Annotated in this window: 54 protein-coding genes and 1 pseudogene; 19 read left to right on the plus strand and 36 right to left on the minus strand. The window is 68.7% G+C overall.

Annotated features, from left to right (window positions below):
• The coding region (locus DTA15_RS22565; protein WP_111990727.1) for a putative antibiotic biosynthesis monooxygenase at positions 1 to 489 on the minus strand (489 nt) is incomplete at its 3' end.
• A 407-nt stretch (positions 490 to 896) separates the two neighbouring features.
• Between DTA15_RS22565 and DTA15_RS22570 the strand changes: the two genes are divergently transcribed.
• Positions 897 to 1562: a cation diffusion facilitator family transporter gene (locus DTA15_RS22570; protein WP_006490641.1), complete on the plus strand. Its 666-nt coding sequence runs from the start codon at positions 897 to 899 to the stop codon at positions 1560 to 1562.
• Between the two features lie 195 nt (positions 1563 to 1757).
• Here the strand turns inward: DTA15_RS22570 and DTA15_RS22575 are convergent, their stop codons facing one another.
• Positions 1758 to 2948: a helix-turn-helix transcriptional regulator gene (locus tag DTA15_RS22575; protein WP_012493335.1), complete on the minus strand. Its 1191-nt coding sequence runs from the start codon at positions 2946 to 2948 to the stop codon at positions 1758 to 1760.
• 282 nt (positions 2949 to 3230) lie between these two features.
• Between DTA15_RS22575 and DTA15_RS22580 the strand changes: the two genes are divergently transcribed.
• The 3 genes from DTA15_RS22580 (at position 3231) to DTA15_RS22590 (ending at position 6727) form a co-directional block, all read left to right on the plus strand.
• Positions 3231 to 4169, plus strand: a complete 939-nt coding sequence (locus DTA15_RS22580; RefSeq protein WP_012493334.1) for an alpha/beta hydrolase — start codon at positions 3231 to 3233, stop codon at positions 4167 to 4169.
• Positions 4166 to 5290, plus strand: coding sequence for a bifunctional 3,4-dihydroxy-2-butanone-4-phosphate synthase/GTP cyclohydrolase II (ribBA, locus tag DTA15_RS22585; RefSeq protein ID WP_006485225.1), 1125 nt, complete (start codon positions 4166 to 4168; stop codon positions 5288 to 5290). The genes DTA15_RS22580 and ribBA overlap by 4 nt, the downstream gene beginning before the upstream one ends.
• A 201-nt stretch (positions 5291 to 5491) precedes the next feature.
• Positions 5492 to 6727: an NADH:flavin oxidoreductase gene (locus tag DTA15_RS22590; protein WP_006485217.1), complete on the plus strand. Its 1236-nt coding sequence runs from the start codon at positions 5492 to 5494 to the stop codon at positions 6725 to 6727.
• Positions 6728 to 6731: 4 nt separating this feature from the next.
• On the opposite strand, the gene DTA15_RS22595 is transcribed toward DTA15_RS22590, so the two are convergent.
• The gene (locus DTA15_RS22595; protein ID WP_006485220.1) at positions 6732 to 7859 is read right to left on the minus strand and encodes a 4-hydroxyphenylpyruvate dioxygenase family protein; all 1128 of its coding nucleotides are present in this window, start codon (positions 7857 to 7859) and stop codon (positions 6732 to 6734) included.
• Between the two features lie 358 nt (positions 7860 to 8217).
• On the opposite strand from DTA15_RS22595, the gene shiA reads away from it, so the two are divergent.
• Positions 8218 to 9525 (plus strand): shikimate transporter, encoded by a 1308-nt coding sequence (gene shiA, locus DTA15_RS22605; protein ID WP_006485213.1) that lies wholly within the window; start codon positions 8218 to 8220, stop codon positions 9523 to 9525.
• Positions 9526 to 9557: 32 nt separating this feature from the next.
• Here the strand turns inward: shiA and DTA15_RS22610 are convergent, their stop codons facing one another.
• The gene (locus DTA15_RS22610; protein WP_006485221.1) at positions 9558 to 10370 is read right to left on the minus strand and encodes an HNH endonuclease; all 813 of its coding nucleotides are present in this window, start codon (positions 10368 to 10370) and stop codon (positions 9558 to 9560) included.
• Between the two features lie 168 nt (positions 10371 to 10538).
• On the opposite strand from DTA15_RS22610, the gene DTA15_RS22615 reads away from it, so the two are divergent.
• Together DTA15_RS22615 and DTA15_RS22620 are read left to right on the plus strand one after the other, a co-directional pair.
• On the plus strand, positions 10539 to 11840 hold the full coding sequence (locus DTA15_RS22615) for a UDP-N-acetylglucosamine 1-carboxyvinyltransferase (RefSeq protein WP_006485223.1): 1302 nt from the start codon (positions 10539 to 10541) through the stop codon (positions 11838 to 11840).
• 358 nt (positions 11841 to 12198) lie between these two features.
• A complete protein-coding gene (locus tag DTA15_RS22620) occupies positions 12199 to 12570 on the plus strand; it encodes a DUF4440 domain-containing protein (protein WP_012493332.1) in 372 nt (123 codons plus the stop codon).
• Positions 12571 to 12615: 45 nt separating this feature from the next.
• On the opposite strand, the gene DTA15_RS22625 is transcribed toward DTA15_RS22620, so the two are convergent.
• Complete coding sequence (locus tag DTA15_RS22625; RefSeq protein WP_011547707.1) at positions 12616 to 12849, minus strand: AbrB/MazE/SpoVT family DNA-binding domain-containing protein; 234 nt, start codon at positions 12847 to 12849, stop codon at positions 12616 to 12618.
• A 150-nt stretch (positions 12850 to 12999) separates the two neighbouring features.
• On the opposite strand from DTA15_RS22625, the gene DTA15_RS22630 reads away from it, so the two are divergent.
• Complete coding sequence (locus DTA15_RS22630; protein WP_006485222.1) at positions 13000 to 13773, plus strand: IclR family transcriptional regulator domain-containing protein; 774 nt, start codon at positions 13000 to 13002, stop codon at positions 13771 to 13773.
• An 18-nt stretch (positions 13774 to 13791) separates the two neighbouring features.
• Here DTA15_RS22630 and DTA15_RS22635 read toward each other — a convergent pair whose 3' ends face one another.
• From DTA15_RS22635 to DTA15_RS22655, 5 genes are all read right to left on the minus strand, one after another.
• Positions 13792 to 16092, minus strand: coding sequence for an ATP-dependent DNA helicase (locus DTA15_RS22635; protein WP_006485218.1), 2301 nt, complete (start codon positions 16090 to 16092; stop codon positions 13792 to 13794).
• The gene (locus tag DTA15_RS22640) at positions 16089 to 17783 is read right to left on the minus strand and encodes a VRR-NUC domain-containing protein (RefSeq protein ID WP_012493331.1); all 1695 of its coding nucleotides are present in this window, start codon (positions 17781 to 17783) and stop codon (positions 16089 to 16091) included. Before DTA15_RS22640 ends, DTA15_RS22635 begins: the two co-directional genes overlap by 4 nt.
• Before the next feature lie 96 nt (positions 17784 to 17879).
• Entirely contained in the window at positions 17880 to 18761 is an 882-nt protein-coding gene (locus tag DTA15_RS22645; protein WP_006491220.1) for a MipA/OmpV family protein, read from the minus strand.
• A 203-nt stretch (positions 18762 to 18964) separates the two neighbouring features.
• Entirely contained in the window at positions 18965 to 19276 is a 312-nt protein-coding gene (locus DTA15_RS22650; RefSeq protein ID WP_006479035.1) for an ATP-binding protein, read from the minus strand.
• A gap of 315 nt (positions 19277 to 19591) precedes the next feature.
• The gene (locus DTA15_RS22655) at positions 19592 to 19891 is read right to left on the minus strand and encodes a hypothetical protein (protein WP_012493330.1); all 300 of its coding nucleotides are present in this window, start codon (positions 19889 to 19891) and stop codon (positions 19592 to 19594) included.
• 134 nt (positions 19892 to 20025) lie between these two features.
• Here DTA15_RS22655 and DTA15_RS22660 point away from each other — a divergent pair, with 134 nt between their 5' ends.
• The 3 genes from DTA15_RS22660 to DTA15_RS22670 all read left to right on the plus strand — a co-directional run bounded on the left by DTA15_RS22660 (position 20026) and on the right by DTA15_RS22670 (position 21646).
• The gene (locus DTA15_RS22660; protein ID WP_006491222.1) at positions 20026 to 20274 is read left to right on the plus strand and encodes a hypothetical protein; all 249 of its coding nucleotides are present in this window, start codon (positions 20026 to 20028) and stop codon (positions 20272 to 20274) included.
• Positions 20275 to 20610: 336 nt separating this feature from the next.
• On the plus strand, positions 20611 to 21042 hold the full coding sequence (locus DTA15_RS22665) for a CBS domain-containing protein (RefSeq protein WP_006491217.1): 432 nt from the start codon (positions 20611 to 20613) through the stop codon (positions 21040 to 21042).
• Positions 21043 to 21142: 100 nt separating this feature from the next.
• Entirely contained in the window at positions 21143 to 21646 is a 504-nt protein-coding gene (locus DTA15_RS22670; protein WP_006491215.1) for a PRC-barrel domain-containing protein, read from the plus strand.
• 22 nt (positions 21647 to 21668) lie between these two features.
• Here DTA15_RS22670 and DTA15_RS22675 read toward each other — a convergent pair whose 3' ends face one another.
• From DTA15_RS22675 to DTA15_RS22690, 4 genes are all read right to left on the minus strand, one after another.
• Positions 21669 to 22295 (minus strand): DUF4142 domain-containing protein, encoded by a 627-nt coding sequence (locus DTA15_RS22675; protein ID WP_006491229.1) that lies wholly within the window; start codon positions 22293 to 22295, stop codon positions 21669 to 21671.
• Between the two features lie 49 nt (positions 22296 to 22344).
• On the minus strand, positions 22345 to 22890 hold the full coding sequence (locus DTA15_RS22680; protein ID WP_006491228.1) for a hypothetical protein: 546 nt from the start codon (positions 22888 to 22890) through the stop codon (positions 22345 to 22347).
• A gap of 79 nt (positions 22891 to 22969) precedes the next feature.
• Positions 22970 to 23380, minus strand: coding sequence for a BON domain-containing protein (locus DTA15_RS22685; protein WP_006491223.1), 411 nt, complete (start codon positions 23378 to 23380; stop codon positions 22970 to 22972).
• A 65-nt stretch (positions 23381 to 23445) separates the two neighbouring features.
• Positions 23446 to 25428 (minus strand): hybrid sensor histidine kinase/response regulator, encoded by a 1983-nt coding sequence (locus DTA15_RS22690; RefSeq protein ID WP_012493329.1) that lies wholly within the window; start codon positions 25426 to 25428, stop codon positions 23446 to 23448.
• Between the two features lie 391 nt (positions 25429 to 25819).
• Here DTA15_RS22690 and DTA15_RS22695 point away from each other — a divergent pair, with 391 nt between their 5' ends.
• Positions 25820 to 26860 (plus strand): sigma-54 interaction domain-containing protein, encoded by a 1041-nt coding sequence (locus DTA15_RS22695; RefSeq protein WP_034178300.1) that lies wholly within the window; start codon positions 25820 to 25822, stop codon positions 26858 to 26860.
• A 28-nt stretch (positions 26861 to 26888) separates the two neighbouring features.
• On the opposite strand, the gene DTA15_RS22700 is transcribed toward DTA15_RS22695, so the two are convergent.
• Both DTA15_RS22700 and DTA15_RS22705 read right to left on the minus strand, forming a co-directional pair.
• Entirely contained in the window at positions 26889 to 28688 is a 1800-nt protein-coding gene (locus DTA15_RS22700) for a methyl-accepting chemotaxis protein (RefSeq protein ID WP_006491225.1), read from the minus strand.
• 199 nt (positions 28689 to 28887) lie between these two features.
• Complete coding sequence (locus DTA15_RS22705; RefSeq protein WP_006491227.1) at positions 28888 to 29142, minus strand: DUF3562 domain-containing protein; 255 nt, start codon at positions 29140 to 29142, stop codon at positions 28888 to 28890.
• Positions 29143 to 29687: 545 nt separating this feature from the next.
• On the opposite strand from DTA15_RS22705, the gene DTA15_RS22710 reads away from it, so the two are divergent.
• Complete coding sequence (locus DTA15_RS22710; RefSeq protein ID WP_006492218.1) at positions 29688 to 30122, plus strand: hypothetical protein; 435 nt, start codon at positions 29688 to 29690, stop codon at positions 30120 to 30122.
• A gap of 475 nt (positions 30123 to 30597) precedes the next feature.
• Here the strand turns inward: DTA15_RS22710 and DTA15_RS22715 are convergent, their stop codons facing one another.
• From DTA15_RS22715 to DTA15_RS22740, 6 genes and pseudogenes are all read right to left on the minus strand, one after another.
• Positions 30598 to 31533, minus strand: coding sequence for a universal stress protein (locus DTA15_RS22715; RefSeq protein ID WP_006485822.1), 936 nt, complete (start codon positions 31531 to 31533; stop codon positions 30598 to 30600).
• 213 nt (positions 31534 to 31746) lie between these two features.
• Positions 31747 to 33130, minus strand: a pseudogene (locus tag DTA15_RS22720) (amino acid permease).
• Between the two features lie 33 nt (positions 33131 to 33163).
• Positions 33164 to 33406: a hypothetical protein gene (locus tag DTA15_RS22725; protein WP_077176092.1), complete on the minus strand. Its 243-nt coding sequence runs from the start codon at positions 33404 to 33406 to the stop codon at positions 33164 to 33166.
• Positions 33407 to 33574: 168 nt separating this feature from the next.
• Positions 33575 to 34600 carry a DedA family protein/thiosulfate sulfurtransferase GlpE gene (locus DTA15_RS22730; protein WP_006485817.1) on the minus strand — a complete coding sequence of 342 codons (1026 nt, stop codon included), beginning with the start codon at positions 34598 to 34600 and terminating at the stop codon, positions 33575 to 33577.
• Positions 34601 to 34785: 185 nt separating this feature from the next.
• Positions 34786 to 35292, minus strand: coding sequence for a cupin domain-containing protein (locus tag DTA15_RS22735; protein ID WP_006485821.1), 507 nt, complete (start codon positions 35290 to 35292; stop codon positions 34786 to 34788).
• A 309-nt stretch (positions 35293 to 35601) separates the two neighbouring features.
• A complete protein-coding gene (locus DTA15_RS22740; protein WP_006491557.1) occupies positions 35602 to 36072 on the minus strand; it encodes a universal stress protein in 471 nt (156 codons plus the stop codon).
• A gap of 310 nt (positions 36073 to 36382) precedes the next feature.
• Between DTA15_RS22740 and DTA15_RS22745 the strand changes: the two genes are divergently transcribed.
• Entirely contained in the window at positions 36383 to 38485 is a 2103-nt protein-coding gene (locus tag DTA15_RS22745) for a PAS domain-containing sensor histidine kinase (RefSeq protein ID WP_012493327.1), read from the plus strand.
• Complete coding sequence (locus DTA15_RS22750; protein WP_006483707.1) at positions 38482 to 39129, plus strand: response regulator; 648 nt, start codon at positions 38482 to 38484, stop codon at positions 39127 to 39129. The genes DTA15_RS22745 and DTA15_RS22750 overlap by 4 nt, the downstream gene beginning before the upstream one ends.
• A gap of 40 nt (positions 39130 to 39169) precedes the next feature.
• On the opposite strand, the gene DTA15_RS22755 is transcribed toward DTA15_RS22750, so the two are convergent.
• The 7 genes from DTA15_RS22755 to DTA15_RS22785 all read right to left on the minus strand — a co-directional run bounded on the left by DTA15_RS22755 (position 39170) and on the right by DTA15_RS22785 (position 47278).
• Positions 39170 to 39574: a lysozyme inhibitor LprI family protein gene (locus DTA15_RS22755; protein ID WP_006483706.1), complete on the minus strand. Its 405-nt coding sequence runs from the start codon at positions 39572 to 39574 to the stop codon at positions 39170 to 39172.
• A 366-nt stretch (positions 39575 to 39940) separates the two neighbouring features.
• Entirely contained in the window at positions 39941 to 40270 is a 330-nt protein-coding gene (locus DTA15_RS22760) for a DUF4148 domain-containing protein (RefSeq protein ID WP_006483709.1), read from the minus strand.
• A 225-nt stretch (positions 40271 to 40495) separates the two neighbouring features.
• Positions 40496 to 41374 carry a PilZ domain-containing protein gene (locus DTA15_RS22765; protein WP_020979615.1) on the minus strand — a complete coding sequence of 293 codons (879 nt, stop codon included), beginning with the start codon at positions 41372 to 41374 and terminating at the stop codon, positions 40496 to 40498.
• Between the two features lie 79 nt (positions 41375 to 41453).
• Positions 41454 to 44030, minus strand: a complete 2577-nt coding sequence (locus DTA15_RS22770; RefSeq protein WP_034178415.1) for a penicillin-binding protein 1A — start codon at positions 44028 to 44030, stop codon at positions 41454 to 41456.
• A gap of 185 nt (positions 44031 to 44215) precedes the next feature.
• Positions 44216 to 45223: a trans-3-hydroxy-L-proline dehydratase gene (lhpH, locus tag DTA15_RS22775; protein WP_006481709.1), complete on the minus strand. Its 1008-nt coding sequence runs from the start codon at positions 45221 to 45223 to the stop codon at positions 44216 to 44218.
• 68 nt (positions 45224 to 45291) lie between these two features.
• The gene (locus DTA15_RS22780; RefSeq protein ID WP_006481705.1) at positions 45292 to 46413 is read right to left on the minus strand and encodes a branched-chain amino acid ABC transporter substrate-binding protein; all 1122 of its coding nucleotides are present in this window, start codon (positions 46411 to 46413) and stop codon (positions 45292 to 45294) included.
• A 127-nt stretch (positions 46414 to 46540) separates the two neighbouring features.
• Positions 46541 to 47278: a FadR/GntR family transcriptional regulator gene (locus DTA15_RS22785; RefSeq protein WP_006481703.1), complete on the minus strand. Its 738-nt coding sequence runs from the start codon at positions 47276 to 47278 to the stop codon at positions 46541 to 46543.
• Between the two features lie 263 nt (positions 47279 to 47541).
• Between DTA15_RS22785 and lhpI the strand changes: the two genes are divergently transcribed.
• The 3 genes from lhpI (at position 47542) to DTA15_RS22800 (ending at position 49847) form a co-directional block, all read left to right on the plus strand.
• Entirely contained in the window at positions 47542 to 48477 is a 936-nt protein-coding gene (gene lhpI / locus DTA15_RS22790) for a bifunctional Delta(1)-pyrroline-2-carboxylate/Delta(1)-piperideine-2-carboxylate reductase (protein ID WP_006481713.1), read from the plus strand.
• A gap of 169 nt (positions 48478 to 48646) precedes the next feature.
• On the plus strand, positions 48647 to 49051 hold the full coding sequence (locus tag DTA15_RS22795) for a response regulator transcription factor (RefSeq protein WP_006481701.1): 405 nt from the start codon (positions 48647 to 48649) through the stop codon (positions 49049 to 49051).
• Between the two features lie 16 nt (positions 49052 to 49067).
• Positions 49068 to 49847 carry a helix-turn-helix domain-containing protein gene (locus DTA15_RS22800; RefSeq protein ID WP_006481707.1) on the plus strand — a complete coding sequence of 260 codons (780 nt, stop codon included), beginning with the start codon at positions 49068 to 49070 and terminating at the stop codon, positions 49845 to 49847.
• A 22-nt stretch (positions 49848 to 49869) separates the two neighbouring features.
• Here DTA15_RS22800 and DTA15_RS22805 read toward each other — a convergent pair whose 3' ends face one another.
• From DTA15_RS22805 to DTA15_RS22830, 6 genes are all read right to left on the minus strand, one after another.
• On the minus strand, positions 49870 to 50220 hold the full coding sequence (locus tag DTA15_RS22805) for a hypothetical protein (RefSeq protein ID WP_006481700.1): 351 nt from the start codon (positions 50218 to 50220) through the stop codon (positions 49870 to 49872).
• Positions 50221 to 50374: 154 nt separating this feature from the next.
• Positions 50375 to 50614, minus strand: coding sequence for a hypothetical protein (locus DTA15_RS22810; protein ID WP_006479066.1), 240 nt, complete (start codon positions 50612 to 50614; stop codon positions 50375 to 50377).
• A gap of 16 nt (positions 50615 to 50630) precedes the next feature.
• Positions 50631 to 50921: a DUF1488 family protein gene (locus DTA15_RS22815; protein WP_006481711.1), complete on the minus strand. Its 291-nt coding sequence runs from the start codon at positions 50919 to 50921 to the stop codon at positions 50631 to 50633.
• A gap of 116 nt (positions 50922 to 51037) precedes the next feature.
• Positions 51038 to 51436, minus strand: coding sequence for a DUF488 domain-containing protein (locus tag DTA15_RS22820; protein ID WP_006481712.1), 399 nt, complete (start codon positions 51434 to 51436; stop codon positions 51038 to 51040).
• A 157-nt stretch (positions 51437 to 51593) separates the two neighbouring features.
• Positions 51594 to 52796, minus strand: coding sequence for an amino acid aminotransferase (locus DTA15_RS22825; RefSeq protein WP_006481706.1), 1203 nt, complete (start codon positions 52794 to 52796; stop codon positions 51594 to 51596).
• A gap of 46 nt (positions 52797 to 52842) precedes the next feature.
• Positions 52843 to 54228 (minus strand): amino acid permease, encoded by a 1386-nt coding sequence (locus DTA15_RS22830; protein WP_006481698.1) that lies wholly within the window; start codon positions 54226 to 54228, stop codon positions 52843 to 52845.
• 319 nt (positions 54229 to 54547) lie between these two features.
• On the opposite strand from DTA15_RS22830, the gene DTA15_RS22835 reads away from it, so the two are divergent.
• Positions 54548 to 55021, plus strand: coding sequence for an Lrp/AsnC family transcriptional regulator (locus DTA15_RS22835; RefSeq protein ID WP_006479071.1), 474 nt, complete (start codon positions 54548 to 54550; stop codon positions 55019 to 55021).
• Positions 55022 to 55046: 25 nt separating this feature from the next.
• Here the strand turns inward: DTA15_RS22835 and DTA15_RS22840 are convergent, their stop codons facing one another.
• Positions 55047 to 55904, minus strand: coding sequence for an EamA family transporter (locus DTA15_RS22840; RefSeq protein WP_034178416.1), 858 nt, complete (start codon positions 55902 to 55904; stop codon positions 55047 to 55049).
• Positions 55905 to 56084: the final 180 nt, after the last annotated feature.

Genomic DNA, 56084 nt, shown 5'->3' on the forward strand with positions numbered 1-56084 from the left:
TGCGGTCAGCAGCGCGGAGCTGAGCGCGAGTTGGACAGGACGCTCCGACGCTGGCAGGAGCGCGTTCAGTAGGTACGTGATCGACAGCAGGGCCGGATAAACGGCCAGCCACGTCACGAGAAACGTTTTCCACTTCGGTGTAGCGGGCTTGCCGGCGATCGCGAACCACGCATCCATGCCGACCGCGGCATCGCGATGCTCGTCCGATATCGTGTCGCCCTTCGCCACCAGCTTTCGTCGCTCCGCGGAGGCCTCCCACGCATGCAGGTGCGCCGGCGAGTCGAACCGATAAATCAGGTAGTTGATGCCGCTGGAATCGCTCAGGCGAACGTTTCCGAGGTGCCCCGGGTAACGCCGCGCCGCCGCGTCGATCTCGCGCGCCCAGCGATCGAATTGCCTTTCCCGTCCCGGATGAACGACGCGACCGACGACGATCGTGCTGGACTCACGCATCGTGTCGGGTGGGTGAAGGTGCTGGCTGTCGTGCATTGAGGCGCTCACGGGAGTGGGCGGTGAATTTCGTCGCCCGGCAGCTGCCGGTGGCGGCCGGGAAAACCTCGGATACGCGGTCCGGGCGAACCTGCCGGGCTGTCGCGGAAGCAAACCGCGATCCCGCTCGCAAGCCGGCCGCGTCGCTCATCGCGCTTCGGCGCTCCATCGGGCGGCCTGCGGCGACGGCGCGGCAGCGTCATCCGATGCCAGCGAATCCGCTACCAAATGAACGTGCGCTGTAATTTTTTCAGCGCAATCGAAAGCGGTGAGCGCGACGGGTGACCGGTCAGCGGATCGCCATGCGCCGAATCCTCGCGCCGCGCCCTCGTTTCGTCTTGTCATTCGCGTGCCACCGTAGGCCGGTAACGTTCGAAGCCGTCCCCGATTCCGACAAGCGATCCGCCATGCAGCGCCCGTCGCGCGCCACGCCCCACGTCTACGCAGCCACGTCTCGCGCCCTCGCCGTCAGCCTCGCGATCAACCTGCTGCTGCTCGCCGTCGAGACGGCGGCGGCATGGTCCGCGCATTCGTCGGGGCTGCTCGCGGACGTCGCGCATGCGGCGATCGACCTTGCGGCCGATGCGCTGATCCTCGTCGCCTGCCGGCTCGACGCGCGCCTGCCGCCGCAGCGTCGCCCGACCTACGAGCCGCTCGCGCTCGCGGGCCTCGGCGCGTTGCTGGCCATCACCGGCGCGCAAATGATCTGGCATGCGCTGACCCGGTTCGATACGCCGCCGGTCGTGCAGCCGGGCGCGACCGCGCTCGCGCTGGTTGCGGTCACGCTCGCGGGCAAGGCCGTGCTGTCCTGCTGGATGCTGCGCAAGGCGCGCGAGACCGGTTCCGCGCTGCTCGAGGCGAGCGGCTGGCACGTGCGGACCGATGCGCTGTCGTCGTTGCTCGCGGCGCTCGCGATGAGTGCGGCGCTGATTGGCTTCGGCCGTCTGGACGACCTGGCCGCGCTCGCGATCGGCGCGCTCGTGATCCGCACCGGCGTCGCCTTCATCCGGCGCGGCTGCGCGCAGTGGCCGGCATGGGCCGATTGGGCGAATCGCTCGACGCGCGGGTCGTGAACTCGGGTAGCCGCACGACCCGTCGCCCAATCGATACGCATGAGCGACGGCACGGGATGAAAAAGAGGCTCGCGCGGTGCGAGCCTCTTTTGCGTCAAGTCGCCATCGTCGCGACGCCGGTGACGTATCGATCGATGCCGATGTACTGCCGGGCGAACGCATCCGTTGCCGCTCGGTCGGCATCGACTACACCACTCACCCGAGCGGCACGACACTCCCGAGCAGAATCCGCACCAGCGTCGCCTGACGCGTGACGCCCGTCTTCGAGAAAATCGCGCGCAGGTGCGTACGCGCCGTGTTCTTGCTGATTCCCGATTCGTCCGCGGCTTCCTCGAGCGTCAGCCCGTTGGTGAGCAGCAGCGCGAGCGACGTCTCGGCCGGCGTCAGGTCGAACAGCTTGCGGATGATTTCCTGCGCGCCCTGCGGCTTGCGATCGGGATCGCGCAGAAACAGCGTGACGGCCGGCCGGCGCCGGTTGTCCTCCGACCAGTCGGACAGCAGCACCGTGCGCACCAGCAGCCCGAGGCGCGGCTTGTCGAAGCTGCGCGTGATCGGCATCGCCTCGACGGTTGCCGCGGCTGTGCCGTGATGCCCCATCACCGCATGGCGGATCAGCCGCTTCAGCGTGCGGTTCTCCTGCGCGTCGGTCGCCTCGATCGTGCCGCGCGCGATCGTCAGCCCGTTGTTCTGCTTGAGGATCTCGTCGGCGACGCTGTTCATGTCGATGATCGTGCCGTTCTCGTCGAGCGCGATCGTGCCGACCTGCATGCGGTCGATCGCGTTCGCGTAGATCGAGCGCTCGACCTCCGCCGAATCGAGCCGCGAATGCAGCTCCACCGCGCGCTTCAGGTGCGGCAGCAGCAGCGCGCAGACCGCCTTGTCGCGCGCGGAGAACTGCTTCGACGCATGGTTGCGGCACACGCGGAACCGGCACTCGACGCCCGACGGCGTGCGCAGGTCCGCGCCGAGGATATAGCGCACGTCCTGCGGCTTCAGGAACTGCTTGTACAGCTCGCTCGACAGCCAGCCCGTGTCGCCGAACACGTCGTCGACCGTGACGACGCGATCGGCCGGCAGGCCGACGAACGGGTCGAGCGAATAGTAGTAGTTGTTGTACGACGCCTCGCCGTCGCCCGGAACGACCGGGCCGAATTCCGAGGCGTGCACGGACAGCGGCGCGCGGCGATCGCTCGCGGCCGCGCGCAGGATCAGCGTCACGTAGTTCGCGTGCAGCCAGCGACGGACGAGCTCGAGCGCGCCGGCCCACGGCGGCGTCTCCAGCGGACCCTGGTAGATGCGCGCCATCAGCTCGCTGAAATCCGCGACGCCGATGTCGGCCTCGTCACTGGTTGCCTGGCTCTCTTGCGGAGCCCATCTCGTCTCCATCAGCACGCTCCATCCTCCATACGACATGTTTGCGGTGCGACCGAGCCGCGCCGCCATGATTTAAGACGCGTCTAAATTCCGGCGTCATCGGGAGATTCACTGAATGGCGAGAATTGGCCATCCGGGCGGGCAAACCATCGTCCGATCGGATGATGTGGCGCCCTGCCCGCTGCGCTGGAATGCCCGTCAGGCCGTGCCGGCAAGCGTCCGGCGCGGACTCAGGGAAAACCGCGACACGGGTTTACCTGATTCAGACCGCATCCGATTCAGACAGGAGTTCCCATGCCGCTCGACCCTCAGGCGCAGGCGCTGCTCGCCGCATTCGCCCACGCCCCCGCGATCGATTTCGCGCAGCTCACCGTTCCCGCGTACCGCGCGAGCCTCGCCGCCGGCGGCGCGTTCGCGCCCGGCGATGCCGTCGCCGCCGAAGCGGACTGGCAAATCCCGGCAGCGGGCCGTCGATTGCCGGCGCGGCTGTATCGGCCCGCCGTCGACGGGCCGTTGCCGCTGACCGTGTTTTTCCACGGCGGCGGCTTCGTGTCGTGCGGCATCGACTCGCACGCGAACCTGTGCCGCAGCCTCGCGCATCGGGCGCGCACGCTCGTGCTGTCGGTCGACTACCGGCTCGCGCCCGAGGCGCGCTTCCCGGCCGCCGCGCACGATGCGTGCGACGCCGTGCGCTGGGCGGCGGCCAGTGCACGCGATCTCGGCGCGCGCGCCGGCGCGGTGGCGGTCGCCGGCGACAGCGCGGGCGGCAATCTCGCGGCGGTCGCCGCGCTGCAGTTGCGCGGCTCGGGCATCGCCATCGCGCACCAGTTGCTGCTGTATCCGGTCGTCGATTGCGCGACCGAGCATCCGTCGTACGAATCGCTCGGCAGCGGCTATTTCCTGACGGCCGACATGATGCGCTGGTTCAAGGGCCACTACTTCGACGACGGCGCCGATCGCGCGTCGCCGCTCGCGAGCCCGCTCGCTGCGCCGGATGTCGCGGGCGTCGCGCCGGCGACGATCGTCAGCGCCGAATTCGATCCGCTGCGCGACGAGGCCGAAGCGTATGCGCTGCGTCTCGCGCGGGCCGGCACGCCGGTGACGCTCGTGCGCTGGCCGGGCCAGTTGCACGGTTTCGCGAGCATGCTCGGCGCGGTCGACGCGGCCGAGCGCGTGCTGACGTTCGGCGCCGACGCGCTGCGCCGCGCCTTCGACGCGACGGAGGCGTCATGACGCTCGCCGGCACGCTGGAGATCGTCGACGAGCTGCGCGCGGGCCGCATGGTCCTGCTCGTCGATGAAGAGGATCGCGAGAACGAAGGCGACCTGGTGATCGCCGCCGATCACGTGACACCCGACGCGATCAATTTCATGGCGCGCTTCGGGCGCGGGCTGATCTGCCTGACGCTGACCGCCGAACGCTGCGCGCAACTGCGGTTGCCGCCGATGGCCGACCACAACGGCGCGCCGTTCGGCACCGCGTTCACCGTCAGCATCGAGGCGGCCGAAGGCGTGACGACCGGCATTTCGGCCGCCGATCGCGCACATACGATCCGCGTGGCCGTGCGTTCGGGCGCACGCCCCGACGATCTCGTGCAGCCCGGCCACGTGTTTCCGATCGCCGCGCGGCCGGGCGGCGTGCTCGTGCGCGCCGGGCACACCGAGGCCGGTTGCGATCTCGCGGCGCTGGCCGGGCTCACGCCCGCGTCGGTGATCTGCGAGGTGATGAACGACGACGGCACGATGGCGCGGCTGCCGGAGCTGAAGGCGTTCGCCGCGCATCACGGGCTGAAGATCGGCACGATCGCCGACCTGATCCATTACCGCCGCGAGCATGAGTCGCTCGTCGAACGCGTCGGCGAGCGACCGCTGCATACGCCGTGGGGACGGTTCCGTGCGATCGAGTATCGCGACGCCGTGCACGACGCGCCGCATCTGGCGCTCGTGCGGGGCGAACCCGATCCGGCGACGCCCGTGCTGGCGCGCGTGCACGAATGCCATTCGCTGCTCGACCTGCTCGACGCGGAGCCCTCCGCGCATTCGTGGCCGCTGCACGCCGCGCTGCAGCGCATCGATGCGGCCGGCTGCGGCGTGGCGGTGCTGCTCGATTGCGACCTGCGTGGCGACGCGCCGCGGATGCCGGCCGGTACGGCGCGCCGCGACGGACGCGTGACGGGAATCGGGTCGCAGATCCTGCGCGACGTCGGCATGCGGCGGCTGAACGTGCTGTCGAGCCCGTTCCGGCTGCCGGCGTTGTCGGGGCACGACCTGGAGATCATGGCGTTCATTCCGCTCGGCGACGACGATCCGGAAGGCGCGCGGGCGATGCCGGCGAATTCATTGCGGGCGGCGTGAGGGTCGGCGCGGGTAGCCGGGGCGCGGCACGCTGCCGTTCGGTGCCGTGGAGGGGTGTTTCGTCGATGCCTGCCAGCCACCGTGCGTGCTCGACGGGATCGCGGCGGGCCGCCGCGCGGCACCGCGGCTCATCCACGCGGACGATGCGCGCCCGTCCCGCCGCCGCACAATGGTCGCCGTGCCCATCCTTTCGTCCGCCCCATGGAATCAGCTGACCTCACCACCGCGTTCAGCCCGCTGCAGATCGGCCCGTTGACGCTGCGCAACCGCCTGATCAAGTCCGCCACCAACGAAGGGATGACGCCGAACGGCGTGCCGTCGCGAGCGCTTGTCCGCTTTCACGAGCGCATCGCCGAGGGCGGCGCCGCGTTGACGACCGTCGCATACTGCGCGATCAGCGACGACGGTCGCACGTTCGTCGACCAGGCCCGGCTCGACGCACCGACGGTCCGGCAATTCCGCGTGCTGACCGATGCCGTCCACCGTCACGGCGCGGCGGCCTCCGCGCAGATCACGCACGGCGGCTGCTTCACGTTCCTGCCGTCGCTGTCGACGAAACGGCCATTGAGCGCGTCGGGCGGCTTCAACAAGGTCGGCGTGATGAGCGGCCGCTTCCTGAAGCAGGCGATGACGCGCGAGCAGATGTCGGCGATCGCCGACGAGTTCGCGCAGGCGGCGCGGCATGCGCGCGACGCCGGCTTCGATGCGGTCGAGATTCACATGGGGCACGGCTATCTGCTGAGCCAGTTCCTGTCGCCGCTGTACAACCGCCGCCGCGACGCGTATGGCGGCGACGCCGCGCGTCGGGCGGCCTTTCCGGTCGACGTGCTGCGCCGCGTGCTCGACGCGGTGGGTCGCGATCTCGCCGTGGTCTGCAAGATCGGTGTGACGGAAGGCGTGCGTGGCGGCGGCACGGCCGACGACGCGTGCGAGATCGCGCGGCGGCTCGAGGCCGAAGGCGCGCACCTGCTCGTGCTGAGCGGCGGGATGAACGTCGAATCGGTATGGCAGTTGTTCGGCAGCCCGCTGCCGGGCGATGCGCGCGCGAATGCCGACAATGCGATCGTGCGGGCCGCGATGGCGCTGCAGACACTCACCGAGCCGAAGATGGGCGCGTTTCGGGAGATGTATTTCCTGGAGCATTCGAAGCAGGTGCGCGCGGCCGTCCGGATGCCGCTTGCCTACCTCGGCGGCGTGCGCTCGCGTGACAACGTCGCGCGGGCGATGCGCGAAGGGTTCGACGCGGTCGCGCTGGCACGGGCGCTCGTGTTCGAGCCGGGTTTCGTGAACGGGCTGCGCGACGGCCGGCTCGCGCAGTCGGGCTGTACGTCGTGCAACCGCTGCGTGGTGTCGATGTACACGCCCGGTGGCACCGCATGCGTGCTGCGCGAGCCGAACGACCCCGCGCCGAACCGCGTGCCGGCCGCCGGCGCCTGATCGTTCAGCCGGCGTCGCGCGCGCGGGCAAGCGCCGCGAGGTTGCCCTCGCCGAACCCGTGGTGCCCCTTGCGCTGCACGATCTCGAAGAAGATCTCGCCGGGGCGGCGCTTGACGAAGGTCTGGAAGAACAGCCTCGGCACACCGTCGCTGCCGATCTCGCCATCGACCAGCACCGCGCGGCGGCGCAGCGCGTCGAGGTCGACGCCATGCGCCGGCAGCCGCGCGTCGACGTCGTCGTAATAGCGCGCGGGCGGCTCGATGAACTCGACGCCGTTCGCACGCAGCGCATCGACGCACGACAGGATGTCGTCGGTGGCCAGCGCGACGTGCTGCACGCCCTCGCCCGGATGATCGGGCAGGTACGCATGCATCAGCTCGGTGCGGCGCGTGCCTTCCTCGTAGACCGGAATCCGCACCGCGCCGCACGGCGACACCATCACGCGCGATTCCTCCGACACATGCCAGTGCGCGTCGATCTGATGGATCTCGCGAAAGTGCAGCAGGTCGTGGTAGAAATCCAGCCACTCCTGCATGCGGCCCGCGCCGACGGTTTGCGTGAAGTGATCGACCTGCTGCAGGCCGACGCCCGCGCAATCGAGATCGGTATGCGCGGTCGCGATGTCGATCGGCCGGAAATCGATGTCGAAGATCGAGATGTCGCCGACGCCGCCGCGCTGGCCGTCCCGCCCGCGCCAGCGGTCGACGAAATACAGGTGCGAATCGCCGATCCCCTGGATCGCCGGGATCTTCAGCTCGCCGACCCCGACCTTTTCGCCTTCGAACGCCCACGCGCCGAGCTGGATCGCGCGCTCGAACGCACGTCGGGCGTTCGCCACGCGCAACCCGATCGCGCAGACGCCCATTCCGTACTCCTCCGCATAGCGCGCGGCGAACGAATCGGGCTCGGCATTGATCAGGAAATGCATCTGCCCTTGCCGGTACAGCGTGACGTTCTTGCTGACGTGCCGCGCGATCGCCTTGAACCCGAATTGCTCGAAGCGTTGCGCGAGCGCTTCCGGCACGGGCGCCGCGAATTCGACGAATTCGAGGCCGGCCATCCCGAGCGGATTGGCGGCCGGATCGGCGACGGGCGGCGTATCGCTGGACAATGGGTGGGAAGTGCCGGGCATTCCAGTCTCCGGAGGCATGCGGTCGATGGGGATTCGTGCCTGTCGCGTGCGGCATGCGCGGCCGAGGTGACGGCGGCGCATGCGCCCCGAACGGGCGAGTTGTCGATGCTGCAGATTTTAACCAGATCGTTCACGGCGGCACACCCCGGCCGAACGGGATATCGTCGCGCCGCCTAGTGCAAACCCGGAAAGCGTTCGATAATCGCACGGACTTGAACGATAATCGCGCACATTGCCCGTTTGGCCAATTGCCGCCGTGTGGCGCGCGCCCTATTCTCCGTTCACCCTTCGACTTCAATGCAGCATCGGACGCGGCGCCGCCACGATTCCACGATGCGCCGTGCCAGGAGACATTGCCATGACCCCCACCTTCGATACCCTCGACGCCGCGGCCGGCGCCCGTGCGCGCAGCCAGGCCCGCAAGGCCGCGATCGGCAGCTTCGTCGGCGCCGTCGTCGACTGGTACGACTTCCTGCTGTACGGGATCGTCGCCGCGCTGGTGTTCAATTCGGAGTTCTTCCCGAAAGTCAGTCCGACGATGGGCACGCTCGCGGCGTTCGCCACCTTCGGCGTCGGCTTCCTGTTCCGGCCGCTCGGCGGCATCGTGTTCGGCCACTACGGCGACCGGCTCGGCCGCAAGCGGATGCTCGTGCTGACCGTGATGCTGATGGGGCTGTCGACGGTCGCGATCGGCCTGCTGCCGGCGTTCTCGACGATCGGCTGGTGGGCGCCCGTGCTGCTGGTGCTGATGCGCGCGATCCAGGGGTTCGCCGTCGGCGGCGAATGGGGCGGCGCGGCGCTGATGGCCGTCGAGAGCGCGCCGAAGCAAAAGAAGGCGTTCTACAGCAGCGGCGTGCAGGTCGGCTACGGCGTCGGGCTCGTGCTGGCCACCGGCATCGTCTCGATCCTGGGCCATACGCTCGGCGAGGCCGCGTTCAAGTCGTGGGGCTGGCGCCTGCCGTTCGTGTTCAGCATCGTGCTGGTGCTGATCGGGCTGTGGGTGCGCAAGAACATGGACGAATCGCAGGAGTTCGTCGAGAAGGTCGAGCATGGCAACCGCAAGCTGCGCCTGCCGGTGCTGGAAGCGCTGACGCGCCACCCGAAGGCGTTCCTGCTGATCGTCGCGCTGCGGCTCGCCGAACTGTTCACGATGTATATCGTCACCGCGTTCGCGCTCAGCTATTCGACGACGAACCTCGGCATGTCGCGCGACCTGTTCCTGAACATCGGCCTGCTGGTCGGCGCGGTGAGCTGCGTGACGATCCCGTGCTTCGCGTGGCTCGCCGACCGCTACGGCCTGCGCCGCATCTACCTGATCGGCGCGCTGATCGGTCTTGCGTCGGCGGTACCGTTCTTCGTCGCACTGGAAGCGCGGTCGATCGCATGGATCGTGATCTTCTCGATCCTGCTGGCGAACGCGGCGCACGACATGGTCGTGAGCGTCCAGCAGCCGCTGTTTACCGAGCTGTTCGGCGCCGAATACCGCTACAGCGGCGCGGGCGTCGGCTACCAGTTCGCGAGCGTCGTCGGCGGCGGGTTCACGCCGTTCATCGCGGTCGGCCTCGTCAGCGTGGCCGGCGGTTCGTGGCACCTCGTCGCCGGCTATCTCGCGGTCGGCTGCCTGATCTCGCTGGTGGTCGCGGCGCGGATGCGCGCGGCGCAATGAGGTAATGTGCGCGTGGCCGGTTAGCGCGCCGGTTACGCGCGCACGAGGCGCGGCAATCGCGCGTAGAGGCGTTCGACCAGTTGCCGGGCGCTCTCGCCGTAATGCAGTTCGCGGTGGCAGTTCGGGCATACGGCCACCGTGTTCGACACAAGATCAGGGCCCCGCTCTGCCAGCTTGCGGACATGATGCACTTCCAAATACGGTAGTCCGTCCGCGCCTTTGAACGGCGCAGGCCTGCTACAGCATTCGCAGGTGCCGTTCGCTTGCGCCAACACCCAAGCCTTGACGGACGGATCGCGGCGAATCTGAGTCACGGTTGCACGGGTCGCCTCAGGGCTTGCGTTGCCCGGCGGCGGCGCGATCTGCGGCTTTTTCAATGCGTCGCGTACATCGAGTTCGAATTTCACGGTCGGAACGGTCGACCGCTGCTCCAGTTCGTTGATGAATTGCTCGATCAACGCGCCATTCGAGCCGACGTTCTTTGCGGGCTTGAGACCAGGAAGCCATTGGCGGCCCATCAGTGCCAGCACATACGAAATGTTTTGCATCCGATACTCGAACGCTTTTGCGGTGCGATTGAATTGCGCGGCCAGCTTCTTGTACACCGCTTTCTTGATGTATGACTGACCCGCGCGCTCGCTCTCGAGCATTTTGAGATATTCGTCGACCGACGAACGGAGTTCATCGCGCGTCCACGGCCGGCCGTCGGCATTCGCTGAAACGTCGTCAGATAAGAAGGATTTAGGTGTTGGGGTCGACATGAAGGTCGGATTCGGGAGTCCGACCTCGATTTTACGAGATAAGAGGCCAATTCGATCCTCGTCATAGCAACCGGCCGTTTTCATTTTTTGGTGTCGACCGCCCCGTTAGATTGCCGATCTCACCCGCGTCCAACGTCAAATACGGTCAATCGAGCGCGCCGATTCCCCCTTTTCCCCTCTGAACATTCCACGCCGCGCGCCGACCAATGGCATCATATGGGCCTACGTCAGTCACCGATACGCCCCCATATCATGTCGAATCTCATCGTCCACGGCGGCACTCCGCTGCGCGGGGACATCAAGCCGTCCGCGAACAAGAACGCCGTCCTGCCGATTCTGTGCGCCACCCTGTTGACCGATCAGCCGCTGCGTCTCGTCGGCGTGCCGGACATCACCGACGTGCGCAAGATCCTCGACATCTTCCGCACGCTCGGCAGCGACGTGTCGGTCGATTTCACGACGGGTCTGCTCGAACTCCACCATCGCGACACGAAGTTCGATCCGGCGGTCCACCGGCTGCCCGAGGCGATGCGTTCGTCGATCATGCTGATTCCGCCGCTGCTCGCGCGCTTCGGCGTCGCGCGGCTCGAAAACGACGTGAAGGGCTGCACGCTCGGCGTGCGCGAGATCGATCCGCACGTCGAGGTGTTCGAGCGGTTCGGCGCGCACATCGAGCGCACGCCCGATTCGCTGATCGTCCGTACCGACGGCCCGCTGACGGCCAACGATCACTGGCTCGACTACGCGTCGGTGACGACCACCGAGAACTTCGCGCTGTGCGCGACGGCCGCCAGCGGCACGTCGACGCTGATGAACGCGGCGTCCGAACCGCACGTGCAGGAGTTCTGCCAGTTCCTCGCGATGATCGGCGTCGCGATCGAAGGCATCGGCACGTCGCGGCTGTGCGTGACGGGCGGCGGCAAGCTCGGCGGCGGCGAGTTCCGCTTCGCCGAGGATTTCCACGAGATCGCGACGTTCCTCGCGCTCGGCGCGATCACGGGCGGCGACATCACGGTGCGCAACTCGTCGCCCGAGCATTTCCCGCTGATCGACCGCACGTTCGCGAAGTTCGGCGTCACCGTCACGCACCGCGACGGCTGGTCGCGCGCGGAACGCGACGGCCCGCTGCGCGTGCGCCGGCCGTTCACGCAGAACATCCTGACCAAGGTCGAAGCCGCGCCGTGGCCGTACCTGCCGGTCGACCTGCTGCCGATCTTCATCGCGCTCGGCGTGCGCGCGGAAGGCAGTGCGATGTTCTGGAACAAGGTCTACGACGGCGCGCTCGGCTGGTCCGGCGAACTGTCGAAGTTCGGCGCGCACGTGCTGTTGTCCGATCCGCACCGGCTGATCACGTTCGGCGGGCTGCAACTGACGCCGGCCCGTGTCGAGAGCCCGTACATCATTCGCGTCGCGATCGCGCTGCTGATGGTGGCCGCGAGCATCGAAGGCCGCTCGGAAATCATGAACGCGCTGCCGATCCGCCGCGCGCATCCGCATTTCGTCGAGAACCTGCGTTCGGTGGGCGCGAACGTCGAGTGGACGAGCAGCGAGTAAGGGCATGACGGATGCGGCGCGCGGAATAGTCGCGTCGCATCCGGTTCCTCGGCTTTTCATGCCGTATCGGCCGCTTCCATGCGCGGCCGCGCAGCGTTCTGCCATCGGTTGCCATCTGTTTACGGCAGCACACTGCGTGCTGCTTCACGCCTCTTTCCCGCAGTCAGCGCCAGCCCGACAATGCGTCATCGGGGCGTCTACTCCCGCGCCCTGCCGGCATTTTCCCGCTCACGGCACAACCAGATTCAGACTTGTCCAATTGCCCAAGCATGAGCCCGGCCATAGGCTGCCTTCCTGACCCCGGCGGATAGCGCCAAAAAACCGCGCACCCGCGCTCCAGCAGGACAATGCACCGCCTATGGAACCCCGATTCACCCTGGCGCAGATGCGCGACGTCTGGATCGACGCGTATCGTCACGCCGATGTCGAACAGCTCGATTTCGTCGCAAGCCCGAACTTCTTCGTCCTGCACGAAGCTCACATTCGCACGAAAGCGCAATTTCTTGCGCGAATGCGCGTTGTAGCGGCCGAACGTGCATCGAACAGATCGGGTATCGCATATCGGGACGAAACCATGCAAATCGTTACGCGCGGACAACGGGCGACGATAACGGGCATCGGGACGGTACGAATCAACCAGGCAATCGATTCCCGCTTCGATTTCGTCGAGCAGTGGTGCGTGATCGACGCGCGATGGCGCATTGCCTCGCTCCGCCACGAACACAAGTAAGCTGGACCGCGCCGCGGCTGCGTCCCGGCGCTTGAATGAGTCGACTCAATCCGACTCGTTTGCGTCGTTCCGCCTGAACCTGAAATCGCCTGGCAGCTTGCCTCTGAAACGCCTCAACGGCAGGAGAATTGCTTCGGGGCTCGCGTTGCGGCTCTCAGCCAAAGCACCTGCACGGTAAACGACGATTTCGACTTCGTCGCCTTCACGCAGCCCCCACTCATCGACCAGACCGGCCGGAAGGCGCACGGCCAGACTATTCCCCCACTTCGCAACCCGCATACGACCTCCTTGAATAGATGTCGTCGACTCTATATCTGCCGCTATCCAGCGGACAAGGATGGTGGATCGACCGATTTCCCGTTACCCGACCACTCGCGCGATAATCGACCACTCCTGCGCGAACACCGCGCATCTCCCCGCGCGCCGCCCATGACGAAAAAGCCCGACCTCGACCGACGCGACTGGATTGCCGGCCTCGAAAAAGGCCTGATGATCCTGGAGGCCTTCGACAGCCAGCACGCGCGCATGACGCCCACGCAGGCCGCCGCCCGCACCGGCCTCACGCGCACGGCCGCGCGGCGCTACCTGCTGACGCTCGAATCGCTCGGCTACGTGTACACCGACGGCAAGCTGTACGGCCTCACGCCGCGCGTGCTTCGGGTCGGCTGGTCGTACTTCGATTCGGCGCGGCTGCCGCGCACGGTCCAGCCTTATCTGCAGCAGCTGAGCGCGTCGCTGAACGAATCGGCGTACGTCAGCGTGCTGGACGGCTGGGAACTCGTGTTCATCGCCCGCAACGGCGTGTCGCGCGTGATGACGACCGGCTTCGTGCTCGGCGCGCGCGTGCCGGCGCCGTTGACGTCGCCCGGTGTCGTGCTGCTCGCCCATCATCCCGATCGCGAAGCCGTGCGCGCGTGGCTCGACGAGACCGAGCTGCCGCCGTTCACGCCGCACACGATCACCAACAAGGCGCGGTTGCTCGAACAGGTCGACCAGGCGCGCGACGCCGGCTACGCGGCGATCGAGCAGCAATTGCAGGTGGGCGTGCGCGGCATCGCGGTGCCGCTGAAGAACCGTCACGGCGAAGTCGTCGCCGCGCTGAGCACCAACATGCCGATCGGCGCGGAAACGACCGACGCGGCCGTGCGGCGCGTGCTGCCGCACCTTCAGGAAGCCGCGCTCGCGATGCTCAACGTGCTGTAGCGACGACCGGCAACGCCGTCACCCGATCCGCCACCACCGCGGCAGCAGATTGCGCACTTCGCGTCGCCGGTAACGGTCGTCGATCAGATGCACGACGCCCTCGTCGTGCTCGGTGCGGATCACGCGCCCGGCCGCCTGCACGACCTTCTGCAGCCCCGGATACAGGTACATGTAGTCGTAGCCGTTGCCGAAGCGCGCGTCCATCGCGCGCCGCATCTGCTCGTTGACGTCGTTGACCTGCGGCAGCCCGAGCGTCGCGATGAACGCGCCGATCAGCCGCTCGCCGACCAGGTCGACGCCTTCCGAGAACGCCCCGCCCAGCACCGCGAAACCGACGCCGCGTCCGCCCGCGTCGAAGCGCGCGAGAAACGCATCGCGCTCGCTTTCGGCCATGCCGGGCGCCTGCGCCCACACGGGGACGTCCGGATGGCGCGTCTGCATCAGCGCGACCACGCGCCCGAGGTAATCGAAGCTGCTCAGGAAGCCGAGATAGTTGCCGGGGCGCGTCGCATATTGCGCGGCGATCAGGTCGGCGATCGGTTCGAGCGAGCGATCGCGGTCGCGCCAGCGGGTCGACACGTGGCTCGCCACGCGCACCGTCAGTTGCTCGGCGCGGAACGGCCCATCGACGTCGAGCCAGCCCGTATCGCCGGGCAGCCCCAGCGTGTCGCGGTAGAAATGGAACGGGCTCAGCGTGCCGGAGAACAGCACGGTCGCGCGCGCGGCGGCGTAGCGCGGCGCCAGGAAACCGGCCGGGATCACGTTGCGCACGCACAGCGTCGACTGGACGCGGCGCCGGCGGCCGGCCGCCGCGACGCCGTCGAGCACGGGCTGGCGCGGCATCGGTTCGCCGTGCAGCGTCGCGTCGAAGATCGACGCGCTGTCGAACGCTTCGGCCAGCACGCCGAACTGGATTGCTTCGAAGTGAAAGCGCAGCAGCGCGTCGCCGTTCGCGCGCGGCGCGTCGGTCAGGTGTTCGCCGATCGCCGCGACGAGGTTCTGCACGGCCGACACGATCGGGCCCGGCACGTCGGGATAGGCCGCATAGCGCTCGGCCTGCGCACGATTGAGCGTGCCCCACGCGCGGGCGAGCCGGTCGAACGCCTTGCGCAACGCGGCGGGCGCGGCTTCCCGCGCGGCCGCGAACGCGAACGGATCGAGCGACGCGCTGTACATCTTGCGGGCGCGATCGAGCAGGTTGTGCGCTTCGTCGACGAGCACGCCGACGCGCCACTGGTTCTGCTGCGCGAGCGTGTGCAGCATCGCGCTGCCGTCGTAGTAGTAGTTGTAGTCGCCGATCACCATGTCCGACCAGCGCGCGAGTTCCTGCGCCAGGTAGTACGGACAGACGTCGTGCGCGAGCGCCGCGGTGCGCACCGTATCGCGATCGAGCAGTCCGGCCTCGATCGCCGCATCGCGCGCGGCCGGCAGCCGGTCGTAGAAGCCTTTCGCGAGGGGGCACGATTCGCCGTGACACGCGTTGTCCGGATGCTCGCACGCCTTGTCGCGCGCGACGAGTTCCAGCACGCGCAGCGGCAGCGCGGACGTGCTGGCGCCGAGCGTCGTTGCCGCTTCGAGCGCGAGCGCGCGGCCGGGTGTTTTCGCGGTCAGGAAAAACACGTGGTCGAGCTCGCCCTCGCCGCATGCCTTCAGCAGCGGGAACACGGTGCCGAGCGTCTTGCCGATGCCGGTCGGCGCTTGCGCCATCAGGCACTGCTCGTCGCGTGCCGCGCGATAGACGGCCACCGCCAGTTCGCGCTGGCCGCTGCGGAACTGTCCGTGCGGAAACGCGAGCGCACGCAGCGCCGCGTCGCGCGCGGCGCGATGGGCCGTCTCGCGTTCGGCCCAGCCGACGAAGCACGCGCACTGCTCGGCGAAGAACGTCGCGAGCGTGCCAGCATCCAGCGTTTCCGTCAGCACGGTCTCGCGCTCGGACACGATGTCGAAATACACGAGCGCGACGTCGATTTCCGCGAGATCGCGCGCGGCGCACATCAGGTGCGCATAGACCTTCGCCTGCGCCCAGTGCAGCGCGCGATGGTTGGCCGGCATCGCGTCGAGGCTGCCGCGATAGGTCTTGATTTCCTCGAGCCGGTTCGCCACCGGATCGTAGCCGTCCGCGCGGCCGCGCACGGTGAGCGTGCCCCACGTGCCGGTCAGCGCGATTTCGGTTTCGTAGCGCGCGCCGCGCTTCGACGTGACCGCGCCGTGCCCGGCAATGCCTTCGAGCGCGGTCGGCGCGGGCGTGAAGCGCAGGTCGAGATCGCCGCGCCGCGCGGTGAACTCGCACATCGCCCGCACCGCGACGACGTAGCTCATACGGACAACCCCGCCGCCTCGGCGTGCGCAACGCCCTCGCCGGCCCACTCGACGTCGACGACGCGCACCGGCATGCGGTGGGCGATGCAGTACGCGAGCCAGCGCGTCTGGTTGTCCTGCAGCCGGTCGCCCGGGCCCTTCACCTCGATCAGCTCGTAGCGGCGTTCGGCGGGCCAGAAGCGGACGAGATCGGGCAAGCCGGACCGGTTGCTGCGGATATCCGCGAGCAGGCGCGTGAACCACAGCCGCAGGTGTTCGGGCGGCAGGCAGGCGAGCGCTTCGTCGAGCAGGGCGTCCGTCAGCACGCCCCAGAACACGAACGGCGATTGCAGCCCGGCCTTCGTCGCGAAATGCCGGCGGATCGTGTCGCGGTACGCGCCCGAATCGAGCTGCGCGAAGCAGGCATCGAAGGCCGCCGCGCGGCGCACGGCGAAATCGGGCGCATGCAGGTCGGCCGGGCCGCGCTGGAACGGGTGAAAGAACGCGCCGGGCACGGCCGCGAACACGGGCTCCCAGCACAGCAGCCCGAACAGCGAATTGATCAGCGTGTTTTCGACGTAGTGGACCGGCGACGCCGGCTGCGCGAGGTGGTCGCGCACCGCGAACTCGACGCTGACGAACGCGTCGGGACGCGCGAGCACGAGCGTCTCGCGCGGCACGTCGGCCGCAGCGGCCGCGCGTTCGACGCGCTGGCCGGCGCGACGCTGCAGGCGCGGCAGCATGCGCTCGACGCGCTGCCGCTCCTCGTCACTCTCGAAGCCGCCGCGCGCGTCGAGCGCCAGCGCGAGCGCGTCGTCGTCGCGCCCGCAGCGTTCGAGCACGCGGATGCGCCGGTGCCGGCTGCCGGGCCACGCGCTGCGCGTGTACACGTCGAGCGCGGCGTCCCAGTCGGCACGGCGTTCGCACGCCTGGCCGAGCGCGAACAGCAGCTTCGCGCGGCGCGTCGCGAGCCACGGCTGCGCGCAGTCGACTGCGTCCAGCGCGCGGATCAGGTCGTCGAACGGCAGATCGTCGGGCCACGCGTCGAGCGCGTCGCGGCCCATCTGCAGCGCGAGATACGCGTCGACGTCGCCGCGCTGCTGGAACGCGCGCGACGACGGCGCGATCGGCACGCTTTCGTACTGGAACACGCCGAGATCGGCGAGCACGAATTCACTCCAGTCCTGATGCAGATTGCCGAAGAACATCAGCCGCAGCCGGTCGCACAGCGCGCCGACCGTCACACGCAGCACGCGGTCGTCGCACTGCGCGCACCACGCGTCGAGCGGTTGCGCGACGTCGTGCGCGGGCCGCAGCCGGTCGAGCCAGTCGGACTTGCGCTCGCCCGCATGCGCGGCGAGCGACGGAAAGATGCGCAGCAGATCGGCCTTGGTCGACAGCGCGAACAGTTCGTCGAGCGTGAGCGCCGGCGCCGGATCGACCCAGCCGAGCGCGACGAGCGGCGCGGCGGCGTCGAGCGGGCAGCCGATCTCGTCGTACACGAGCTTGCTCGCACGGAAATCGGACCCGTTGCGCATCAGCATCCGCACGAGCAGCGCACGCGACGCCTGCGGCAGCGTCGCGAACTGCCGGACGAACGCGTGCTCGTGCGCATCGAACAGGTCGTCGTAACGCTCGCCGAGCCAGGTCAGCGCGCGTTCGAAATTGGTCAGGTAGTAAAACGCCGGGGGCGTGGGCGAGGCAGGCGTCACGGGGATCGATCACTGTACATTTGTACAGGTCGCAATCATATCAAATGTGACGGACGATGCCGCACGCGGCATCGCCCTTTCGCTGCCCGCCACGGGTCAGAACTGGTAATTCACCGACATGTCGAACACGCCGTTGGTCGACTGCTGCGTGATTGGGCTGCGCGCCGCGCGGCCGACGAGCTGCTCGATCGCGCCGTCCATCGTCACGAACCAGTGCTTGTTCACGAACCACACCATCGTCACGCCGAGGCCGGCCGACTTGATCCCCGCCCCCGACGAATAGGTCGGCAACCCCGAGCGCGCGGCCGCGCCCGGGTTCACGCCGAACCAGCTGTTCATGTAGCGGGAATCGGCGAACGTCACGGTCGGCCCCGCGAACCAGAAGAAGTGTTCGTTGCTGCCCGGCATCGGCATGTACGCGGAGAAATCGCCGGTCCAGCCGTTCGACCCGCCGATGCTGCGCCGGACGTCCGCGCGCAGCACGAGCGGGAAATCCTTCGACACCACGTAGTCGGCCGCGAGCTTCATCACGGGCGCCGCGTTGATGTTGTCGAGACCGTTCAGGTGGCCGAGATCATCGGCCGAACGGCGTCCGAGGTCATAGCCGACCGACAGGCTCACGCGCCAGTTCGGCCCGCGCAACACGTTCGCGCCGAGCCCCTCGCCGGTCGACAGGAAGAACAGGTCGCGATAGCGGATGTCGAAGTTCGGGCCGCCCATCACGCGATAGCGGTCGGAGCCCGCATAGCGCGGCTGCAGCGTCATCGCGGCGCCGACGCTCACTTGCCAGGTGGGGATATTCGGATCGAAGAGTTTCTGGAGCGGTACGCCCGCCGTGTATTGCCATTCGCCGAGCGGCGAAGGCGTCTGGGCCGACGCGTCGCGGGCGCCGGCGGCGGCGAGCGCGGCGAAGGCCGACAGGCCGGATACGAACCGGCGTGCGCCGGGGGACAGCAACAGGCGAGCAACAGGGGTCAAGGCGGTCTCCGTCGGTTGCGCGAAACGAACCTGAAGGAAAGCGCGTCGCGCTTCATCGGCCGCAACAGCCGGCGGCCTGCTGCGCGAACGTAGCGTGCGCTGAATTAACGGACATCCTACGCGACACGCGCGCAGACGCAAAGCGCCCGTTGTGCACGGGCACTTTGCCGAAATCCGGCACGAGCCGGCGAATGATTGCGGAATCAGAAACGCTCGACGTGATAGTCGCCGGCGAGCGCGGCCGGACTGCGCGTCGACATCATCCGCGAGAAGCCGTCGGCGAGCCGGCCGAGCGCGAGTTGCTTCTGGCTCGCGTCCCAGTGCGTGTAGGTGTCGTACGCGGCATCGTCGAACGAAACGGTGACGGCGACCGGGCGGCCGCTGGCGCGAAAGCCGATCTGCAGCACGCCGCCCGGCAGTTCCTCGATGTGATAGTGCAGCGAACGCGATTCGAAATAGCGGCCCAGTACCTGAGCGATCGCGCGCTTGTCTGGCGATTGCACGTGAATGTCCATGTCGGTCCTCCTTTTCAAGGTTCGCGCGGCCGCTCGCGGCGCATGGCCTCCGCCCGGCATCCGCATCGGCGGCGGGTTCGACGGCGGATCGCCCTGCGGCAGCCCGTCGGGCACGGGCGGATCGACCGGGTCGTCGTGTCCGGGCGGTGGCGGATCCGGATCGACGTCGGGTGTCGTCGGTTCGGGGCGATGCAGCATGGATGGCGTGTTCATGTCACTCCCGCGCGACGGCGCGCGCATCTCGATGGCGAGGCGAGCGCCCGCAAGCACCGTGCCTGCTCTCGCGCCGCGGCCATCGGGCGTTTGGTTCATCGGTCATTCGTCGTAAGCCGCCATGACGAGCCACATCGTGCGCCCCTCGGCGCTCAGTTGCACGGCGAGCGCGAACGGATCGGACGGCTCGCATCGCGCGATGAGCGCCTGCTGCGCGCGCTCCGGGCCGTCGTAGACGGTGTCGTTCAGTGCGCGTACCTCGTCCTTGCCGTCGAACATGCGGCGCTCCGGCCGATAGACCAGCGATTCGCGTTTCCACGTCGCGAAGCGTTCGCGCACGTGGCCGAAGTCGCCGCCGCAGACGTTCGCGTCGTAACGTATCCTTTCCCTGGCTGCATTCATCACGATGTCCTCTCGTCTATACCGGACGCGTGCGCGTCGTATCCGCATGCCCGGCCCTCGCCGGCTTGCAAGCGCCGTGCCGCGGACACCGCGGGTACGGCGCTTGCGCCTTCTCATCGACAAGGAGGTTGACCATGACCGTTCACGCCCCCGGCCGCCGCGACGCCGTGTCACCGGCTGCCGGACTGCTCCGGCTCGCCACGTCGCGCCCGCCGTCCGAAGACAAGACGGAGGAGCGCATCGACGAAGGGCTCGAGGAGACGTTCCCGGCCAGCGATCCGCCCGCCGTCGGCGGTGCGACGCGTATCGACCCCGCCAAGCCGTCCGGCGAGCACGAACGTCGCGCGCCGCACGTCCCTTCCCCGCCCCGCGATCACGGCTGACGGCGGCACCCGGCGCGCGGTGCATGGCAGCAGCGGCGCACCGGCGAAATCAGGAGCGATCCGATGAAAGTCCTTGAACGCAGATGGCATGAAATCAGCGGCGCGGCCGGCGTCGCGGCGCTCGCCGCGATCGAAAGCGCGGTGGTGCTGGCAATCGTCACGGTGACGGGTATCGGTCACTGACGTCCCGCACCGACCGGCCGCGGCGCCGCCGTGGAAGATGTACAAGCGCGGTGGCAAATTTCTCCGTCGCCCGGCCGCCCAGGCCCGGCGTGCGCGCCGCGCGCGCGGCACGCGGCCTGCTCCCGTATCGTTCCGATCACGAAGGAGGCGTTCATGTATCGCGTCAATGAGATCATGTCGCGCGACGTAGTGTGCGTCGCGCCGACCGACACGATCCGCCATGCGGCCGAATTGATGCAGCGCTTCGATATCGGCGTGCTGCCCGTGTGCGACGGCACCGAACTCGTCGCGATCGTGACCGACCGCGACCTCGCGGTGCGGGCGCTGTCGCACGGTCATTCGCCCGATACGCCGGTTCAGGCGGTCGCGTCCCGGCCGGTGCAGTGGTGCGTCGAGGACGATGGCGTCGGCGACGTCCAGCAGCGGATGGCCGACGTGCAGTTGCACCGGTTGCCGGTGCTCGACCGCAGCCTGAAGCTGGTCGGCATGGTGTCGCTCGGCGACATCGCGACGCGCGCCGGCGGTCCGGCGCGCGACGAGCTGGCCAATACGCTCGAGGACGTATCGCTGCCGCGCCGCCGTTGATCGGCGTCCCTCATCACCTCGCGGCCCGTTCTCCCGGCGCATTGCCCGCGCGGCGAATTCGCATGCGCACCGGGTTGCCGCTACGATCAGGAGGTTTTCGATGACAACGGACAAACCGTCGCGCGACCCCGCGCGCATCGTCGGCACCCGTCCGCGTACGGCCGCCGGCGGGCCGGGGCCCGACGTGATGGCCGCCCGCACGTTCGAAGGCGATCGCGTGCTGACGATGGACGGCGACGACGTCGGCAAGGTCACCCACATCATGCTCGACGTGCGCGCCGGGCGGATCGCGTATGCGGTCGTGTCGTCGGGCGGCCTGCTCGGGTTCGGCGACAAGCTGCTCGCAGTGCCGTGGAACGCGCTCGTCCTCGATGCCGAGCGCGAGTGTTTCGTGCTGCCGGTCAACACCGAACGCGTGCGCGAGGCGCCCGGTTTCGACAAGAGCCGGTGGCCCGCGATGGCGGACCCCGAATGGGCCGAAGCACTGCATGCGTACTACGGCCGCTCGCCGTACTGGCTGATCGAGGAAGGCGAAACGGCGCTCGATTCGCCGCCGTACGAGGCGTCGCCGGGCGGCCCCGAGGACGGCACGCGGCAGCACTGACGCCTGCCCGCCGGAAAGCCGATCACTGCGCGGCGGCCACCGTCTTCGCGAGTTGCCGCGCGGCGCTCAGGTGCGCGTTCAGCGTCGGCAGCGTGCGGGCCGCGAATGCGCGAAGCTGCGGATCGCGGCCCTCTTTCGCCTCGGTTTCGTAAAGCCGGACCGCCGCTTCGTGCGCGCGGGGCCCGGCCAGCGCCACGTACGCGGCATCGAACGCGCGCCCGTCCTTCGCCCGCAATGCCGTTACCTCTGGATCGACGAGCATGCGCGTCTGCACCGGCACGCCCTTTTGCGCACCGATATGCCGCAATTCGTCCGCGATACGCGCGTGATCGTCGACCATCCTGCGGGCGAACGCCTTCACGTCCGCGTTCGACGAGCGGTCGAGCGCGAGCTGGCCGGCCTGCCGTTCCACCTTGCCGATCATGCCCGCCTTGTCGACGAATTCGGCATCGATACCGATCGGTCGTTGGGTCAGGCCAGCCTCGTCGGCGGTCGGGCCGGGGCGGATGACGCCGGGCGCGACCTGCGCGGATGACGCGGGCGGCGCCTGCGCGTGCGACAGCGCGGATGTCAGGATACTGACGGCGGCCGTCAGCACGATGGCCATCGGCCGCCGCGTGCCGGGTTTCATTCGGTGGAGTGTCGTCATCCGGGCCTCCGTGTCGGGCGACGGAGCGGGCCGGCCGCCCGGTTTGCCGTCACGCGGGACGATGGGCCGACGTGAAGAAATCGGTCCACGCGCCGTTGTGCCACGCGCCCTCGGTACGCTCGACCGACAGCGCGCCGGCCGCGAGCATCGTCCGCTCGGCGAACGTGATCGTGCGCCGCGTCACGTGCGCGGCCAGCACGACGCCGTTCTCGCATTGCTTGAGCGCGCCATGCCCCTCCGGCGCATCGCCGCGCATCCGGCCGAGCGCGCCGCACAACGCGCCGACATAGCCGCCGACGAGCGGCACCCCGATCCACGCGAGCGGCGAATGAAGCCCGACCAGATAGAGCAGCGCGGCCCCGGCGAGCCCGACGACCGCACCGATGGCCACGCCTTCCAGCGCGCCGAGGCCGCCCGGCCGCGCGGCGGAGTCCGCATAGACGTCGCCGCCGAGCCAGAACAGCGCGTGCTGTCCGGGCGGATTGAGAAAGAAGACCTTCACGTCGTCCCGATGCATGGCGTGGCCGCGCAACTGTTCCGCGCAGCGTTCCGCCTGTTCGAGCCGCGAGAAACGGCCCGCGATGATGGTGTCCATGTCGAACCTCCTGCCCGGTGACGCGCAGGGCCGCGGGCGTGCGACGCCCGGTCGGCCCGGCGCTGGCCCGCGCATCACGTTACTTCCGGCGGATCTGCAGCTTGTCGCGCACGCCGCTCACGCCGTCGACGTCGTGCGCGACGCGGATCGCGGTCGCGCGTTGCCGCTCGTCGGGCACGTTGCCCGTCAGTTCGACCACGCGATCGTGAACCTGCACGTCGATGTCCGCGGAAGCCAGCCCGCGTTCGGCGACGAGCGCGGCCCGGACGCGGGACGCGAGCGTCGCATCGCGGATCTGGCCCCCGACGGCCGACGCCTGGCTCGCGAGCTTCGCACGCGTGCCCTCCTCGGCGGCTGCGTGGCGGGGTGTCGCGATCCATGCACACGACAGCATCAGTATGCTCGCGATCGGCACGACCGGCGTCCTGCGTCGGCCGCGTGCAGGCCGGCGGCAGCCGCCGTCGCGCCGCATGCTTTCCGTTGCGTCCATCGCGTCTCCTTTTCGTATGCGGCCGAGTGGCCAGGGGGCCGGCCGGCCGGGCCGCGTGCTCGCCGCTATCGGTCGCGCGGCTTCCCGTCGCCGGCGTCGTCCGGTACGACGTCGACGATCACGCTCGCGAGCGTCGGCATGTCGACCGGCTTGCACAGATACGCATCGAACCCGGCGGCCATCACGCGACGCCGGTCGGCCGTGCCGGCGTGCGCGGTCACCGCCACGACCGGCAGATGCCCGCCGCCGTTCGGCAAATGCCGGATCTGGTCGAGCAGCCAGTAGCCGTCGCCGTCCGGCATCGCGAGATCCGACAGCACGACGCTCGGCTGCTGCCGCTCCACCGCCGCGAGCGCATCGTGCCCCGAACGCGCGGTCGATACCTGTGCGCCCATCGTCTTGAGCGCCGCCGCGAGGCTGGTCCGCGACGTTGCGTCGTCGTCGACCACCAGCACGCGCTGGCCGTCGAGCGCGACCGTATCGGGAGCGCCTCGCGCGCGCGACGTCTGCCCCACCGGATCGTCGGCGTCCCAGCCGGCCGGCAGCGTCACCGTGACGGTCGTTCCGCGCCCGGCGCCCGCGCTCGTCGCGACGACCTCGCCGCCGTGCAGCTGCGCGATATTGCGCACGATCGACAGGCCGAGCCCGAGGCCGCGCTTGGGCGACGTGAACGCGCCTTCCGGCCGGCTGAACGTCTCGAACAGATGCGGCAGGCGTTCCGGTGCAATGCCTTGTCCGGTGTCGGAGACCGACAGCCGCACGCGTTCGCCCGCGCGCGTCAGCGAAACGTTGATGCGGCCACCCGGCGGCGTGAACTTGATCGCATTCGACAGCAGGTTGGACAGGACCTGACGCAGGCGTTCGCCGTCCGCCGGAATCACGCAGGCGGGCATCGCGTATTCCGTCGACAGCACGAGCCCGTTCGCCTGCGCGGTCGCGTCGAGTTCACGCGCGGCGTCGCGCACGATCCGCACGAGATCGACCGGCACGCGCTCGAGGCGCAGCCGGCCGGTCGCGAGCGACGATGCGTCGAGCAGGTCGGCGACCATGTGCGACAACGACCGTGCGCTGCGATCGATCGCGGCGACCGCCTGCTGCACGAAACCCGGCCCGTCGGCATTGCGCAGTACCTCGACCCAGCCGTAGATCACGTTCAGCGGCGTGCGCAGTTCGTGCGACACCGTCGCCAGCAGCTCGTCCTTCAGCCGGTTCGACGCGTCGGCCTGTACGCGCGCGTCGCGGGCGCCGCGCAGCGAACGGAGGTGGTGGCGTTCGTCGCGGCGGCGTTCGCCCGCTTCGCGCAGCGTCAATGACAGGCCCGTGCAGTTGCCCTGCGCGTCGACGATCGGCGACGCGGCGAACGTAGCGCGAAAACGGCCGCCGTCAGGGCGCACGCACAGTACGTCGAGCGGCCCGACCGGCGCGCGCAGGTCCGCGAACGATGCGGGCACCGGATGCCGGCGCAACCAGCGCGGCGCGATCATCGTGACGATGTCCCGTCCGTTCGCCTGGGTCGTATCGATGCCGAAGATGCTTGCCGCGGCCGGATTCCAGCTGGTGATCCGGCGCGCGGCGTCGGTCCCGACGATGGCATCGGGCGACGCGTCGACCACGCGGCGCAGCAGCCCGTCGTCGGGCGCAGCCGCGACGGACGACGGCTCGAGGTGCGGCGGGTACGAGCCGCCGTCGTCGTCATCGATCTCGCGCAGACGATCGTTCGCGAGCAGCGGCTTCACGGCCGTCACCAGCACGCATTCGACGAAACTGATCGCGACGAACGCGCCGGCTTGCGCCAGCAGCGTCGCCAGCGGCGCGTCGCGCCACCACAATGCGCCGATCACGCCGACGCTCGCGGCGGTCGCGACGAGTCCGCCGGCGAACGACGTCAGCCATGCGGCAGCCGCCACGCCTGCGTAGAAAGGCAGCGGCGCAAAGGGCGCGTGCTGGCCGACAGCCCGAATCGCCCACGCCTGCAGCGCGGACGCCAGCCCGACGGCCAGCACGACCCATGCACCCTGCCGCAACACCTCACGGGTCAGAGTCCTCATTGCATCCTTGCATCGCACCGGCTGCCGTCGTGCGGGGCATGCCGCCAGTCGGCCATCCGGCATGCCGTCGAACGCGCCGGGCGAGCGTGAACGCGTCAGCAAACGGCGTGCCTGGCCGGGGCTGGCAGTCGGGTTCGCGGCAACGGCAGGCGGGACCGTGCGCCCGCTCGGGGCCGTGGCCGATCAGGTCGTCGCCGATCTCACGGCGCGCGCGGGCGCACCGTGCGGCCGGCCACTTTTTTCATCGACTTCCTGTAAAAAAGCGCCGGTAGCGACCGGATGGAGCGTCGCGCGCCGAATGCGCGGAAAACCGATGGGCGATTCCTTTCGTGCCGCTCGCCCGCATTGGAAATTCCTATTCAGCGGCACCTTCGTGGTCGTTTCGCTGTCGATGATAAATATTGCAATCAACGGGATACGTGATGCCGTTTTTCAAAACGGCCCGCGAACGCCTATGGGTGAATCCGCCAACCGGACGAAGCAGCGCGCAGACGACCGCCGGCTGTCCGGCCGGTCCGCCGCGATGCGCACGCTGCTCGGCCGTATCGAGAAAATCGCGCCGACCCGCGCGAGCGTGATGATTGCCGGCGAAAGCGGGGTCGGCAAGGATATCGTCGCGCGTCGGCTGCACGATCTGAGCGCCCGGCGCGACGGCCCGTTCGTGCCGATGAACTGCGGCGCGATTCCGCCTGACCTGGCCGAGGCGCAATTGTTCGGGCACGAGAAAGGCAGCTTTACCGGCGCGGTCACGCAGCGTGAAGGGTTCTTCGAAGCCGCGCGCGGCGGCACGCTGCTGCTCGACGAGATCGCGGAGATGCCCGCGGCGCTGCAGGTGAAGCTGCTGCGGGCGATCGAGTCGAACACGATCGTGCGGGTGGGCGGCACCGAATCGATTCCGCTCGACGTGCGGTTCGTGTCGGCCACCCGCCACAATCCGGCCGACGCCGTGCGCGACGGCCGGTTGCGCGAGGACCTGTTCTACCGGCTCGCCGCGTTCGCGATCTACGTGCCGCCGCTGCGCCAGCGCGACGGCGACGTCGAGACGATCGCGCGGGAATTCGTCGACACGCTGAACGCACGGCATCGCTCGCACAAGCGGCTGACCGACGCGGCGATCGCCGCGTTGCGCGCGTATTCGTGGCCCGGCAACGTGCGCGAGCTGCACAACACGATCGAGCGCGCGTACATCCTGTCGGACGAAGGCATCGAGGTCGCGCTGCCGAAGCAGCCGGTGCCGGCCGTCGACAGCACGTCGGAAGGCGCGATGGCGCTGCCGCTCGGCGCGACGCTGCACCACGCGCAGCAACACTTCATCGCGGCGACGCTGCGTCACTTCGACGGCAACAAGCCGCGCGCGGCCAAGGCCCTCGGCATCAGCCTGAAGACGCTCTACAACCGGCTCGCGCTGATGCGCGACCAGGACGGTTCGTGAGCGGCGCAGCCCGCGAGCCGCCGCTGCGTCAGGCGACCTTGAACTGGCCGACCGTCGTCGCCAGCGCGTTCGCCTGCGACTGCAGCGCGGTGGCCGCAGCGGTCGACTGTTCGACGAGCGCCGCGTTCTGCTGCACCATTTCGTCGAGCTGCGTGACCGCGCGGTTCACTTCCTGGATGCCGCGCGTCTGCTCGTTCGCCGCGTGCGTGATCTCGGAGATGATGGTCGTCACGTTCGACACGTTGGACACGATCTCGCGCATCGTGTCGCCGGCCTGGCGTACCTGGCCGGACCCGGCCGACACGCTCGCGACCGTCGATTCGACCAGCACCTTCACTTCGCGCGCGGCTTGCGCGCTGCGCTGCGCGAGGCTGCGCACTTCCTGTGCGACGACCGCGAAGCCGCGGCCCTGTTCGCCCGCGCGGGCCGCTTCGACGGCCGCGTTCAGCGCGAGGATGTTGGTCTGGAACGCGATCCCGTCGATCACGCCGATGATGTCGCCGATCCGGCCCGACGCCTCCTCGATCTTCCCCATCGTCGCGACCACGTCCGACACGACCACGCCGCCGTGCGACGCGATCCGCGACGCGGCCGCCGCGCGTTCGTCGGCCTGGCTCGCGGCCGCCGCCGACTGACCGACGGTCGCGGTGATCTCTTCCATCGACGCGGCGGTTTGCTCGAGGCTTGCCGCCGCCGATTCGGTCCGCGACGACAGGTCCTGGTTGCCCGCCGCGATCTCGTTCGCGGCCGTGCGCACCGATTCGCTGGCGTCGCGGATCTGGCGCATCACGTGGTTCAGCTTGTCGACGAAGCTGTTGAACGAGCGCGCGATGTCGGCGACTTCGTCGCGGCCGTCGGCCGGCAGGCGCTGCGTCAGGTCGCCGGCGCCCGAGCCGATCGCGGCCATCGCCTGGCGCACCTGCGACAGGCGGCGGAACGCGGTTGCGGTGATCGCGCCGATGATCAGCGACGCCACGCCGACGATCACGATCAGCGTGATCAGCGACGCGGTCAGCAGCGAACGCATCCCGGCCGTCGCTTCGGTCTTGTCGAGCAGCACCAGCGCGTACCAGTCGGTGCCCGGCACCGGTTTCGCGCGCACCAGCTTCGCGTCGCCGCCGACGCCGACCTCGACCGGCGCATTCGCCGCCGCGATCGACGCCACGCCCAGCGAGCCGAGTTCGGGCGAGACGTCGGCGACCGGCTTCAGCGTGAGCTTCGCGTCCGGGTGCGCGACCACGTGGCCGCTGCTGTCGATCAGCATCCCGAAGCTCGCCGGCGTCGGGCGGATCGACTTGACGTTGGCGATCACGCTGTCCATCGACACGTCCGCGGCGACGACGCCCTTCAGCGCGCCGTCGCGCAGGATCGGCACCGCGAACGTGACGACGAGGTTGCCGGTGCCGGCATCGACGTACGGCGGCGTGACGACCGGCTTGCCGGCCTGCGCGGCCTGCTTGTACCACGGGCGGCCGGTCGGGTCGTAGTCGGGCGGGATGCCGGTCGGATCGGAGAAGTGGAACGCCTTGTCGGCGTAGCCGGCGTAGACGTTGGTGAAGCCGCCGGCCGCGGCCATCTGCTTGAACACCGGCAGCGGATCGGGGGTCAGCGCGGCATCCTGCAGCGACGCGATCATCCGGCTGCGGGTCGCGACCCAGTCGGCGATCCCGACCACGTGACCGCTGGCGACGGAGGTCAGGTTGCGGTCGATCGCGTCGTCGTTGTACGAGCGTGCGATGAAATAGTTGATCAGGGTCGTGGCGACGAGCGCGAATACGACGATGGCGACGCACGCGGCGAGAATGCGGGCGCGAATGGACGAGAACATGGCAACGACTCGGTAAGGGAGCGCGAACGCCCGGTGGACGAATTCACCGGGTAAACGGCAATCGCGCCGCTTACTTGAGGTCGTTGTGACAATTCAGTGAAACGTATGACGAAAGGCGCCGGCGACTGTCGGCGGATCGTCAGGATGGCCGGCGCCGACGGGCATGCGGCATGCCGGTGCGGCGCCCGGCCGCCGCGCGTTACAGCCGATGGCTCGGGCGCGGATCGGCGTCCGCGGGCGCTGCGTCGGCGCGGGTGTCGCGGTCGAACTCGTCCTTCTGGCGCATCCGCTCGCGCAGGTTGCGGATTGCGAACACGTGGATGTAGTCGTGCACGCGCGCACCGGACGACAGCGCGCGCACTTCGTCGTCGAGCATCGCGCGCAGCTGATCCGCGCCGATCGCACGCTGTTCGGCGGCTTCCTTGAGTGAATCGAGCAAATTGTCCTTGGACATCGACGGACTCCTGACGGACGAGGAACGAAAAGATGACGGTACTGGAAGCTTAAAGACTAGACAGATACGCGGCGTACGATGCGCCGGCACGTGTTTGCGCGTGATCAACGGCACGTTGCGTGCCGCCGCGCCGATCCGTTTCCGAACCGACCCCGCGCGGGGTTCGCGGTGCACGTGGCCCGCGAACGAGACTGGAAGCCCTGCCACGCCACCCCGGGGCGCGGCACTGACGACGGGCGGCAGGTGAAACGCGCGCGACGCCGATGCAGACGCGAACTTAGACCGGCCGAAATCATGCGTCAAGCGGCGCCCCGCGTGTGCCGCCCATTCGTCGAACGAACCTGCCGGCCCGGCCGGTCGACTGCCGTGCGTGTCAGCGGATTCCGATACGCGTCGCGCATTTTCCTGACAGCGACTTCAGCGCGCGCCGCTTGGCAGCGCACCGTCGCCGCACGATACTGATCACATGAACCAGGCGTTCATACCGGAACATCGCTCAGCTGGCCATCGAGCCGGCACGCGGGGTTCCGCGCAGGAGACCAATCATGGCACATCGCAACTTGCCGGGCCGGGACGGCCAGCGGCGCGCGTCGGGCAACGCGCGCGCCCTGCCCGCCCGGGCCGCGTCGGCCGGCAACCGTCCGTCCGACGATCTCGACACCCTGCTCGCGCTCGCCCGCGAGGCCGGGTTGCTCGTCACGCTCGACGGGCAGATCGGCCGCGAGAAGTATCAGAGCGTCGTGGGGTCGGTTCTCGCGCTGCAGCGGTTCGCCGCGGCGCTCAGCGCGCGAACCGAAGCCGACGCGCCGGCCGTGTCCGAGCCGCGTCGCAAGGCGCGCCCGGGCTGGCCGCATGCGAATCGTCTGCGCAGCCGCACGTGCAGCGCATGCGCGCCGCTCCGTGTCGCTCATCCGCATTCGCGGGTACGGCGCGGCGCGGGCCGCCGGCACGACCTGCGATCGGTTCTTCGTATCCTCTGATCTGAGCGCGTCACCGACGCACGGCACGAGGCGACTGCCATGCCCGCGCGCTGCCGTGCAGGCTTCCAGGTTCGCCGTGGTCCGTGCCGAAGCGACCGCGCGATGACGCGCCGCTCGACGCGGCCGCGTTCAAAACCATTCCTGCGGGAAAGTGAATTCGACGGGGCCAGGCGGAAAGCGGACGGGGTGACTTGCACCCCGCCCGTCCTCCAAGGCAACCGTCGGTTGCCTACCCTCGTGCCAGAGAGTTCCCGGTCGGATGACGCGCCGGACGAACACGTGGCGCGGCTCCCGAAAATGATGTGACGGCGGCGCGTGCGACGGTGATCGTCACTCGCATGCCGGCGCGGTTGCCGTCGCGACTGCACGACCAACCCGCCGCGTCGCCGGATGTTCCATCACTGTCTCACGCGATGTGCGTCGCGTTTCTGATGCAGGTCAATCCAAACCCGCTTCGGTCGCGATGACGCGCGATTCAGTCCGCGCCACGCACCAGCAACACGGGCACCTGCGCGAGATGCGCGACGCGCCGCGCGACGCTGCCGATCAGCCAGGCGGCGATGCCGCGACGGCCATGCGTGCCGACCACCAGCAACTCCGCGCGCCAGTGCACGGCATCGCGCATCAGCGCATGGGCCACGTCGTCGCTGGTCGGGCGCGTTTCGACGATGCCGCGCTTGGTCGGATTGCCGGTCGCATGGAACAGCGGGCCGATCTTCGCGAGCGCATCCTCGCCCTCCGCGCGGTACGCATCCTCGAGCGCGCGCACGGGCACGACATCGGTCAGACGAACCGCGCGATCGATCACGTACGCCGCATACAGCAACGTCGTCGGCGCCGCGAAGCCGAGCCCGACGCGCACCGCGTGCAGCGACGGCTCGCTGCCGTCGACCGCGAACATCAGCCGCTGCAGCGCGCCGTCCGACGGCCGCGCATAGGTGCCCGGCACGATCAGCAGCGCGCAGCGCGCGCGTTTCGTCAGCGTGTCCGACATCGCGCCTTCGACGAGCCGCAACAGCCCGTGATGCGGATTCGCGCCGATCACCAGCACGTCCGCATGCCACGTCGACGTATCGTTCACCAGTGCGTCCGCCACCGAGCCGCCCGTGACCGACGTATCGACGACCGTCTGTTCGACGTCGATGCCGTTGTCGGCGAACAGCGCCGCGATCCGCTCGCAGGTGGCGTGCGCTTCGCGCGTCATGTCCTCGCGCGCGGACGTCAGCAGCGCATCGATGCGCGGAATGTCGGGCAACACGAGGCGCGGATTGTCGATCGCGCAAATGATGCGCAATCGCATGCCGGGGCTCAGCAGCGTACGCACGTAGCGCGCGGCGGTCAGCGATTCGGGCGTCGGGTCGACGGCCAGCGCGATCCGCGCGAGCGTCGGGATGGGCTGGGCAGGCTGCATGGCGAAGGCCTCCGTGCGTGCACGTCGTCGCTGAACGACGACGGGCGCTTCGCGCGGCAGCGGCGCGCGGCGGCCGGACAGCCGCCGCGGTCGCAGGGATCGGCGGATGCCACGCGAAGCGCGGACAAGCAATGCGTTCGTTCAGCATAGGCCGTCCGGCCCGCGCGTGCATGATCGCGATCAACGATCGCGCGGCACCCTGCCCGCGCCGGCTTACGACTTCGTCGGCATCGATGCGGCCGGACGGTTCGCGTAGAACAGCGCGTACGCGATGCCGAGCAGCACGATCCACACCGGCCCGATCACGAGCGCGACGCGCGTATCGGGCGTGAACGCCATCAGCACGACGACCAGCGCGAGAAACCCGAGCGCGACGAACGAACCGAGCGGATAGAACGGCACGCGAATCGGCAGGCGCGCGATCTTGTCGGCCGACAGCGTGCGGCGAAAACGCATCTGCGCGATCAGGATCACGCACCACGTCCAGATCGCGCCGAACGTCGACACCGACGTGAGCCACGTGAACACGTGCTGCGGCGCGAGATAGTTGAGCAACACGCCGATCAGCAGCAGCGCGACCGACACGGCCACGCCGTACACGGGCACGCCGCTGCGGTTCACGCGACCGAGCGCGGCCGGCGCCTGGCCTTGCTGCGCGAGGTTGTAGAGCATCCGCGCGGGTGCTGAACAGGCCGCTGTTGCACGACGACAGCGCCGCGGTCAGCACGACGAAGTTGATGATGCCGGCGGCGGCGGGAATGCCGAGCCGCGAGAACGTCATCACGAACGGGCTGCCCTGCGTGCCGATCTGGTCCCACGGATAGAGCGACATGATCACGAACAGCGCGCCGATGTAGAAAATCAGCACGCGCCAGAACACCGAGTTCACGGCCTTGGTCAGCGACTTCTCCGGGTTGCGCGCCTCGCCGGCCGTGAGGCCGAGCATCTCGACGCCGAGATACGCGAACATCACGATCGGCAGCGCGGCGATCACGCCGTTGATCCCGTTCGGCATGAAGCCGCCGTGCGACCACAGGTTCGAGATGCCGGTCGCGATGCCGCCGTTGCCGATGCCGAACGCGATCATCAGCCCGCCGCCGATGATCATCAGCACGATCGTGACGATCTTGATCAGCGCGAACCAGAATTCGAATTCGCCATACAGCTTGACCGCGATGAAGTTCACCGAGCCCATCGCCATCAGGGCCGCGAGCGCCCAGATCCAGTTCGGCACGCCGGGAAACCACATGTGCATGTAGACGCCGACCGCCGTGATTTCCGCCATGCAGGTGACGATCCACACGAACCAGTAGGTCCAGCCGGTCAGGTACCCGGCGAGCGGGCCGAGGTAGTCGCGCGCATAGCGGCTGAAGGCGCCGGCGACCGGGTTGGTGATCGCCATTTCGCCGAGCGCGCGCATGATCAGGAAGATCGCGAGGCCGCCCAGCAGGTAGGTCAGCAGGATGGCCGGGCCGGCCGTTCGGATCGCGGTGGCGGAGCCGAGGAACAGGCCGACGCCGATCGTCGCGCCGAGCGCCATCAGGTTGATGTGCCGTTCTTCCAGCCCGCGGTGCAACTGGTCTTCTGGTTGTTTCAAATCCGTCTCCTGGCAGCCGCGAGCGGGCCGCCGTCATTGTGTCGATGACAAGGCGCGCCCGTTCATGCCGAGTGTGGCAGCCGAAAACGAAATAATCGCCGCTGTCGATTTCCGAATAAGAAACGACACGGATACCGCGTCAATCCGGTTGGAATTGCCGCGGATTATCCGAATTTCCCGGAACAATCCGGAAAAACGGATCGAGCCCTTCACGGAATACACCCGAGCGGCCCGCGCGACGCGGCTGTGCGCGTGGCGAGCGGCAACGGGATCCATCGCTTTCGGCGCGAACGACCGCGCGTCGAATGTGCGCAATTTCGCGCACGCAATATGCAGGCGGGATTATAGGGAGGATCGGCGATTTAACGCCAGGTGATTTTGGGGAAAATCGCGGTGCGTGAAAGCGGTGATCGGATTCGAATGCGCGCGGCGCAGCGCGCGCATTTATTTCGACAACGTCGCCCGCACCGTATATTCGCCGTCGAGCCGGCCCTGCTCGGGCCGCACGAAATAACGCGACGAATCCAGATCGGCCGGCAGCGGCTCGACCGGATAACCGTGCTTTTCCCACGCATCGAGGCCGCCCTTCAGCGCGCGGATGTTGTGGATCATCTTCTTGCGCTGCATCTTCGCGATCAGGCGCTTCGCGGTCGCCTCGTTCGGGCACACGCAATAGACGACGATCGGCCGTTTCAGCACTTCCGGATCGAGCAGATCGGGCGAATCGAGATCGACCGGCACCGCGCCCGCAATCCGGTACGGCTCGCGTTCGCGAATCGCCTTGGGCCGCGCGTCGAAGATCAGCGGCGGTTCGCTGGACGTCATCATCTCGACGAGCTGCGGCGGCGAAATGCGCACCTGCGCGAGATAGCGGCGGAACTGCACGCGGCGCACCCAGCGGTACAGCAGGAACGTGATGAAGATCGCGAGGAACGCGTCGAGGATCGTGCCGCCGCTCGCGCGCACCCACAGCACGAACTGGACGATCTGGTCGTGAATCGCCGCGCCGCCGATCAGCCAGAACGCCGCCCACAGCGACGCGCCGGCCAGATCCCAGAACAGGAACACGCCGATGCCGATCGCGGTCGTGCCGAGCAGCGGCGCCGACACGAGGCCGAGGCCCGGCAGGAATTTCGACAGCACGAGCAGCGGCGCGCCGTATCTTTCGAACACGTTACGCGCGAAGCGCAGCGTCGTGTCGAGCGACAGCGAGAAGCGCACGAGGCCGTTCAGCAGACGCCGGCCGCGCGTGCGGCCCATGAAGAACCACAGCGAATCGGCCAGCATCGTCGCGCCGATCGCCGCCGCGAACATGCTGACCCAGGACGCCTGCCCCATCGCCGCCATCGTGCCGCCGAGAATCAGCATCGGCACGGCCGGCACCGGCACGCCGAGCTGCGTGATCAACACGCTCGCGAACACGGCCCACGGGCCGAGCGACGATGGAATAGCAATGGGAAAGTGCCACACGGCGGCGCTCCTGAAAGACATGCAGGCCGCGCGACGGGGCCGTCGGTACGGCGGCGCAACGGCTGCCGCGGCACGTCCGCGACCGACCGGTGCATCATGCGCATTCTAAACGGGTTTGGCCTCGACCGCGCGGAACGCGGGCCGTCGGCACGGGCTTTGCGCCGGGCGTGACGCGCCCGTGACAGTCACGCGTCGGAGCGCTGCGCGAGCTGGGCGACGTGTTCCGCGTAGTCGGGAAACTCGGCCGCCAGCGCGGCCGCATCGGCCAGCTCGAATTCCGCGAACTCGAACCCCGGCGCAACCGTGCAGCCGACGAGCGCGACGTGCTGCGGCGACGCGCAGCGCGCGCCGAACCAGCTTCCGGCCGGCACGACCGCCTGGAACACGGTGCCGGGATGCGTGAGCGGATTGCCGAGCCGGTGGATCGTCAACCCGTCGCGCGCGTCGAGCACCCACACTTCGATTGGGTCGCCCGCATAGAAATGCCAGACCTCGTCGGAGCGGATGCGGTGCCACGACGAATATGCGCCGTCGCACAGCAGGTAGTAGATCGCGGTCGACGCGGCACGGGGCGCGCCGTCGGCCGGACGCACGACCGAATCGGTCGCGCGGTAGGTTTCACGGAAATAGCCACCTTCGGGATGCGGCTGCAGGTCGAACTGGCGAATCAGGTCGGGGGCGGAAATCGGCATGGCAGATGACGTCGGTAAGGTAGGAAACCGGCATCCGGCGGCCTGCCCGATCTCGATTCACGCGCTCGGGTGCCGCCGGATGTCCCTGCGTCGATCGCCGCGGCCATGCGCGCGGCGATCGAGCGGACACCGGCCGATGCTGCCAGAACTGCGTGCCGGGATGCAACCGTCGACGCGCAATCGCGCATCGGCGAGCGTATCGGCAGCGCCGCGCGCCGGATCGATCGCGCCGACGGCCGGCCCGGCGCGCGGCGCTCGGCCGACCGCGGATGTACGCGCCGCGTCGGCCGCCGTGCCGCCCGTCGTCGATCATGCGGCCGCCGACGCCCCCGCCTCGCCATGCCGCACCAGCAGCACGGGCCGGTCGGCCGCGCGCAGCAACGATTCCGCCACGCTGCCGAGCAACAGCCTGCGCAGGCCGTGTCGCCCGCTCGTGCCCATCACGATCAGATCGGCGTCGGCTTCGGCCGCCGTGCGCATCAGCACCGTCGCGATGTCCTCGCCGTACGCGTCGAGCGCGCGCACCGTGCCGCGCACATGCTGCCGCGCGAGCGCCGCTTTCGCATCGTCGAGCACCGGCGTCGCGGCATCGGCCGCGGCGACATCGCCGTCGCGCTCGGCCGCGAAGCCGGCGTCGACGTCGACGAGCTGCGGCCGATGCTCGACGACGTACGCACAAGTCACTTCGCCGCCGGACGCCGTCGCGATCCGGATCGCCTCGTTCAGCGCGAGACGCGCGCTCGGGCTGCCGTCGAGCCCGACGAAAATCCGCTTGTACATGGTCCGTCCCTCCGACCGGGCGCGCGTCGCGCACTGCGCCGCCGCGACCCGTTACCGCAAGCCGGCCCGGCGCCGGCTTGCCCGCCGAACAGTCTGCCCCACGTGCCGACGCGCGCGTTGACGCGCGTCAAGCGCGCCCGCTGCCCCACGCCGTTTGCCGCAATTTCAACCGACCCCATTACAAAAAATGTGTAAAACGCGCACAATTTCATCTTGAAAATAGTCGTTGCACGCAGCCGGTGCGAGTTTTCCCGGTTTTGCCGCGCTGCCCGAGTGCCCCGGGTAGCCCGAATAACAGAATGGCCATCGAATGACCGCCAGTGGAACCCCGACGCGTGACGCCCGAGGGCCCACGCGCCTCCAGACCATGTTACGCCAGCCGTTCGCGGCCGGCGTCGTTGCGCTGTGCGCGGGCGCCGTGCTGTCGCTCGGCGTCGCGCTGCTGGTGCGCGAGCAGTGGCAAGGCGCCGTTCACACACGTTTCGAACGCCGCACGTCGCACGTGACCGCGATGCTGCGCCACGAACTGCAGGCCGGTGTCGCCGTGCTCGAAGGCGCGCGCGGCGCGTTCGGCCTCGTCCCGGACATGACGCCCGGCCAATGGCGCCGGTATGCGGAGACGCTCGATCTCGACAGCGGCCGCTCGCCGGTCCGGCAGATCGGCTATGCGCCGCTGACGCCCGCGGCGCGCGCCGCGCTGGCCGGCGCGAAGCCGCTGCCGGCCGATCCGCTCGCGGCTGCGACGCTCAGCGCGCCCGTCTCGAACTCGCCGGTCGTGCGCTTCGGTGCGTCCGACGCGGCGCCGCTCACGCGCGCGCTGCGCACCGGCGATATCGCGCTCGGCGTTCACCCTGCCGACGACGACACTTCCCGCGACGCCCGTACCCTGACGCTGTTCCTGCCCGTGGCGTCTTCGCCGCTGGCGGCCGCCAAGCCCTCCGGCACGCGGGAAGGCGGCGCCGACGGGATGCTGTTCGCGGCGCTGAGCCCGCGGCGCCTGATCGAGCGGGCGCTCGATGCGGAGCGCGGAATCGACCTGTGGATGACCGCCGGCGGCGATGCGCGCGCGATCGCCAGCGTCGAGACGACGACCGACGAAGCATCGGCGTCACCCGACCTGATGCGGCGCACCGATGTGCTGAATTTCGGCGGCACCGCGCTGACGCTCGCCTATTCCGCGGACGGCCGGCCGAGCGCGACCGGCGCGCAGCGTGCGGCCGGCACCGTGCTCGCCGCCGGGCTGATCGCGTCGTTCGCGTTCGCGGCGCTCGTCCATGCGTTGCTGCGCGGGCGCGCCGACGCCGGTGCAAGCAGCCGCGGCATCCTCAACGAGGCGCGGATGATGGGCATCATCCGTTCGTCGATGGAAGCGATCATCACGATCGACGAGAAGCAGACAGTCGTGATCTTCAACCCGATGGCCGAACAGGTGTTCGGCGTGTCCGCGATGGAAGCGATCGGCGCGCCGCTGTCGCGCTTCATTCCCGAACGGTTCCGCGCCGCGCACGCGAAGCACGTCGACCAGTTCGGCGTGACGGGCGTGTCCGAGCGGCAGATGGGCCGCCAGCGCGTGCTGTTCGGGCTGCGGGCCAACGGCGAGGAATTCCCGATCGAAGCGTCGATCTCGCAGATCCGCGACGCGTCGGGCAAGCTGTATACGGTGATGCTGCGCGACATCACCGAGCGGCAACGGGCCGAAAATGCGTTGAAGCAATCGCGCGAGGAATTGCGCGAATTGTCCGCGAACCTGCAGAACGTGCGCGAGGAGGAAAAGACCCGTATCGCGCGCGAACTGCACGACGACCTCGGGCAACAGCTCACCGCATTGAAGATGGACCTGTCGGTCGTCGAGCAGCAATTGCGGATGCCCGGCCGCGCGCAACCCGATGAAGGCGTGCAGACGCATCTGCAAGGCATGCGGCGGCTGATCGACGCGACGGTCGCGTCGGTGCGGCGCATCGCGGCCGACCTGCGGCCGGTGATGCTCGACGATCTCGGCCTCGTGCCCGCGATCGAATGGCTCGCGAACGATTTCACGAACCGCTACGGGATCGATGTCGAGCGCCACATCGAAACCGGCGGCCTCACGTTCACCAGCGCGGGCGCGACCACGCTGTTCCGCATCGTCCAGGAAGCGCTGACGAACGTCGCGCGCCATGCGGATGCGACGCGCGTGGCGTTGCGGCTCGACATCGAGGAAGGCTTTTGCGTGCTGCGCGTCGCGGACAACGGCCGCGGCGCGGCGCCCGGCGGCCCGGCCCACGAGGACAAATCGTTCGGCCTGATCGGCATTCGCGAACGCGCCCACATGCTGGGCGGCACCGTGACGATCGACACCGCGCTCGCGCGCGGCTTCTCGATTACCGTCGCCTTTCCGCTCGCCACCGTTCAACAGGACACGCTCATCACATGATCAAGGTGCTCATCGCCGACGACCATACGCTCGTACGCGACGGTCTGCGGCACATCCTCCAGAACGCCACCGGATTCGAGGTGGCCGGCGAAGCCTGCGACGGCCCGTCGACGATCGCGCTGGTGCGTGCGACGCCCGCGCAGGTGCTCGTGCTCGACCTGTCGATGCCCGGCCGCAACGGCGTCGAGCTGATCAAGCAGATCAAGGACGAAAAGCCAGCGCTGCGCGTGCTGGTGCTCACCATGCACGCGGAGCAGCAATACGCGGTGCGGGCGTTCCGCGCGGGCGCGTCGGGCTATCTGACGAAGGAAAGCGCGAGCGCGGAGCTGGTCGGCGCGGTCACGAAAGTGGCGTCGGGCGGTGTCTACGTGAGCCTCGCGATGGCCGAGCAGTTCGCGCAGAGCCTGAACGAGCCGGCCGAAACGCTGCCGCACCAGCGGCTGTCCGACCGCGAATTCGACGTGTTCCGTCGGATCGCCGCCGGCCAGACGCTGACCGAGATCGCGAATGCGCTGTGCGTGAGCGCGAAGACGGTCAGCACCTACAAGACCCGGATCCTGGAAAAGATGCAGATGCCGCACGAAGCGGCGCTCGTGCGCTACGCGATGCGGCACAAGCTGCTCGACGAGACGGACGACGTCTGAGCCGGCGTCGTGCAGGCCCGGTCGGGCCCGCGCGTGATCGTTACTTCGCGGGCACCGGGCACGCGAGGTCGCCTTCCTCGCAGGACAGATAGCCCTTCAGGGTGTCGGTGCGCGCTTTCGTCAGATCGTCGAGACAGGTCGATACGACCATCGGGTATGCACTGCCGTCCTCGGCATTCGCGCTCGAGAAACGGCATTCGGCGTCGCGGTACGCGATCCACGCGCGCTGCGCATTCACGAGCTTGTCGGCAAGCGGCCGCGCGTCGCGCAGGCGCGCGGTGACGGCCTGGTAAGTCCGGTTCAGTTCCCCGTCGGATTTCTTGTACGCGCGATCGGCACACGCCGTCATCGTCGCCTGATCCGTCGCGTCCGCACAATTCGCCTGCGCATGGGCGACGCTCGCCACCAGCGCCAGCGAGCCCAGCAGACCGGTCAAGACACGCATGGATGCTCCTTGTCGTTCGTTGAAGTGTGGAACCCGACGCCCTGCTGCGCCCCGTATGAATGGGCCGCGCCACGCGCCGCGGCGACATCGACCGCGATGCTAGCGCACGTGCGGCGGATTGTCAGCGGGGTGCGGCGCGGCGAGTGACGTGATCATGCACGCCAAGGTATCGCGCGGATCCCGCGGCGATCGGCATCCGGCGTTTCGCTCATGCGCGCCGCAGGCTATCCGCGACCGATTCGGCCGACCTCGTGCATCGGGCCGCCCAATGAAGAAGACGCAAAAAAGCCTGCACGCGATACGCGTGCAGGCTTTCTCGATACGGCTTCAATCGCGGCCGTCGAGGGCCGCGCGGCAACGACCGGCTCAGTGGCCGAAGTACACCGACGAGCGGTCGCTCACGGCCGGCACGGCCGCACGCTGGCCCGACTGCGACGTCGCGACCGGGTTCGCACCGTAGCCGGTGGCGTCGGCTTGCGCGCCGGCATTCTGCGCGGCGGCGATCTTGGCCTGGGCGGCCTGGATGTTTTCCGGGTAGTTGATCCAGTCGTTCGGGTTGTAGCCGGCCTTTTCGAGCTGGACCAGTTCGGCGCGCACTTGCGCGCGGGTCAGCGGCTGCTGGTTCGATTGGGCGAACGAGACGACCGGTGCGGCCACCAGGGCGGCCAGTGCAACTGCCTTGATCAGCGATTTCATGATGCGTTACCTCCAGGATTGTTTTGTCAGGCGCTTCGGACTCGAGGTCGTTGCGCATGAGTAGAAGTCTAGGAGGCGCGGCTATCAGGGTAAATACTTAAATCGCAAATTCACTGTTGACCGAAACCGTACAATCGAGCGGGAATAAGTCGTTTCGTCAGACGATTATCGGCGTTCGTGCACCGAATGCCGCGATACGGCAGCCGGCACGCGCGGGTCGCGCGTTCAACGCAGGCGATCGGTATCCGCCGACGCCATCTGCCTGTCGAACAGCAGCGCCTTGAGGCGAATCAGGTCGTCGGCATCGATGTCGCCGAACGCCGCACGATGGAGCGTCAGCGCGGGCGGCGCCGGGTCGGCATGCACGGCCCGCACGGTGCCATCGAGCGCCAGCCGCTCGATGCGACCGCCGGTTTCGTACGGAAGCAGCACGCGCAACGGCTCGCCGGTCGCTGCGATCGGCCGGTCGACGGCGATCGACAGCCCGTTCAGGCTGATGTCGTGCACCACCCCGATGCCTTCCGTCCCTTCCGCTCCGCCGCTGCAGCAGGCCGCGATGCGCACCGGCAGGCGCGGCTCCGCGCGCGTGCGCAGCCGGTCGACGAACCCTGGCGGCGACAGGACCATGAACGGCGCGGCGCCCGACACCTGCACCGATTCGACCGTCGCGCCGAAACGCGATACCGCGGCCCGGCCGATCGCCACTGCTTCGACGTCGTCGCCGCGGGCGAAATCGAGCACGGTGGCGGGCTGCGGCTCGACGAACAGCGCACCCGCCGCGCCGACGCCGATCAGCCGGCAGCGCTGCAGCGCGCGCGTCGTGCCGACCCGGCGGCGGATGCCGATCGCGGCGCCCGCCGACAAGCCCATGCGCGTGGCGGGCGCGGCCGCCGTCGCCGACCCGCGCGGACCGGTGTCGGCGTCCTCGCGCCGGCGCACGGGGCGGAAATGGTCGAACAGGAAAGCGTGCTGAGCCGGGTCGCGCAGCGTCGTGCCGGCCGGCAGCAGCGCGGCGCCGTCTGCGTCGTAGAGGTCGAAGCCGAGCGGGATCTCGGCGGAAAGATCGTCGCGTGCGAGCACGACGTAATCGGTGGAAAGCAGCATCGGAGAAGCGCGGAGCGACCGCGCGAGCTGTCGTGACAACTTGATTACGGCAGCATCGCGCGGAATCTGAACGGCTTCGTTACTGCGACGCGCCGGTCGCATCGGGCGCAGCCGGCACCGGCATCGGCGGCGGCGGCACGGCGGAAGGCGCGGCGCCGCTACCGGCGCTGCTTCCGCTCGTCGTACTGGCGCCTGCCGGCGGCTGCGCAGGCAGTTGCGACGCGCCGGACGACAGCGCCGCGGCCGATGCGGCCACTTCGGACGCCGGCACCCATTCCTCGACGATGCCGCCGGAAGCGACATCCGGCGCCGACGCAGCGGAGGCTGCCGACGCCGCGCCCTCGTCGACCTCGGCCGGGCGCTCGACACGCGGCGTCCTGACCGGCGTGGGCGCCTTCTTCGGCTCGGGCGGGAACCACGTATCGAACAGGTCGGTCGCGCGCTCGCGCAGCGACGCGAACCAGCCCGGCGACGGTTCGGTATCGAATTTCGCCTTGGTATCGACGATCCGGGCGCGCTGCGCGCGCTGGAAGAAATCGCCGACGATCGGCAGCGCGCTGTGCGCGCCCTGCCCCCAGTAATCGCTGCGCAGCGTCACGCGGCCGTCGTCGAATCCGACCCACGCGCCGGCGACGAGGCCCGGCTGCATCAGGATGAACCAGCCGTCCGCGTTGTCCTGCGTGGTGCCGGTCTTGCCGGCCACGTCGCCGCGGATGCCGAACCGCGTGCGGATGCTGCCGCCCGTGCCGCGCGTCACGACGTCGCGCATCACGTCGAGCAGCGTCTTGTCGGTTTCGGCGTCGAGCGCGCGCTCGGGCGGCGCCGGTGCGTATTCGGCGAGCACCTCGCCCTGGCGATTCTCGATGCGCGTCACCATCTGCGGCTCGACGTACAGCCCGCCGTTCGCGATCGTCGCGTACGACGCGACCATTTCCTTCAGCGTGACCGGGCTCGTGCCGAGCGCGAGCGACGGCACGCGTTCGAGCGGGCTTTCGCGCACGCCCATGTCGCGCGCCAGCCGCGCGACGGCGCCCGGCCCGACCTTCTCCATCACCTGCGCGGTGATCCGGTTGCGCGACAGCGCGACCGCGTCGCGCAGCGTCATCGGTTTGCCCGTAGGCGGCACGTCGTCGTTCGGCCGCCAGATCTCGCCGCCCTTCAGCGGGATCTCGACCGGCTGGTCGACGAACGTATCTTCCGGCTTCATCCCGTTCGCGAACGCGACGCCATAGACGAACGGCTTGAACGTCGAGCCCGGCTGGCGCCGCGCCTGCGCGACGTGATCGAACGGCTCGCGGGTGAAGTCGCGACTGCCGACCCACGCGCGGATCTGCCCGTCACGCGGATCGATCGCGAGGAAGCCGGCCTGCACGTCGGTCTTGGCCTTGCACAAGGCACGCAGGAAACCGCGATCGGCCGCGAGCATCTTCATCGCGGCCGCGTCGTCCTTGCCGGCCTCCTGCGCGGCCTTGTACTCGGGCGATTCGCGCATGAAGGTGCGAAACACCTCGTTGTCGGTGCCGCAGCCGTCGCGGCCGCTCCACGCGTTGTTCGCGATGCCCTGCAGCTGATTGCCCTGCAACGTGAGCGCCTGCGTCGCCATCTGCTGGAGCCGCGAGTCGATCGTCGTGCGCACGATCAGCCCGTCCGAGTAGATGTTGTAGTCGTTGCGGTCGGCCCATGCGATCAGCCATTTGCGCAACTGCTGCGCGAAATGCGGCGCCGGCCCGGGCGGCTCCTTCTGGCGCTCGAAGTCGATGCGCAGCGGCCGGCGCTGCAACTGCGCGAACTGCGCCGGCGACAGCTTGCCGTACTTGACCATCTGGCCGAGCACCGTGTTGCGTCGCTGCAGCGCGCGCTCGGGGTTCAGCACCGGGTTGTAGTAGCTGTTGCCCTTCAGCATCCCGACGAGCGTCGCGCTGTCGAGCACGTCGAGTTCGTCGGCCGACTTGTCGAAATAGGTGCGCGCGGCCATCTCGACGCCGTACGCGTTGTACAGGAACGGCACCGTGTTCAGGTAGGTCTCGAGGATCTGGTCCTTGCTGTAGACGGCCTCGATCTTCAGCGCGGTGATCGCCTCCTTCACCTTGCGCGTGAGCGTCGGCGCGCGGCCGATCTCGTCCGGATACAGGTTGCGCGCGAGCTGCTGCGTGATCGTCGAGCCGCCCTGGCGGCTGCCCGAGAACGTATGCAGCGCGGCCGACGCCGTGCGCTTCCAGTCCAGCCCGTGGTGTTCGTAGAAGCGGTGATCCTCGGTCGCGATCAGCGCGTCGATCATGCGCGGCGAGATCTGCTTGAGCGGCACCCATTCGCGGTTCGACGGCTTGAATTCGGCCAGCAGCTTGCCGTCGGCGGACAGTACCTGCGCGGGCTGGTCGACGCGCGCCTTGCGGATGTCGCCGATCCCCGGCGTGAACGGAATGAGGACGATCACGTACCCCGCGAACAGCGCCGGCACGGCGGCGGCCGTGAGCAGCACGCCACGGCGCGTCGGGTGGCGGACATGGTGCCACGCGGTGGCGGCGAGAGGCTTGGCCCGCGCGACGGCGGCCGCCGCGACGGGTTGGGCGCGCGCGACCCATCTGGCACACAAGGCACGCACTGACGACACGTTTCGGCGATTCACGCGGGTGGAGCTCGGCTGAAAAGGCTGCATCGTACCAAACTCGCGCGGCCGGCCGGCCCGCGGCGGCCTTGCGCCGGCACACGCGGTGCGGTTTCGCCGCAACGCTCACGCAAAAAAGGCGCGTGCCCCGCAACCGGAGCGACGCGCCAAACCTGGTACGACAACCTGAACGCCGCGCGACGGGGACGCGGCAGCGGCGCGACCGACGCTGCGGGTCAGCGCACGAGAAACCCGTACGTGAGCGGATCGCGTTCGTCGACGATCCAGTTCGCGAACCCGCAGACATGCGCGCTGCCTTCCACTTCCGGGATCACGGCCGGGATGTCGCCGACCGTCGTTTCGCGCAGCACGCGCCCCTTGAAGACCGTGCCGACGATCGATTCGTTGACGAGCGTGTCGCCCGCCGCGAGCAGCCCGCGCAGGTACAGCTGCGCGACGCGCCCGCCGGTGCCGGAGCCGGTCGGCGAGCGGTCGACCTCGCGATCCGCGAACACGCAGCAGTTCGCCTGCGACGAACCCGCGTGGCGCGGCGCGTTCGCGATGATCGTGCCGTAGATATGGTTGATTTCCGGGATCTCCGGATGGACGACCGGATACTTCGCGTTCGCGGCCGCCTTCACTTCCGCGCCGAAGCGAATCAGTTTCTCGACCGCCGATTCGCGCACCGGCAAGTCGAACGGCGCGCCGTCGACATAAAAATAAAACGCGCCGCCATAAGCGATGTCGCCGCTCACGGTGCCGAACGACGGCGTGTCGACCGACACGTCGCGCTGCCAGATGAACGACGGCACGTTGACGAAGCGCACCGGCCCCGCGTGCTCGCCGTCCCACTGGACGAACGCCTCGATGAACCCGCACGGCGCATCGATGCCGACCCGCGTCTCGGGCACGGTGCGCTGCACCCAGCCGAGTTCGACGGCCGCCGTCGACAGCGCGATCACGCCGTGGCCGCAATGGTCGCTGTAGCCCTCGTTGTGCACGAAGATCACGCCGAAATCGGCGTTCGGCGACACCGGCTCGGTCAGATAGCCGCCGTACATGTCGGCATGGCCGCGCGGTTCGAACATCAGCGCGCGGCGGATCTCGTCGGCGTGCTCCTTGAGCCACGCGCGGCGCTGGACGATCGTGTCGCCGGGCAGGCGCGGCAGCCCGCTCGTGACGATGCGGAACGCCTCGCCGCCGGTGTGCACTTCGACGGTGGACAGGGATCGGGAAATTTTCATGGCGGATCGAATGCGTTGAAACGAAGGACGGCGGCCGGGCCGCCGTCCGGTGACGGGCGATGCGGCAATTACTTCGCGTACGGTTCCGGCAGGCCGTTGCGGATCACGTAGACGGTGGTCGGCGCGCCTTTCAGGTCGCCGTTCGCGTCGAACGAATAGGTGCCCGCGACGCCCGCGTAGTTCGACTTCGCGAGCTGCGCGCTCAGCTTCGCCTTGTCGGTGGTCGTGCCGGCCTTGACCATCGCGTCGGCGAGCAGCTTCATCCCGTCGTAGTAGTTGACGCCATAGACCTGCGTATCGGTGTGATACGTGTCGTGGTACTTCTTCAGGAATTCGCGGCCGGCCGCCGTCTTCTCGAGCGCGACCCCGCCCTGCGCGCAGTAGACGATCGACGCGGCCTCGCCCGCGACCTTGCCCATGTCGGCCGAGCAGATGCCGTCGCCGCCGAGCAGCTTCGCGCGCAAGCCCCGCTGCTTCATCTGCTTGGCCATCGGCGCGCCCTGCGCCGCATAGCCGCCGAGGAAGATCACGTCGGGGTTGCTGGCCTTGATCTTGGTGAGGATGCCGAGGAAATCGGTGGCCGACGAGTTCGTGTATTCCTGGTCGACGATCTTGATGCCGTTCGCCTTCGCGACGTTCATGAACTGCTCGGCGACGCCCTGCCCGTACGCGGTGCGATCGTCGATCACGGCGGCGGTTTTCGCGTTCAGCGTCTTCGCGGCGAACGTGGCCATCGTGCCGCCGAGCTGCTCGTCGCTCGCGCCGATCCGGAAGATGTTCTTGAAGCCCTGCTTCGTCAGCGCCGGGTTCGACGCGACCGGCAGGATCGGCACGCCGGCCGTCGAATACACGCGCGACGCCGGAATCGCGACGCCCGAGTTGTACGGCCCGAGCACCGCGACGACGCCCTTGTCGACGAGATTCTGCGCGACCTGCACGCCGGCCTTCGGGTCGGCCTGGTCGTCTTCGGAAACCAGTTTGAACGTGACGGCCTTGCCGGCGACCTTGATGCCGGCCTTGTTGAGCTCGTCCACCGCGAGCCGCGCGCCGTTTTCGTTGTCCTTGCCGTTGGCGGCCTGCGGGCCGGTGAGCGGCGCCGAATGGCCGATCATCACGACTTCCTGCGCGTGCGCGGAAGTCAGCGCGCCGGCGGCAACAGCCACCGAGAGCGCGGTCAAGAAGTGTCGCATGATGTCTCCTGATTGGTTTTGTGTGAAACCAATGTAGGACACACGTGGTCACATCGCAAGCAATTTCAAAATAATTGTCGGGATTTTGGTCATATTGAAGACCAGAACGACTTCGCGCGCAGGCCGGTCACTTCGGCGCGATGTCGCGCCGCACGCGGCGGATGTGCTGTTCGACATAGAACGCAGCCGCATCGGCATCGCCGGACACGATCGCCTCGTAGATCAGCCGGTGCTCGGACACGTAGAGCCGGATCCGGCCCGCGTCGTAGATGCCGTCGTCCTTCAGCCGCTTCCACAGCGGCTGGTCCATCGTCTTCGCGACTTCGTCCGCGATCTTCACGATCAGCGCATCGCCGGTCATCAGCGCGAGCTGCCGGTGGAACAGCCGGTCGCTCTCGTTCCACAGCGCGCGCTGGTGCGGATCGTCGACGTCGGTGATGGTTTCCATCTGCGCGAGATAGCGTTCGGCGCCGGGGTCGGCGCGGCCATGGGCGGCCGCGAGGCGCGCGATCGCGGGCTCCAGGATCAATCGCACGTCGAGCGTCGACGTCGGGCTGAAGTCGGCCTCGGACGCCGTGTGCGGATCGCCGCGCTGCGCGAGCACGTCGAGCGGCGCCGCGACGACGTAGGTGCCCGAATTGCGTTTCGTGCACACGAGCCCTTCGTTCTGCAGCGCGCCGAGCGCCTCGCGCACCGCCGGCCGGCCGACCTGGAACAGCGCCGCCAGCTCGCGCTCGGACGGCAGCCGCGACTCGGCCGCGTAGCGCCCCGCGCGGATCTCGTCGCGGATCTTTTCGGCTACCTGCTCGTAGATCTGCAGCGGGCGGAAACCGCCTTCGGGTGAGTCGGGACGCGCGGACATCATCGGATGGCTCCTGCCCGTTCGCGGGCGTGGATCTGGAATGGGTTCGCACTATACCGGAGCCGCGCGGGCGGCACGGCAGCGGCGCGCTTCTGGCCAGATATTAGAACCAAAATCCCCACAGCGCTTTATTTTCTGGGTTGCAGGCGCGCCAGCAAGTGGTATAGATTCGATCCACACTGCCCTGTGTCACGGTATCCGGCAGACCTGTGGCGGGCGCGGCATGCGTCCGCCGTTCACGCTCACCGACGCCCACGACGTACACGATGACCGCCTCTTCCCCGATTCCCGTTTTCGACGCGGCCGACACGGCCGCGCTGCTCGACTACCCGGCGCTGCTCGCCACGCTCAGGCAAGCGGTCGCCGAGTACGCGGCGGGCGACATCGTCAGCCCCGAACGCCTGGTCGTGCCGCTGCAAGGCGGCGGCGTGATGCTGTCGATGCCGTCGAGCGCCCACGACCTGGCGAGCCACAAGCTCGTCAACGTGTGCCCCGGCAACGGCGCGCGCGGGCTGCCGACGATCCTCGGCCAGGTCACCGCGTACGACGCGACGACCGGAGAAATGCGCTTCGCGCTCGACGGCCCGACCGTCACCGGTCGCCGCACGGCGGCGATCACCGCGCTCGGCATCCAGGCGCTGCACGGCGCCGCGCCGCGCGACATCCTGCTGATCGGCACCGGCAAGCAGGCGGCCAATCACGCGGAAGCGCTCGCGGCCATCTTTCCGGATGCACGGCTGCACGTGCGCGGCACGACCGCGGAGCGCGCGGCCGCCTTCTGCGCCGCTCATCGCGCGCATGCGCCGCGGCTCGCGCCGCTCGACGGCGACGCGATTTCCGAGGCGATCGACGTGGTCGTCACGCTGACCACCAGTCGCACGCCCGTCTACCGCGAAGCCGCGCGCGAAGGCCGTCTCGTGGTCGGCGTCGGCGCGTTCACCGCGGATGCCGCCGAGATCGATGCGAACACGGTGCATGGCAGCCGGCTCGTCGTCGACGATCCGGCCGGCGCGCGCCACGAAGCCGGCGACCTGATCGTCGCGCGGGTCGACTGGCAGCACGTCGCATCGCTCGCCGACGTGCTGAACGGCGTCTTCGCCCGCGGCGGCCCGCTGCTGTTCAAGAGCGTCGGCTGCGCCGCGTGGGATCTGGCCGCGTGCCGCACCGCGCGTGACGCGCTGGCCGCGCGCCGCGCCGGCTGATCCGGCCGCGCAACCATTCCAGCCGCTCGCGCGGCATCGCCGCAACCGGATCGTCCCGGCGATTTCCCGTACGCGGTGTAGGAAATGCCCTACACCGCGTCGAAGCGGCCTACACGAAGTTCCAATTCGGCCGATTTCAATTTCGGCGGCGCAACACGATACTGCCGGCATGAATGCCAGCCTGTCACCCGCCGCGCTCAGGGTGTTCCTCGTCGATCACGCCGTCGCCGTTCGCCAGCGGATCGCGCTGCTCGTCGGCGCGATCCGCGGCGTTGCCGTCGTGGGCGAAGCGGAAGACGGCCAAGACGCGTGGTCGCATATCCGCAGCAGTCGCGCGGACGTGGTGATCGTCGACGTGCGGCTCGCGGACGGCAGCGGTCTCGACCTGATCGGGATGCTGTCGAAGGCCGCGCCGCGCATCGTCACGATCGTGCTGACGAACCACTCGGCGCCGGCATTCAGAGAGGCATGCGCGACGGCGGGAGCCGACTACTTCTTCGACAAGACCGTCGAATTCGACGCCGCATGCCGTGTCATCGAATCCCTGGTGCACGCTCGCGTGCGCCGCCCCTGACGAGCCGGAGCGACTCATGTCCACCGCCACCGCCTTCGCCGCCGACGTGTCCGTCGTACCCCGGCCAACGATTGCCCTGCGCCCGGTCGCGCGCGCCGACGCCGCCAAGCATCCGGCCGCACGCTGTTCGGCCTGCGCGATGCGCTCGATGTGCCTGCCGCCGCATCTGACGGCCGCCGAATACGGCCGCCTCGACGCGATCATCTGCACGACGCGACAGGTGCGCCAGGGCGACGCGCTGTTTCGCACCGACGATCCGTTCCAGAGCATCTATGCGGTGCGCGCGGGTTCGTTCAAGACGGTGATGATGCATCGCGACGGCCGCGAGCACGTGACGGGCTTCCAGATCGCCGGCGAAACGCTCGGGATGGACGGCATCGGCGGCGGCCAGCACTGCTGCGACGCGATCGCGCTGGAGGACAGCGTGGTGTGCATCATCCCGTTCGGCGCGCTTGAAGCCGCGTGCCGCGAGATGAAGCCGATGCAGCACTTCCTCTACCAGATGCTGAGCAGCGAGATCGTCCGCGAATCGAGCCAGATGCTGCTGCTCGGCACGATGTCGGCCGAGCAGCGCGTCGCGCATTTCCTGCTGAACCTGTCGTCGCGGTTCGAGGCGCGCGGCTATTCGGCGACCGAATTCAATCTGCGGATGACGCGCGAGGAAATCGGCTGCTATCTCGGGATGAAGCTCGAAACCGTCAGCCGGATGTTCTCGCGGTTCCATCGCGAAGCGCTCGTCGAGACGCGCGGCAAGCGCGTGCGCATCATCGACGCGCAAGCGCTCGCACGGGTCTGACACACGGCGCCGGCGCGCGGCATTACCGGATCGCGTCGCCGGTCGCCGCGTCGCGCAGCGCCACCGTCGCGGCGCCCGCCTGCCACGCGATCAGCGCCTGTTCGGCCTGCGCGAACGCGCGGCGCAGCGCATCGTCCACGTCGACGCCGACGCACGGCGGCAGCGACCTGAGCGTCGCGTCGTGCATCACCAGGTCGAGCCGCACGTCGTACAGGCACGCGCCATCGGCCACCGTGCGCGCGTCGATCGCGAGATGGCAGCCGTCGATCAACGCGCGAAACCGTTCGAGCCGCACCAGTTGCGCGCCGGCTTCGGCCTCGACCGCTGCCGAAACCGTGAATCCGAGGCAGGCGATCTGCATGCCCACGCCCATGTCGTGTCTCCTGACGGGGCCGCCCGCTCGTCGACCGCCTTGCATGTGCCGGCCGCCTCGCGATGGAGGCGGCACGTGTTTCCCGTCGCGCGGCGCGCAGGATTCGATCGCGGCCGGCCGACGGTCTGCCCGCGCCTGGCTGGCGCGGGGCCATTCATACGTTGAAGGTCTGCGACGCCTTCATCTCGATCCACGTCATGCCGGCCCGCAGCCCTTCGATCATCGCCTCGCGCTCCGTCGGATACGCGTGGCTGTGCTCGAACGTATGATGAAACCGCGCGGCGCCGGCGCCGTGCTCGACCGACACGCGGCAGCGGAACTCGCCCGATTCGCACGGGCGCGTCTCCACCTCGACCGACCAGTCGCGTTCGTGAATGTTGCCCTGCAGTGTCATGCGCCCTCCTGCGGTATCAGTCTTCGAGCCGGAAGTGCCCACTGTGCAGCAGCACCGGCCGGCCGCCGATTTCCTCGAGCATTCGCCGTGCCATCGCCTCGATCGCCGACCGGTGCGCGTCGAATGCGTGCAGCAGATCGCGTTCGAGCAGCGACCGCGCGCCGAAATGGTCTTCCAGCGCCTCGGCCGTGACCGCGCACTGGACGCAACGCCCGTCGACCAGCGCCGAAAACGCGACGACCAGATCGCGCGCGCAGTATTCCGGCGGCTCGGGCGGGAAAGTAATGTGCATCTGTCGGCCTGTCATCGTCGTGATGGCTCCATGACGAGAGCATAGTGGCGCGCGCGGCCGCGCGCTTGACCCACGTCAACCGGTTCGCTGCACCGCACGATCGCAGCGCGGCGCGGCCGCGCGACGCCGCGTCAGGCCGCGTCGGGCTCGATCGCCGCGCCGCGTTCCGCGAGCAGCTCGCGCAGCACGCTGCGGTGGCAATGGCCCTCGTCTTCGCAGTAGCAGCCGATCGACAGCGCGGTGGTCGCCGACAGCGCGGCCAGCAGGTCCAGCACCTTCGCCGGATCGCCGCGCGTCATCTCCGCGCGGAAGTGACGCTTGAACGCTTTCCATTCGGCGTCGGTTTCGGCGGCCTGCGCCTGCGCGACGAGTTCGGGGCTCGGCGACAGCGTCGGCAGCCATACATCATAGTAGTTGCGCGACGCGAATTCCGCCTTCGGCACACCGCGCGGCGGCCGCCGCACCGTGCCGATCCGCAGCCCTTCGCCGGCCGCGCGCGGCGTGCCGAGCTGGATGATCCGGATGCCCATGTCGCTCCTCTGTCGTGCATGCGATCCCGTGATCGTACCGCCGCGCCTGCCCGTGCGTCAGCCGGGCACCGCACATGATCGACGCCCAACAAAAAACCGGCTGCTCCCGTGACGGGACACAGCCGGTTGTGCATCCTGGCGCGCCGCGGCGCCGCGGTCAGGCGCCGCTCTTCAGCACCTTGCCGATCGCGTCCGCGACGATGCCGACGTTCGAGTCGTTCAGGCCCGCCACGCACATCCGGCCCGAGCGCAGGATGTACACGCCGTGCACCTCGCGCAGCGCGTCGACCTGCGATTCGGTCAGGCCCGTGTACGTGAACATCCCGCGCTGCTTCACGTAGCGCGTGAGCGCTTCGCCGCTCACGTGGTCGCGCAGGCCGTCGTGGATCGACTGGCGCATCCGGGCGATGCGGCGGCACATCGCCGACAGTTCCTCTTCCCACTGCTTGCGCAGCGCCGGCGTGCCGAGCACGGCCGCGACGACCTTCGCGCCGTAGGTCTGCGGATTGCTGTAGTTCGAGCGCACGGCGCCGGCCAGCTGGCCGAGCACGCGCTCGGCCGCGGCTGCGTCTTCGCAGACGACGCTCAACCCGCCCACGCGCTCGCCATACAGCGAGAAGTTCTTCGAGAACGAGTTCGCGACGAGCGTCGGCACGCCGCGGCGGGCCAGCTCGCGCACCGCGAACGCATCCGCGTCGAGGCCCGCGCCGAAGCCCTGGTACGCCATGTCGACGAACGGCAGCAGCTCGCGCGCCTCGATCACGTCGATCAGCTTCTCCCACTGGCCTTCGTCGAGGTCGACGCCGGTCGGGTTGTGGCAGCACGCGTGCAGCAGCACGATGCTGCGCGCCGGCAGCGCGTCGATCGCCGCGAGCATCGCGTCGAACTTCAGGCCGCCCGTCGCCTCGTCGTAGTACGGATACGTGTTCACCGTGAAGCCGGCGCGCTCGAAGATGAAGCGATGGTTTTCCCAGCTCGGGTCGCTCAGCCACACTTGCGAATCCGGAAAATAGCGCTTCAGGAAATCGGCGCCGACCTTCAGCGCGCCCGAGCCACCGAGCGTCTGCAGCGTCGCGATGCGGCCGGCCGCGCGGGCCGGATGATCGGCGCCGAACACCAGCGACTGCACGGCGTCGCGATACGCGGCCAGGCCGACCATCGGCAGGTACGGCTTCGGGCCGCTGTCGCGCTGCAGCGCGGTCTCGGCTTCGCGTACCGCGCCCATCACCGGAATCCGGCCTTCAGCGTCGAAATAGATCCCGATGCTCAGGTTGACCTTCTGGTCGCGCGGATCTTTCTGGAAGTTCTCGTTGAGCGTCAGGATCGGGTCGCCCGGGTACGCGTCGATGTGTTCGAACATGGCTTGAGTCGGTCTCGTTTGGAAGAATGGTCGGTCGTGGCCTGCGTCAGCGTGCGGAGACGCCATCATGCACCGCAAAGCCGGCATTCTTCTGACGGAAGCGATACCCGACCGCGAGCACCGCGAGCCATACCGGGATCAGGTACACCGACAGGCGGAGATCCGGCGTCAGGTACATCACGACGAGAATGCCGGCCATGAATGCCAGGCACAGGTAATTCGTGAAAGGATAGCCCAGACTGCGGAAGGAAGTCTCCTCCCCGGCAGCGCGCTTGGCCTGGCGGAACTTCAGGTGGATCAGGCTGATCATCGCCCAGTTGATGATCAGCGCCGACACGACGAGGCCCATCAGCACCTCGAACGCCTTGCCCGGCATGAAGTAGTTGACCAGCACGCACACGCCGGTCGCGAGCGCCGATGCGCCGAGCGCCGCGAGCGGGATGCCGCGCTTGTTCACCGAGCACAGCACCTTCGGCGCGTTGCCCTGCTGCGCGAGGCCGAACAGCATCCGGCTGTTGCAGTACACGCCGCTGTTGTAGACCGACAGCGCGGCCGTCAGCACGACGACGTTCAGCACGTTCGCGACCAGGTTGCTGCTGAGCGCGTGGAAGATCAGCACGAACGGGCTGCCGCCGCTGACGACCTTCTCCCACGGATACAGCGACAGCAGCACGGCCAGCGCGCCGATGTAGAAAATCAGGATGCGGTAGATGACCTGGTTGGTCGCGCGCGGGATGCTGCGCTTCGGATCGTCGGCCTCGGCCGCGGTGATGCCGACCAGCTCGAGCCCGCCGAACGAGAACATGATCGCGGCCATCGACATCACGAGGCCCGACACGCCGTTCGGGAAGAAGCCGCCGTGCTGCCACAGGTTCCGGACGGTGGCTTCCGGCCCGGCGTGGCCGCTCGCGAGCAGCCAGCCGCCGAAGCCGATCATCCCGACGATCGCGGCGACCTTGATGATCGAGAACCAGAATTCCGTCTCGCCGTACGACTTCACGCTGGTCAGGTTGATCAGGTTGATCGCGACGAAGAACACGAGCGCCGACACCCAGGTCGGCACGCCCGGCCACCAGTACTGCACGTAGATCCCGACGGCCGACAGTTCGGCCATGCTGACGAGGATGTACAGCACCCAGTAGTTCCAGCCGGACAGGAAGCCCGTGAAGTGGCCGAAATACTTGTTCGCGAAATAGCTGAACGACCCCGCGACGGGCTCGTCGACGACCATCTCGCCGAGCTGGCGCATGATGAAGAACGCCACGACGCCGGCTACCGCGTAGCCGAGCAGCACGGACGGGCCGGCCATCTTGATCGTCTGCGCGATGCCGAGAAACAGCCCCGTGCCGAGCGCGCCGCCGAGCGCAATCAGCTGGATGTGCCGGTTCTTCAGCCCGCGCTTCAGGCCGTCGCTGTCGTTTCCAGAAACCATGTCTTCTCCACTCTGTCCGCTTCCGCCTGGAGCGGTGCGGCGCGCCTCGGTGTGCCGGGCGCTGTTTTGCTGTGCCGGCGGCCGTTCGTGGAGCCACCGGGTTGGGGACTGCAATCTTCGCGTGCCGGCAGTCGATCCGCGTCGGCGTGCCGGCCAGCCCCGCCGCCGACTCGTCGCCCGCGCCGCATTGCTGCGGCCGCACACGAAAATCCGGCGTCAGTTTAGCGTCGCGACGGCGAAATCGGGTTGCGTAACCCGCTCATGCAAACCCTACATTATAAGATAAGATTGCATCCAGGAGACAGATGAGGAAACAAAAATGCCTGAACCGGTTCTCGATCGCATCGATCGCCACTTGCTGTCGGTGTTGCAGGAGAACGGCCGCGCGTCGAACCTCGACCTGGCGAAGGCCGTCGGCCTGTCGCCCGCGCAGACCTTGCGACGCCACCGCCGGCTGGAGGAAATCGGCGCGATCCGCCGTTACGAAACCCGGCTCTGCCCCGACACGCTCGGCTTCGGCGTCACCGCGTTCGTACACGTGACGATGGAGCGCGGACATATCCGCGATCTGTCGAAGTTCCAGAAACTCGTGTCGGATCTCGCGCAGATCCAGGAGTGTTTCTCGGTGACGGGCGACATCGACTATGTGCTGAAGGTCGTCGCGCACGACCTGAAGGGGCTGTCGACGTTCCTGCTCGAAACGCTGATGCGCATTCCCGGCGTGAGCGGCGTGCATTCGAGCGTGTGCCTCGACGAGATCAAGTGTACGAGTGCGATGCCGGTGGAAAGCTGACACGCCCGGCGCACCGGGGTGATCCTTACCCCACCGCCTCGAACGCACTGATCAACAACGCCCCCGCCGCGATCACCACGCAACCGGCCGCCCGGCGCGGCGTCAGCCGCTCGCCGAGATACACGCGCGCGATCAGCGCCGCGAACACCACGCTCGTCTCCCGCAGCGCCGACACCGGCCCCATCGGCGCGCGATCCATCGCCCAGATCACGATGCCGTACGCGAGCGCCGCGAATACGCCGCCGCAGGCGGCCTTCGCGGTTTCACCGGCATCCTGCGTCAACCGCAACGATCCCGCCCGCAGCCGGTAGTACCCGGCCATCAGCACGCCCGTCAGCACGAACATCCACGCGGTATAGCCAACCGTGCTGCCGCTCTCGCGCACACCGATCCCGTCGACCACGCTGTACGCGGCGATCGACACGCCGGTCGCGAACGCCGTCGGCAGCACCTGCGTCATCCGGTGTCGGGCGCCGCGTCCGCGCTCCAGCCCGATCGCCATGATCCCCGCGCAAATCAGCACGAGCCCGCCTTGCGCACCGAAGTTCAGGCGCTCGCCGGCGAACGCCGCCGCGCCGAGCGTGACGAGCAGCGGCGCCGTGCCGCGCGCGACCGGGTATGCGACGGTCAGGTCGCCGTGTTCGTACGCGCGGACGAGCAGCAGCGTATAGACGACGTGGATCACGGCCGACGCGACGACGCACAGCCAGCTCGTCGGCGTGATCGGCGCGGCGGCCGGCAGGAACAGCAGCGCGAACAGCCCGATCGCGATCTGCAGCACCGTGGCCGAGCGCAGCCGGTCGCCGCTGCTGCGCACCAGCGCATTCCATGACGCGTGCAGGAACGCCGCGCACAGAACGGCAAACAGAACGGGGATCGGCACGCTGAACACTCCCTGACGGTCGGAGGCCGCGCGGTGCGCGGCAGCCGTTCATCGTATGAATGCGTCACCGGATTGTCAAAAAAGCGACGCACCACGCGCCGGACGTGATCCGGCCGCCACGCGCCCTGCCGCTCCCGCGCCGGATGCCGCCACCGCAGCACGCCCGTGGCGGCATGTGAC

This window comes from Burkholderia cenocepacia (assembly GCF_900446215.1).
Classification (GTDB): Bacteria; Pseudomonadota; Gammaproteobacteria; order Burkholderiales; family Burkholderiaceae; genus Burkholderia; species Burkholderia cenocepacia.

Bases quoted from the DNA above. Each gene is read 5' to 3' on its own strand.
- DTA15_RS22570 (WP_006490641.1), top strand. From the start codon at position 897: ATGCAGCGCCCGTCGCGCGCCACGCCCCACGTCTACGCAGCCACGTCT.
- DTA15_RS22575 (WP_012493335.1), bottom strand. From the start codon at position 2,948: ATGGAGACGAGATGGGCTCCGCAAGAGAGCCAGGCAACCAGTGACGAG.
- DTA15_RS22580 (WP_012493334.1), top strand. From the start codon at position 3,231: ATGCCGCTCGACCCTCAGGCGCAGGCGCTGCTCGCCGCATTCGCCCAC.
- ribBA (WP_006485225.1), top strand. From the start codon at position 4,166: ATGACGCTCGCCGGCACGCTGGAGATCGTCGACGAGCTGCGCGCGGGC.
- DTA15_RS22590 (WP_006485217.1), top strand. From the start codon at position 5,492: ATGGAATCAGCTGACCTCACCACCGCGTTCAGCCCGCTGCAGATCGGC.
- DTA15_RS22595 (WP_006485220.1), bottom strand. From the start codon at position 7,859: ATGCCCGGCACTTCCCACCCATTGTCCAGCGATACGCCGCCCGTCGCC.
- shiA (WP_006485213.1), top strand. From the start codon at position 8,218: ATGACCCCCACCTTCGATACCCTCGACGCCGCGGCCGGCGCCCGTGCG.
- DTA15_RS22610 (WP_006485221.1), bottom strand. From the start codon at position 10,370: ATGAAAACGGCCGGTTGCTATGACGAGGATCGAATTGGCCTCTTATCT.
- DTA15_RS22615 (WP_006485223.1), top strand. From the start codon at position 10,539: ATGTCGAATCTCATCGTCCACGGCGGCACTCCGCTGCGCGGGGACATC.
- DTA15_RS22620 (WP_012493332.1), top strand. From the start codon at position 12,199: ATGGAACCCCGATTCACCCTGGCGCAGATGCGCGACGTCTGGATCGAC.
- DTA15_RS22625 (WP_011547707.1), bottom strand. From the start codon at position 12,849: ATGCGGGTTGCGAAGTGGGGGAATAGTCTGGCCGTGCGCCTTCCGGCC.
- DTA15_RS22630 (WP_006485222.1), top strand. From the start codon at position 13,000: ATGACGAAAAAGCCCGACCTCGACCGACGCGACTGGATTGCCGGCCTC.
- DTA15_RS22635 (WP_006485218.1), bottom strand. From the start codon at position 16,092: ATGAGCTACGTCGTCGCGGTGCGGGCGATGTGCGAGTTCACCGCGCGG.
- DTA15_RS22650 (WP_006479035.1), bottom strand. From the start codon at position 19,276: ATGGACATTCACGTGCAATCGCCAGACAAGCGCGCGATCGCTCAGGTA.
- DTA15_RS22655 (WP_012493330.1), bottom strand. From the start codon at position 19,891: ATGAATGCAGCCAGGGAAAGGATACGTTACGACGCGAACGTCTGCGGC.
- DTA15_RS22660 (WP_006491222.1), top strand. From the start codon at position 20,026: ATGACCGTTCACGCCCCCGGCCGCCGCGACGCCGTGTCACCGGCTGCC.
- DTA15_RS22665 (WP_006491217.1), top strand. From the start codon at position 20,611: ATGTATCGCGTCAATGAGATCATGTCGCGCGACGTAGTGTGCGTCGCG.
- DTA15_RS22670 (WP_006491215.1), top strand. From the start codon at position 21,143: ATGACAACGGACAAACCGTCGCGCGACCCCGCGCGCATCGTCGGCACC.
- DTA15_RS22675 (WP_006491229.1), bottom strand. From the start codon at position 22,295: ATGACGACACTCCACCGAATGAAACCCGGCACGCGGCGGCCGATGGCC.
- DTA15_RS22680 (WP_006491228.1), bottom strand. From the start codon at position 22,890: ATGGACACCATCATCGCGGGCCGTTTCTCGCGGCTCGAACAGGCGGAA.
- DTA15_RS22685 (WP_006491223.1), bottom strand. From the start codon at position 23,380: ATGGACGCAACGGAAAGCATGCGGCGCGACGGCGGCTGCCGCCGGCCT.
- DTA15_RS22690 (WP_012493329.1), bottom strand. From the start codon at position 25,428: ATGAGGACTCTGACCCGTGAGGTGTTGCGGCAGGGTGCATGGGTCGTG.
- DTA15_RS22695 (WP_034178300.1), top strand. From the start codon at position 25,820: ATGATAAATATTGCAATCAACGGGATACGTGATGCCGTTTTTCAAAAC.
- DTA15_RS22700 (WP_006491225.1), bottom strand. From the start codon at position 28,688: ATGTTCTCGTCCATTCGCGCCCGCATTCTCGCCGCGTGCGTCGCCATC.
- DTA15_RS22705 (WP_006491227.1), bottom strand. From the start codon at position 29,142: ATGTCCAAGGACAATTTGCTCGATTCACTCAAGGAAGCCGCCGAACAG.
- DTA15_RS22710 (WP_006492218.1), top strand. From the start codon at position 29,688: ATGGCACATCGCAACTTGCCGGGCCGGGACGGCCAGCGGCGCGCGTCG.
- DTA15_RS22715 (WP_006485822.1), bottom strand. From the start codon at position 31,533: ATGCAGCCTGCCCAGCCCATCCCGACGCTCGCGCGGATCGCGCTGGCC.
- DTA15_RS22725 (WP_077176092.1), bottom strand. From the start codon at position 33,406: ATGGATCCCGTTGCCGCTCGCCACGCGCACAGCCGCGTCGCGCGGGCC.
- DTA15_RS22735 (WP_006485821.1), bottom strand. From the start codon at position 35,292: ATGCCGATTTCCGCCCCCGACCTGATTCGCCAGTTCGACCTGCAGCCG.
- DTA15_RS22740 (WP_006491557.1), bottom strand. From the start codon at position 36,072: ATGTACAAGCGGATTTTCGTCGGGCTCGACGGCAGCCCGAGCGCGCGT.
- DTA15_RS22745 (WP_012493327.1), top strand. From the start codon at position 36,383: ATGACCGCCAGTGGAACCCCGACGCGTGACGCCCGAGGGCCCACGCGC.
- DTA15_RS22750 (WP_006483707.1), top strand. From the start codon at position 38,482: ATGATCAAGGTGCTCATCGCCGACGACCATACGCTCGTACGCGACGGT.
- DTA15_RS22755 (WP_006483706.1), bottom strand. From the start codon at position 39,574: ATGCGTGTCTTGACCGGTCTGCTGGGCTCGCTGGCGCTGGTGGCGAGC.
- DTA15_RS22760 (WP_006483709.1), bottom strand. From the start codon at position 40,270: ATGAAATCGCTGATCAAGGCAGTTGCACTGGCCGCCCTGGTGGCCGCA.
- DTA15_RS22765 (WP_020979615.1), bottom strand. From the start codon at position 41,374: ATGCTGCTTTCCACCGATTACGTCGTGCTCGCACGCGACGATCTTTCC.
- DTA15_RS22770 (WP_034178415.1), bottom strand. From the start codon at position 44,030: ATGCAGCCTTTTCAGCCGAGCTCCACCCGCGTGAATCGCCGAAACGTG.
- lhpH (WP_006481709.1), bottom strand. From the start codon at position 45,223: ATGAAAATTTCCCGATCCCTGTCCACCGTCGAAGTGCACACCGGCGGC.
- DTA15_RS22780 (WP_006481705.1), bottom strand. From the start codon at position 46,413: ATGCGACACTTCTTGACCGCGCTCTCGGTGGCTGTTGCCGCCGGCGCG.
- DTA15_RS22785 (WP_006481703.1), bottom strand. From the start codon at position 47,278: ATGATGTCCGCGCGTCCCGACTCACCCGAAGGCGGTTTCCGCCCGCTG.
- lhpI (WP_006481713.1), top strand. From the start codon at position 47,542: ATGACCGCCTCTTCCCCGATTCCCGTTTTCGACGCGGCCGACACGGCC.
- DTA15_RS22795 (WP_006481701.1), top strand. From the start codon at position 48,647: ATGAATGCCAGCCTGTCACCCGCCGCGCTCAGGGTGTTCCTCGTCGAT.
- DTA15_RS22800 (WP_006481707.1), top strand. From the start codon at position 49,068: ATGTCCACCGCCACCGCCTTCGCCGCCGACGTGTCCGTCGTACCCCGG.
- DTA15_RS22805 (WP_006481700.1), bottom strand. From the start codon at position 50,220: ATGGGCGTGGGCATGCAGATCGCCTGCCTCGGATTCACGGTTTCGGCA.
- DTA15_RS22810 (WP_006479066.1), bottom strand. From the start codon at position 50,614: ATGACACTGCAGGGCAACATTCACGAACGCGACTGGTCGGTCGAGGTG.
- DTA15_RS22815 (WP_006481711.1), bottom strand. From the start codon at position 50,921: ATGACAGGCCGACAGATGCACATTACTTTCCCGCCCGAGCCGCCGGAA.
- DTA15_RS22820 (WP_006481712.1), bottom strand. From the start codon at position 51,436: ATGGGCATCCGGATCATCCAGCTCGGCACGCCGCGCGCGGCCGGCGAA.
- DTA15_RS22825 (WP_006481706.1), bottom strand. From the start codon at position 52,796: ATGTTCGAACACATCGACGCGTACCCGGGCGACCCGATCCTGACGCTC.
- DTA15_RS22830 (WP_006481698.1), bottom strand. From the start codon at position 54,228: ATGGTTTCTGGAAACGACAGCGACGGCCTGAAGCGCGGGCTGAAGAAC.
- DTA15_RS22835 (WP_006479071.1), top strand. From the start codon at position 54,548: ATGCCTGAACCGGTTCTCGATCGCATCGATCGCCACTTGCTGTCGGTG.